This is a genomic window from Cupriavidus sp. 05N40 (genome assembly GCF_056397305.1).
In genome coordinates this window covers 1-52573 of the sequence record NZ_JBFTND010000072.1, presented here as the reverse complement: position 1 = coordinate 52573, position 52573 = coordinate 1, and the positions used below count along the sequence as shown (strand labels likewise).

49 protein-coding genes and 2 pseudogenes are annotated in these 52573 nt (G+C 67.3%); 10 read left to right on the top strand and 41 right to left on the bottom strand.

Translation table 11 applies throughout. From position 1 onward, the window contains the following. Together AC1DO7_RS18070 and AC1DO7_RS18065 are read left to right on the top strand one after the other, a co-directional pair. Positions 1-431, top strand: a pseudogene (locus AC1DO7_RS18070) (HlyD family secretion protein); the annotation flags it as partial. After that, on the top strand, positions 428-1966 hold the full coding sequence (locus AC1DO7_RS18065) for an efflux transporter outer membrane subunit (RefSeq protein WP_477116398.1): 1539 nt from the start codon (positions 428-430) through the stop codon (positions 1964-1966). The pseudogene AC1DO7_RS18070 and the gene AC1DO7_RS18065, both read left to right, overlap by 4 nt. A 92-nt stretch (positions 1967-2058) precedes the next feature. On the opposite strand, the gene flgL is transcribed toward AC1DO7_RS18065, so the two are convergent. From flgL to flgB, 11 genes are all read right to left on the bottom strand, one after another. Further along, entirely contained in the window at positions 2059-3288 is a 1230-nt protein-coding gene (gene flgL / locus AC1DO7_RS18060; RefSeq protein WP_441621987.1) for a flagellar hook-associated protein FlgL, read from the bottom strand. Positions 3289-3325: 37 nt separating this feature from the next. Next, on the bottom strand, positions 3326-5239 hold the full coding sequence (gene flgK, locus AC1DO7_RS18055) for a flagellar hook-associated protein FlgK (protein WP_477116397.1): 1914 nt from the start codon (positions 5237-5239) through the stop codon (positions 3326-3328). Positions 5240-5419: 180 nt separating this feature from the next. After that, the gene (flgJ, locus tag AC1DO7_RS18050; protein WP_477116396.1) at positions 5420-6460 is read right to left on the bottom strand and encodes a flagellar assembly peptidoglycan hydrolase FlgJ; all 1041 of its coding nucleotides are present in this window, start codon (positions 6458-6460) and stop codon (positions 5420-5422) included. Between the two features lie 2 nt (positions 6461-6462). Then, complete coding sequence (locus AC1DO7_RS18045; protein WP_441650385.1) at positions 6463-7596, bottom strand: flagellar basal body P-ring protein FlgI; 1134 nt, start codon at positions 7594-7596, stop codon at positions 6463-6465. Between the two features lie 14 nt (positions 7597-7610). Continuing rightward, a complete protein-coding gene (gene flgH, locus AC1DO7_RS18040) occupies positions 7611-8294 on the bottom strand; it encodes a flagellar basal body L-ring protein FlgH (RefSeq protein ID WP_441621979.1) in 684 nt (227 codons plus the stop codon). Beyond that, entirely contained in the window at positions 8291-9076 is a 786-nt protein-coding gene (flgG, locus tag AC1DO7_RS18035; protein ID WP_477116395.1) for a flagellar basal-body rod protein FlgG, read from the bottom strand. The genes flgH and flgG overlap by 4 nt, the downstream gene beginning before the upstream one ends. 52 nt (positions 9077-9128) lie before the next feature. Continuing rightward, entirely contained in the window at positions 9129-9872 is a 744-nt protein-coding gene (gene flgF, locus AC1DO7_RS18030; RefSeq protein ID WP_441650386.1) for a flagellar basal-body rod protein FlgF, read from the bottom strand. Between the two features lie 41 nt (positions 9873-9913). Continuing rightward, a complete protein-coding gene (gene flgE / locus AC1DO7_RS18025; RefSeq protein WP_477116394.1) occupies positions 9914-11167 on the bottom strand; it encodes a flagellar hook protein FlgE in 1254 nt (417 codons plus the stop codon). Between the two features lie 44 nt (positions 11168-11211). Continuing rightward, entirely contained in the window at positions 11212-11877 is a 666-nt protein-coding gene (gene flgD, locus AC1DO7_RS18020) for a flagellar hook assembly protein FlgD (RefSeq protein WP_441621972.1), read from the bottom strand. A 21-nt stretch (positions 11878-11898) separates the two neighbouring features. Beyond that, complete coding sequence (gene flgC / locus AC1DO7_RS18015; RefSeq protein WP_441621970.1) at positions 11899-12306, bottom strand: flagellar basal body rod protein FlgC; 408 nt, start codon at positions 12304-12306, stop codon at positions 11899-11901. A 7-nt stretch (positions 12307-12313) separates the two neighbouring features. Further along, the gene (flgB, locus tag AC1DO7_RS18010) at positions 12314-12721 is read right to left on the bottom strand and encodes a flagellar basal body rod protein FlgB (protein WP_441650388.1); all 408 of its coding nucleotides are present in this window, start codon (positions 12719-12721) and stop codon (positions 12314-12316) included. A gap of 221 nt (positions 12722-12942) precedes the next feature. On the opposite strand from flgB, the gene flgA reads away from it, so the two are divergent. The 3 genes from flgA to AC1DO7_RS17995 all read left to right on the top strand — a co-directional run bounded on the left by flgA (position 12943) and on the right by AC1DO7_RS17995 (position 14674). Continuing rightward, a complete protein-coding gene (gene flgA / locus AC1DO7_RS18005) occupies positions 12943-13662 on the top strand; it encodes a flagellar basal body P-ring formation chaperone FlgA (protein WP_441621966.1) in 720 nt (239 codons plus the stop codon). A 201-nt stretch (positions 13663-13863) separates the two neighbouring features. Continuing rightward, positions 13864-14169, top strand: a complete 306-nt coding sequence (flgM, locus tag AC1DO7_RS18000; protein ID WP_441621964.1) for a flagellar biosynthesis anti-sigma factor FlgM — start codon at positions 13864-13866, stop codon at positions 14167-14169. 46 nt (positions 14170-14215) lie between these two features. Then, positions 14216-14674, top strand: coding sequence for a flagella synthesis protein FlgN (locus AC1DO7_RS17995; RefSeq protein WP_441621962.1), 459 nt, complete (start codon positions 14216-14218; stop codon positions 14672-14674). A gap of 253 nt (positions 14675-14927) precedes the next feature. Here the strand turns inward: AC1DO7_RS17995 and AC1DO7_RS17990 are convergent, their stop codons facing one another. The 22 genes and pseudogenes from AC1DO7_RS17990 to AC1DO7_RS17885 all read right to left on the bottom strand — a co-directional run bounded on the left by AC1DO7_RS17990 (position 14928) and on the right by AC1DO7_RS17885 (position 38495). After that, the gene (locus AC1DO7_RS17990) at positions 14928-15359 is read right to left on the bottom strand and encodes a flagellar protein FlhE (RefSeq protein WP_441650389.1); all 432 of its coding nucleotides are present in this window, start codon (positions 15357-15359) and stop codon (positions 14928-14930) included. Next, positions 15356-16072: an RNA polymerase sigma factor FliA gene (locus tag AC1DO7_RS17985; RefSeq protein WP_006162649.1), complete on the bottom strand. Its 717-nt coding sequence runs from the start codon at positions 16070-16072 to the stop codon at positions 15356-15358. The genes AC1DO7_RS17990 and AC1DO7_RS17985 overlap by 4 nt, the downstream gene beginning before the upstream one ends. A gap of 39 nt (positions 16073-16111) precedes the next feature. Next, positions 16112-16945 carry a MinD/ParA family ATP-binding protein gene (locus tag AC1DO7_RS17980; protein WP_441621957.1) on the bottom strand — a complete coding sequence of 278 codons (834 nt, stop codon included), beginning with the start codon at positions 16943-16945 and terminating at the stop codon, positions 16112-16114. A gap of 3 nt (positions 16946-16948) precedes the next feature. Then, positions 16949-19387 (bottom strand): flagellar biosynthesis protein FlhF, encoded by a 2439-nt coding sequence (flhF, locus tag AC1DO7_RS17975; protein WP_477116393.1) that lies wholly within the window; start codon positions 19385-19387, stop codon positions 16949-16951. Positions 19388-19400: 13 nt separating this feature from the next. Next, positions 19401-21391, bottom strand: a pseudogene (flhA, locus tag AC1DO7_RS17970) (flagellar biosynthesis protein FlhA). Next, positions 21388-22530, bottom strand: coding sequence for a flagellar biosynthesis protein FlhB (flhB, locus tag AC1DO7_RS17965; protein ID WP_477116392.1), 1143 nt, complete (start codon positions 22528-22530; stop codon positions 21388-21390). Before flhB ends, flhA begins: the two are co-directional and overlap by 4 nt. A gap of 213 nt (positions 22531-22743) precedes the next feature. Then, positions 22744-23373, bottom strand: a complete 630-nt coding sequence (gene cheZ, locus AC1DO7_RS17960; RefSeq protein WP_441621949.1) for a protein phosphatase CheZ — start codon at positions 23371-23373, stop codon at positions 22744-22746. Positions 23374-23389: 16 nt separating this feature from the next. Further along, on the bottom strand, positions 23390-23785 hold the full coding sequence (gene cheY / locus AC1DO7_RS17955) for a chemotaxis response regulator CheY (protein ID WP_441621947.1): 396 nt from the start codon (positions 23783-23785) through the stop codon (positions 23390-23392). Positions 23786-23874: 89 nt separating this feature from the next. Continuing rightward, positions 23875-24957, bottom strand: coding sequence for a protein-glutamate methylesterase/protein-glutamine glutaminase (locus AC1DO7_RS17950; RefSeq protein ID WP_441621945.1), 1083 nt, complete (start codon positions 24955-24957; stop codon positions 23875-23877). Positions 24958-24979: 22 nt separating this feature from the next. Then, on the bottom strand, positions 24980-25630 hold the full coding sequence (cheD, locus tag AC1DO7_RS17945; protein ID WP_441621943.1) for a chemoreceptor glutamine deamidase CheD: 651 nt from the start codon (positions 25628-25630) through the stop codon (positions 24980-24982). Further along, complete coding sequence (locus AC1DO7_RS17940; RefSeq protein WP_441650219.1) at positions 25630-26532, bottom strand: CheR family methyltransferase; 903 nt, start codon at positions 26530-26532, stop codon at positions 25630-25632. Before AC1DO7_RS17940 ends, cheD begins: the two co-directional genes overlap by 1 nt. Positions 26533-26584: 52 nt before the next feature. Further along, positions 26585-27079, bottom strand: a complete 495-nt coding sequence (locus tag AC1DO7_RS17935) for a chemotaxis protein CheW (protein WP_477116391.1) — start codon at positions 27077-27079, stop codon at positions 26585-26587. 21 nt (positions 27080-27100) lie between these two features. After that, entirely contained in the window at positions 27101-29110 is a 2010-nt protein-coding gene (gene cheA, locus AC1DO7_RS17930; RefSeq protein WP_477116390.1) for a chemotaxis protein CheA, read from the bottom strand. A 59-nt stretch (positions 29111-29169) separates the two neighbouring features. After that, complete coding sequence (motB, locus tag AC1DO7_RS17925) at positions 29170-30192, bottom strand: flagellar motor protein MotB (protein ID WP_441621935.1); 1023 nt, start codon at positions 30190-30192, stop codon at positions 29170-29172. An 18-nt stretch (positions 30193-30210) separates the two neighbouring features. After that, the gene (gene motA / locus AC1DO7_RS17920) at positions 30211-31074 is read right to left on the bottom strand and encodes a flagellar motor stator protein MotA (RefSeq protein WP_441650217.1); all 864 of its coding nucleotides are present in this window, start codon (positions 31072-31074) and stop codon (positions 30211-30213) included. Positions 31075-31509: 435 nt separating this feature from the next. After that, positions 31510-32115, bottom strand: a complete 606-nt coding sequence (gene flhC, locus AC1DO7_RS17915; protein ID WP_441621931.1) for a flagellar transcriptional regulator FlhC — start codon at positions 32113-32115, stop codon at positions 31510-31512. Continuing rightward, positions 32112-32429: a flagellar transcriptional regulator FlhD gene (flhD, locus tag AC1DO7_RS17910; protein WP_006162633.1), complete on the bottom strand. Its 318-nt coding sequence runs from the start codon at positions 32427-32429 to the stop codon at positions 32112-32114. The genes flhC and flhD overlap by 4 nt, the downstream gene beginning before the upstream one ends. 429 nt (positions 32430-32858) lie before the next feature. Then, a complete protein-coding gene (locus AC1DO7_RS17905; RefSeq protein ID WP_441621927.1) occupies positions 32859-33593 on the bottom strand; it encodes a DUF4088 family protein in 735 nt (244 codons plus the stop codon). Between the two features lie 93 nt (positions 33594-33686). After that, positions 33687-35498 carry a methyl-accepting chemotaxis protein gene (locus AC1DO7_RS17900; RefSeq protein ID WP_441650216.1) on the bottom strand — a complete coding sequence of 604 codons (1812 nt, stop codon included), beginning with the start codon at positions 35496-35498 and terminating at the stop codon, positions 33687-33689. Positions 35499-35769: 271 nt separating this feature from the next. Then, a complete protein-coding gene (locus AC1DO7_RS17895) occupies positions 35770-37419 on the bottom strand; it encodes a methyl-accepting chemotaxis protein (RefSeq protein WP_441650215.1) in 1650 nt (549 codons plus the stop codon). Positions 37420-37465: 46 nt separating this feature from the next. After that, positions 37466-37942 (bottom strand): chemotaxis protein CheW, encoded by a 477-nt coding sequence (locus AC1DO7_RS17890; protein ID WP_477116389.1) that lies wholly within the window; start codon positions 37940-37942, stop codon positions 37466-37468. Positions 37943-38111: 169 nt separating this feature from the next. Further along, on the bottom strand, positions 38112-38495 hold the full coding sequence (locus tag AC1DO7_RS17885) for a response regulator (RefSeq protein ID WP_441621919.1): 384 nt from the start codon (positions 38493-38495) through the stop codon (positions 38112-38114). 471 nt (positions 38496-38966) lie between these two features. Between AC1DO7_RS17885 and AC1DO7_RS17880 the strand changes: the two genes are divergently transcribed. Further along, the gene (locus AC1DO7_RS17880) at positions 38967-39719 is read left to right on the top strand and encodes a hypothetical protein (RefSeq protein WP_441650214.1); all 753 of its coding nucleotides are present in this window, start codon (positions 38967-38969) and stop codon (positions 39717-39719) included. Positions 39720-39771: 52 nt separating this feature from the next. Here the strand turns inward: AC1DO7_RS17880 and AC1DO7_RS17875 are convergent, their stop codons facing one another. From AC1DO7_RS17875 to AC1DO7_RS17865, 3 genes are all read right to left on the bottom strand, one after another. Continuing rightward, a complete protein-coding gene (locus AC1DO7_RS17875; RefSeq protein ID WP_477116388.1) occupies positions 39772-41721 on the bottom strand; it encodes a putative bifunctional diguanylate cyclase/phosphodiesterase in 1950 nt (649 codons plus the stop codon). A gap of 135 nt (positions 41722-41856) precedes the next feature. Beyond that, positions 41857-43602 carry a methyl-accepting chemotaxis protein gene (locus tag AC1DO7_RS17870; RefSeq protein WP_441650212.1) on the bottom strand — a complete coding sequence of 582 codons (1746 nt, stop codon included), beginning with the start codon at positions 43600-43602 and terminating at the stop codon, positions 41857-41859. Positions 43603-43742: 140 nt separating this feature from the next. Further along, on the bottom strand, positions 43743-44354 hold the full coding sequence (locus AC1DO7_RS17865; RefSeq protein ID WP_441650223.1) for a flavin reductase family protein: 612 nt from the start codon (positions 44352-44354) through the stop codon (positions 43743-43745). Between the two features lie 339 nt (positions 44355-44693). On the opposite strand from AC1DO7_RS17865, the gene AC1DO7_RS17860 reads away from it, so the two are divergent. Continuing rightward, on the top strand, positions 44694-44999 hold the full coding sequence (locus AC1DO7_RS17860; protein WP_441621911.1) for an H-NS histone family protein: 306 nt from the start codon (positions 44694-44696) through the stop codon (positions 44997-44999). Between the two features lie 93 nt (positions 45000-45092). Here AC1DO7_RS17860 and galE read toward each other — a convergent pair whose 3' ends face one another. Then, positions 45093-46112 (bottom strand): UDP-glucose 4-epimerase GalE, encoded by a 1020-nt coding sequence (gene galE, locus AC1DO7_RS17855; RefSeq protein WP_441621909.1) that lies wholly within the window; start codon positions 46110-46112, stop codon positions 45093-45095. Positions 46113-46246: 134 nt separating this feature from the next. Next, positions 46247-47284, bottom strand: coding sequence for a tyrosine-type recombinase/integrase (locus tag AC1DO7_RS17850; RefSeq protein WP_441650222.1), 1038 nt, complete (start codon positions 47282-47284; stop codon positions 46247-46249). A gap of 348 nt (positions 47285-47632) precedes the next feature. Here AC1DO7_RS17850 and AC1DO7_RS17845 point away from each other — a divergent pair, with 348 nt between their 5' ends. Next, entirely contained in the window at positions 47633-48007 is a 375-nt protein-coding gene (locus AC1DO7_RS17845) for a nuclear transport factor 2 family protein (protein WP_441622005.1), read from the top strand. A gap of 90 nt (positions 48008-48097) precedes the next feature. Next, positions 48098-49093, top strand: a complete 996-nt coding sequence (locus AC1DO7_RS17840; RefSeq protein WP_477116387.1) for an NAD(P)H-dependent flavin oxidoreductase — start codon at positions 48098-48100, stop codon at positions 49091-49093. A 54-nt stretch (positions 49094-49147) separates the two neighbouring features. On the opposite strand, the gene AC1DO7_RS17835 is transcribed toward AC1DO7_RS17840, so the two are convergent. Continuing rightward, on the bottom strand, positions 49148-49690 hold the full coding sequence (locus AC1DO7_RS17835; RefSeq protein ID WP_441650210.1) for a PadR family transcriptional regulator: 543 nt from the start codon (positions 49688-49690) through the stop codon (positions 49148-49150). Positions 49691-50032: 342 nt separating this feature from the next. On the opposite strand from AC1DO7_RS17835, the gene AC1DO7_RS17830 reads away from it, so the two are divergent. Continuing rightward, positions 50033-50254 carry a hypothetical protein gene (locus tag AC1DO7_RS17830; RefSeq protein ID WP_441621903.1) on the top strand — a complete coding sequence of 74 codons (222 nt, stop codon included), beginning with the start codon at positions 50033-50035 and terminating at the stop codon, positions 50252-50254. A 211-nt stretch (positions 50255-50465) separates the two neighbouring features. Here AC1DO7_RS17830 and AC1DO7_RS17825 read toward each other — a convergent pair whose 3' ends face one another. After that, complete coding sequence (locus AC1DO7_RS17825; protein ID WP_441621901.1) at positions 50466-51485, bottom strand: Bug family tripartite tricarboxylate transporter substrate binding protein; 1020 nt, start codon at positions 51483-51485, stop codon at positions 50466-50468. 126 nt (positions 51486-51611) lie between these two features. Next, positions 51612-52343 carry an SDR family NAD(P)-dependent oxidoreductase gene (locus tag AC1DO7_RS17820; RefSeq protein WP_441621899.1) on the bottom strand — a complete coding sequence of 244 codons (732 nt, stop codon included), beginning with the start codon at positions 52341-52343 and terminating at the stop codon, positions 51612-51614. Between the last annotated feature and the right edge of the window lie 230 nt (positions 52344-52573).

The following is a 52573-nucleotide window of genomic DNA, read 5'->3' as shown; positions in this document are numbered from 1 at the left end:
TCCATGCACCGGTGGACGGCAAGGTTGGCAGGCGCTCGGCGCGGGTCGGCGCATTTGTGACGCCCGGCGCGCCGGTTCTCGCGATTGTCCCGGTCTCCGACGCCTATGTCGTCRCCAACTTCCAGGAAAACCAGATCACCAATATGCGACCTGGCCACAGCGTGCGCATCAAGGTGGATAGCCTTCCTGGCGTCGTGATCCAAGGTCATATCGATAGCCTTGCCCCGGCGACCGGAGTGAGCTTCGCGCCTATTGCTCCTGACAACGCAACCGGCAACTTCACGAAGATCGTCCAGCGCGTGCCCGTCAAGATCACCATCGACCGCGGGCAGCAAGCCGCGTCGGAATTGAGCGTAGGCCTTTCCGTCGTAACGGAAGTGGCCGTTGGCCGCCGTGGCGATATGCTGGCCAAGGGAGCAGACAGAAAATGAACGCGAATGAATACTCTTTCCGCGCCTCGGTGCTGGCGATACTGGCGTGCCTCGCGATGGCCGGCTGCGCGGTCGGGCCGGACTTCGAACGTCCGGGCGCGGCCACCCCCGACGTCTTCGACCGCGCCCAGTCTGCGCAAGCATCGAGCAAGGCGGTTGAATCCCAGTTCAGTTCGGAATGGTGGACACTGCTCGACGATCCCCTGTTGAACTCGCTCGAAAAGCAACTGGCCGATGCGAACCTGGACGTGGCCGCCGCGTCGGCGCGGCTGCGGCAAAGCCGGGCCGCGCAACGGGTGGCCGGCGCCGCTGAATATCCGACACTGGACGGCGCCGCCTCCTATCACCGCGAGCGCGGAAGTCCAAACGGCATCCTCTCCTTGCTTGGGGTCAGCCCGACAGGTAGTCAGCCACAATCGGCATCGGGCGACGCGCCGCTCGGCGTAGCGCCATTGCCGGGTTCGAGCGGTTCGCCCGCATTCGACCTGTACCAGTTCGGCTTCGATGCGTCGTGGGAGATCGATATCTGGGGCCGCGTGCGACGCGGTGTCGAAGCGGCGACCGCTTTGACGGCGGCCTCGTACGAGGACCGGAACGCGGTTCTCCTGTCTGCCCGCGCCGAACTCGCGCGAGACTATATCGAGTTGCGCGACACGCAGTCCCTGCTACAGATCGCAGGACAGAACCTTGAAATCGCCCGTGACACCACCAAGCTCACGCAGGTACGCGCACGTGAAGGCGTCACGACGGATCTGGACGTGGCCAATGCTTCCGCACAGGTGGCATCGATCGAAAGCCTGATCCCGACGCTCGAGTCGCGTCGCGAGGCCACCATCAATGCGATCGGACTGTTGCTGGCCGAAGAGCCGGGCGCACTGCGGCAAGCGCTCGGCGAAGTGCGTGACATTCCGGAACTCCCCAAGGAGGTGCCCATCGGTTTCCCGTCGGAACTCGTGCAGCGCAGACCGGACATCAGGAGGGCGGAAGCGCAACTGCACGCGGCCACGGCGTCGATCGGCATGGCAAAGGCTGACTTCTATCCGCGCATCACGCTAAATGGCAGTGCCGGGTTCCAGAGTCTCCAACTCTCGAACCTCGCAAACTGGGCRTCGGGCCAGTTTGTCGTCGGACCGTCGATCTCGCTTCCCATCTTCGAGGGCGGCAAGCTCAAGGGGATGCTGCATCTGCGCGAGGCGCAGCAACAGGAAGCCGCGATCGTCTACAAACGCACCCTGCTCGAAGCCTGGCGCGAGGTTGACGACGCGCTGCTCGCCTACGATGCCGARCAGCGGCGGCGCGACCGGCTGACCGAGGTCGTGAGCCTGAACCAGCGCGCGCTCTCGATCGCGCAGCAACGGTACAAGGCYGGCGCYATCGAYTACCTCAACGTCCTGAACGTGCAGAARCARTTGMTCGAAGSGCAGCGCAATCTTGARCWGAGCAGGKCAACCGCCGCCRCSAACCTYATTACGCTATGCAAGGTACTCGGTGGCGGCTGGGAGTCGACCTACGGCGAGCAGCACGTTGTTCGCTGAGGAGGTGTTTGGGCGAGCGGGTGCGGGTTTCATCGCTTCCAGGCTTTGCTACCGTCGCACACACACCAATATCAGCCTGGCACTTCCCCGCCTTACAAGTACTTGAACAGATTCATCCCCTGGATCTGCATGAACGACTGCTGGGCGGCCTGCAGCGCAGTCTGGCGCTGGTAATACTCGGGGATTGCGGAGTAGTAGTCCAGGTCCTGCAGGCCGGACAGGGTCTGCGTGTAGTTCAGCGAGCGGTTGGAGCCGATGGTGTTGAGCGCATCGAGTTCCTGCAGGCGGGAGCCTGCCGAGGACTGTACCGTGCTGACGTTGTCGAGCGAGTTGGCCATCTTGCGGTTGGCGGTCGCCAGCGCGTTGGTCAGCGAGGCGCGGTCCGCATCGGTGACCATGGGCTTTTTCAGCGCGGCGATGACGCTCTGCAGGTTGGCGAAGATATCGGTGCCGGCCTGCTGCGCGGGCTGCAGGTTGACGATGTCGCCGCTGTTGGGCGTGCCCTTGATCGACAGCGAAAGACCGCCGATCTGGATGCCGGCATCGTCGGTGTAGGCGACAGGAGTGCCGACCGCGGCCGGCGGGGTGGCGCTGTTGTCGACCACCTGGTATTGCATCGCGCCGGTGGTGGGATCGGCGGCGAAATTGATCGACAGGGCATGGCCGTACAGCGCATTGGTCGGGTCGGCGACCGTGACCGCGCTGAAGGTGGCCGTGCCGGTGTTGCCCGCGCCCGCGGAGGCCACATAGCTTGCGGTGTTCTGCACGCTCATGAAAATGGCGTAGCCGTTGTCGTTGGTCGGCATCTGGCGCGACACGTCGACCTGCAGCAATTGCTGGCCCGTGTCGCCCGTGTATTGCACCGCGCCGAGGCTGTTCTTGGAGAACGGCGGCGTCGACGACTGGTAGCCCGCGAACATGAACTGGCCGTTGCCGTCGTCGGCGTTGGCCGTGCCCAGCAACTGGTTGTAGGCGTCTTGCAGCGACGATGCCACGGAGGCGCGGTCGGCGTCGCTCATGGTGCCGTTGCCGCCCTGCACCACCAGCGTCTGGATATTCTGGATCGTGGTGACGACGCTGTTGAGGGAGTTCAGCTCCATCGACAGGTTGTTGGTGGCCTGCTTGCGCGACGTGGTGTACTGGTCGTTGACCGCGCTCGACTGTGCGACGGTCAGGGCGCGGGTGGCGCCGACGGGATCGTCCGACGGCGTGAGGATGCGGCGGCCGGTGCCGAGTTGCTGCTGCACATGCAGCAGGGAGCCTTGCTGGCTGTTCATCGAGGCCAGGCCGAGCTGGTAAAGCGTTGAGCTTGCGACGCGCATGTCTGTTCCTTTCCTGGGATCCGGGTCTGCTGGACGATCAGTTGCCGATGCCGATGATGGTATCGAACAGGTTGGTGGCGGTCTGGATCACCTTGGCGTTGGCCTGGTAGAGCTGCTGGAAGCGCAGCATCGACACGGTTTCCTCATCCATGTTCACGCCCGACACGMTCTGCTGTGCGGTGGTGACCTGCGTGGTGACGCTGTCTTGCGACGTCGATGCGATCTGCACCGACTTGGCACGGCTGCCGACGTCGTTGACCAGCTGGGCAAAGGCATCGTTGTAGCTGGAGACACCGCCGATGGTCTTGACGTTCTGCAGCTTGGCCAGCGTCAAGGCGTTGCCATTGTCGGACACGCCGCCGAGGTTGGGCGCCAGGGTGAAGGTGTCGTTCACGGCAGGCGTGCCGGCGAAGCTCACGGTGATGCCGTTGAACGAGAAATCCGTTGCGGCGCCGTTGGGGGTCGGGCCGGTGGTCGGCACGACCGCGGCACCGGCGGCGTCGGTGAAGACGTAGCCGGCGGCGGTGTACTTCGCGGTGATGGTGGTGGYGGGCAGGCTGAAGCCCGCCGCGACGTTGCTGACCTTGACGGTGCCGGTGCCGGTGTTGGTGGCGCCGGTGCTGGCGCGCAGCGGACCCGCGGCAGCAATCTTGGCCGGATCGGTGATCGCCATGTCCATTGCCGCGGCCACGTTGCGGGTCGGCTGGATCTGGAACGAATCGTTGGTCGACATCGCGGTCGGGATATTGACGTCCACGCCATCCGCCGACAGCGTCAGCGGGTAGATAGCGGTGGCGCCGGCCTGGCTGGCCACGACCTTGCTGTCGGACGCGCGCACCAGGTTGTAGTTGGTGCCGTCGAACGACAGGGTGTAGTCGCTGGTGGTGAGCTGGGACGTATTGCTGATGGTCGCCGAGACCGCGGAGGCGCCTGTGTTGGTGGTCTTGGCGATCACCGCGGGCGTGCCCAGCGTGAACAGGTTGCCGCCGATCTGCCCGGTCAGGTCCACGCCAAGCTTGTGCTGGTCGTTGAAGGTCTGCGCCAGCGTCACCGACAGGCGGCCGATGGCGTTCTGCGCCGAGTCCAGGGTCTCGCTGCGGAACTTCAGCAGGCCACCGACGGAGCCGCCCGTGAGCGAGCTCTCATCCATCTCATACGCATTGCCGTTGGCTTGCGTGTAAGCGATGGTGGTACGCGAAGGGTCGTCGGCCGAGGCGACTGCCTTCAGGTCGTACGAGCTGGAGCCCATCACCAGCGCCTGGCCGTTGCCGGCGAAGACATTGTAGGTGCCGTCCTGCGGCACCACCTTGACGCCAACGATCTGGGTCAGTTGCGAGACCAGCTGGTCACGCTGGTCGAGCAGGTCGTTGGGAGGCTGGCCGGCACCGGCCGCGGTCGCCTGCGTGATCTGGGTGTTGAGCTTGGCGATCTGCTGGGAGAACGCGTTGATCTGCGTCACCGAGCTTTGCAGCTGGCTGTTGACACCGTCGCGCAACTGCTGGAAATATGCGTTGGCGGCCCGCATCTGGCCCGTCAGCGACTGGCCGGCGTTGAGCAGGTTCTGGCGCGCGGCGGGGTCGGCCGGCGTATCGGACACGCCCTGCACGGCGGCGMAGAACTTCTGCATCAGCGGCGCCAGGCCACCCTTCTGGTCGGCCAGCAGGTTGTCGATCTGGCCGATCTGGTCGGAGTAGGTGGAGAGCTGCGCGCTGGCGGTCTGGGCACCGCGCAGCTGGTTGGTCAGGAATTCGTCATAGACGCGGACCACCGAGGTGGCATTCGAGCCCTGGCCGTAGAAGCCGGCGCTGGTGTACTGGCCGCCGGCCGAAGCGATGATGGTGTTCTGGCGGGTGTAGCCAGTGGTGGCCGCATTGCTGAGATTGTGGCCAACCGTGGTCAGCGCGTTCTGCGCCGTGTTCAGGCCGGAAAGTCCGATATTGAAGAGAGACATGCTCTAGCTCCGCGTCTGGTGGCTGCCGTGCGCCTGGCCGGGCGATCCGCGCACCGGAGCCGGTGCCAGTTCGCCGCTGCGAGGACCGACGGCGGTGAATGGTGTAAGTAACGGCAAAAAGACAAACAGACTTTAGAGCGCGGCGGCCGAATATTTGCCCGCCGCGGCCGGCCCGAGGGCTCAGACCGGGACCTTGCGCATGATCCGCACGAGCTTCTCGCCGTAAGCCGGATCGGTGGCGTAGCCGGCCCGCTGCAAGCCGCGCGCGGCGTCGTCCGGGTTGCCCGCGGCCAGCACCTCGGCATAGCGCGGGTTGTTGCTCAGCAGGCGTCCGTAGTCGGCAAACGCTTCGTCGTACGAACCATAGGCGCGAAAGCGCGCGCGCACCTTCTGCGGCTGGCCGTCGACGTATTCGGTGGTGGTGATTTCCGCGACGGCGCCCTTCCAGTTCGCCCCGGCCTTGACGCCGAACACGTTGAAGGTGGTGCTGCCGTCCGGATGCGCGATCTCGCGCCGGCCCCAGCCGGATTCGAGCGCGGCCTGGCCGAGGATCAGCTTGGCCGGCACGCCGGTGGCGCGCGAGGCGGACATGGCGGGCCCCGCCATGCGCGAGACGAAGGCGCTGATATGGGCCGGCGTGTCTTCCGGCAGCGCCGGGCCGTTGCCCTGCCAGGCGCCGGTGTCCTGGGCCTGGCCCTGGTATTGGCGCAGCCCGGCGGTCGGGTTCCAGCTGGGGCCGGCCACCACGCTGCCGGCGCGCGGCGTGTCGCCGTCGCCGTTGCGCATGTCGAGCGCGCCGGCCAGGCCGGGAGCGGCGTCGTCCATGCCGGCCTGCAGCGACGCCTGCCTTGCCGCCGCGACCCCGGCGCTGCCGGCAAGCTCGGGCGGCACCGCCGCGCCGCTGGCCCGCGCCAGCTGGCGCACCATCACGTCCGCCAGGCCGATGCCGCGGCTGGACATCTGCTGCGAGAGCTGCTGGTCCATCATCGACATGTAGAGCTTGGTCTGCTCATTGTCGAACAGGCCCTCCTGCGGCGTGGCATCGCGCATGCTCTTGAGCACCATCTGCGTGAACACAGCCTCGAACTGGCGGGCCGCGGTGCGCAGCGTCTCGGGTCCGGCCCCGGTGCGGGCGCTCTGCTTGAGTCCCTCGAAACCCTGGGTGTCCAGGGCAAAGCGTTGCGAGAGTTCGGCCTGCGCGGCCAGTCGGCTGGCGGACATGGTCAGATGATCTCGAGGTCCGCGCGCAGCGCGCCGGCCGCGCGCATGGCTTCCAGGATGGTCTGCAGGTCGGCCGGGGTCGCGCCCAGCGAATTGAGGCCCTTGACCACCGCCGCCAGCGAGGCGCCCGCCTTCACGATCTGCAGCGAACCGGCCTGCTGCTTCAGGTCGATCTGCGACACCGGCGCCACCACGGTCTGGCCGCCGCTGAACGGCGCCGGCTGGCTGATCACCGGCTGGGTGTTGATGACCACGGAGAGATTGCCGTGCGCGACGGCGCAGTCTTCCACGGTGACGGCCTGGTTCATGACGATCGAGCCGGTGCGTGCGTTGAGAATGACCTTGGCCGCGGCCTTGGCGCGCGTGACCTCGATGTTCTCGATGCGCGCCATGAAACCCACTCGCGCGGAGGAACCCTGCGGCGTGCGCACCTGCACTACGCGCCCGTCCAGCGCGGTGGCCACGCCGCCGCCCATGTTGCGGTTGATGGCATCGACCACGCGTTCCGCGGTGCCGTAGTCGGTTTCACGCAGTTCGATGTTCAGCAGGCCGCCTTCGGGCTGGAAGGCCGGCACGGCGCGTTCGACGATACCGCCGTTGGCGATGCGGCCCACCGCCAGCTGGTTGACCTGCACCTTGCTGCCGTTGGCCGACGCACCCGCGCCGCCCACCAGCATGTTGCCCTGCGCGATGGCATAGACCTGGCCATCGGCCCCCTTGAGCGGCGTCATCAGCAAGGTGCCGCCGCGCAGGCTCTTGGCGTTACCCATCGACGACACCACCACGTCGAGCTGGGTGCCGGGCTGCGCGAACGGCGGCAGCGTCGCCGTCACCATCACCGCCGCCACGTTCTTGAGCTGCATGTTCTTGCCGGCCGGCAGCGTGATGCCGAGCTGCGAGAGCATATTGGTCAGGCTCTGCGTGGTAAACGGCGTCTGCATGGTCTGGTCGCCGGTGCTGTCCAGCCCGACCACCAGGCCGTAGCCGACCAGCGGATTGTCCCGCACGCCCTGGAAGGTAGCCAGGTTCTTCAGCCGTTCCGCATGCGCCGCGCCTGACAGCAGGCCCAGCGTCAGCGCGAGGAAGAGAGCGCGGACGAAGCGGCGGCGCAAGACAGGGAGCGAAGACGGGAACATGATGCAATCTGCCATCAGTACGGTGAAACGTTGAGGAAGAAACGCTGCAGCCAGCCCATGTTCTGCGTTTCGTCGATATAGCCCTTGGCGGTGTATTCGATGCGCGCGTCCGCCACCTGGGTGGACGGGACCGCGTTGTCGCCTGTGATCGTGCGCGGATTGACCACGCCCGAGAAGCGGATGAACTCCGCGCCCTGGTTGATGGCCATCTGCTTTTCGCCGGACACCACCAGGTTGCCGTTGGGCAGCACTTCCAGCACGGTCACGGTGATGGTGCCGCTGAAGGTGTTGGCGGCGGTGGCGCCGCCGCTGGCCTTGAGGGCGTTGGCACCGCTCATGGTGGCGTTCTGGCTGCTGCTGAACAAGCCACCGAGCGCCTTGGGCACGGCATCGAATGCCAGCGCGCTGTTGGACGTGCGGCTGGCGTTGGTGCCGGAATTCTTGCTGGCGTTGACGTTTTCGCTGATCACGATGGTGAGGATGTCGCCCACGTTGCGCGGACGGCGATCCTCGAACAGCGGATTGCCTGCGTACGACCCCTGGAAAATCGATCCGCTCGCCGGTCCCAATGCGCGGGGTTCCGCCCGCGCGGTGGTGGGAAGCTGGACCAGCGGCTCGCGCGGCATCATCGCGCAACCGGTCGCGAGGCAGCACAGGGCGAGCGCGCCCAGGCGGGTCAACGAGGCAATCATGATCATCCGAGCTGGGTGAGGCGCTGCAGCATCTGGTCGGACGTCTGCACTGCCTTGCTGTTGATCTCGTAGGCGCGCTGGGTCTGGATCATGCTGACCAGCTCTTCGACCACGTTCACGTTGGAGGCTTCCACGTAGTTCTGCTGCAGCGTGCCGGCGCCGTTCAGGCCGGGCACGGTGGTGTTGGGCGCGCCCGATGCGTCGGTCTGCACGTACAGGTTCTCGCCCAGGCTTTCCAGTCCGGCCGGATTGGCAAAGGTAGCCAGTTGCAGCTGGCCGACCTGCACGTTGTTGCTCGAGCCCGGCTGCGTGACCGAGACCGTGCCGTCGCGCCCCACGGTGAGCGTGGTGTAGTTGGCCGGCAGCGTGATGGCGGGCTGGACCACGAAGCCGCTGGAGGTCACCAGCTGGCCGTTCGGGTCGGTCTGGAACGAGCCGTCGCGCGTGTAGGCGGTGGTGCCGTCGGGCAGCGTGACCTGGAAGAAGCCCTGGCCGATSAYGGCCACGTCCTTGCTGTTGCCGGTCTGCKKCGGRTTGCCCTGSGTGTGGATRCGYTCSGTGGCCACGGGGCGCACGCCGGTRCCCAGCTGCAGGCCCGAGGGCAGCGTGGTCTGGTCCGACGACAGCGCGCCCGGCTGGCGCACGGTCTGGTACATCAGTTCCTCGAACACGGCGCGGCCGCGCTTGAAGCCGTTGGTCGACACGTTGGCCAGGTTGTTCGAGATCACGTCCATCTGCGTCTGCTGCGCATCGAGGCCGGTCTTGGCAATCCAGAGAGAGCGGATCATGTTTGTCCTCACAGGCCGCCGCATGGTGCGACGGCGCATCAATTCAAGAAATTCAGTTGTTCGAGAGCAGCTGGTTGGCGCGCTGGTCGTTGGTGTCCGCGCCCTGGATCATCTTCATCTGCATCTCGAAGCGGCGCGCGTTGGCGATCATGTCGACCATGGCTTCCACCGGATTCACGTTGCTGCCTTCAAGCGCGCCGGAAACCACGCGTACGTTGGCGTCCTGCTGCAGCGGCTGCGCGCCGGGGCGCAGGCGGAACAGGCCGTCGTCGCCGCGGGCGATCGACTCCGGCGGCGGGTTCACCAGGCGCAGCTTGCCAACCTGCGCAAGGCCTTGCGCGGCATCGCCGGGGCCGCGCGCGGTGATGGCGCCATCGCTGCCGATGCTGACCGTCGACCCGGGCGGCACCGCGATCGGGCCGCCGTCGCCCATCACCGGCAAGCCGGTGCTGGTCAGCAGCTGGCCGTCGGCCGACACCTGCAGCGAACCTGCGCGAGTGTAGGCCTCGCTGCCGTCGGGCGCCTGCACGGTCAGCCAGCCATTGCCCTGCAGCGCCACGTCCAGCGGACGCTCGGTGTAGGTCAGCGGGCCGGCCTTCATGTCAGCGCCCGGCGTGGAAGCCAGCGTGAAGGCGCGGGTCGGCGAGGCATTGCCCACCACCGGCACCGCGCGGAACATGTTGACCTGCGCGCGGAAGGCCGGCGTGGAGGCATTGGCCAGGTTGTTGGATACCGCAGCCTGCTGGTCAAGCGTCTGCTTGGCCCCCGACAGGGCGGTATAGATCAAGCGGTCCATTGCGTTTCCTCAGTTCCGGCCTTGCTTGCCGACGACGTGCATTACAGGTTGACCAGGGTCTGCATGACCGTGTCCTGTGCCTTGATGGTCTGCGCGTTGGCCTGGTAGTTGCGCTGCGCCACGATCAGGCTCACGAGCTGGCCGGAGAGGTCCACGTTGGAGGCTTCGACCGCATTGGACTTGAGCGTGCCCAGGCTGCCGCCGGGCGCGCCGACCACCGGCTGGCCCGACGCGCCGGTCGCCGACCACACATTGTTGCCTTCGGGCCTGAGGCCTTCGGGGTTGCCAAAGCCCGCCATCACGACCTGGCCCAGTGCCTGGGTCTTCTGATTGGAGTAGCTGCCCAGGATGGTGCCGTCCGGCTGGATGGCGAAGCCCAGCAGGCTGCCCGCCGCATAGCCATCCTGCACCGGCGGCTTGGTGTCGCTGGCGCCGGCGAACTGCGTGGTGCCGGTCAGGTCCATGGCGATGGCCATCGCGGCGGCGCCGTTGGAGGCGGGCATGGCGATGTTGGTGGTGGCGCCAGGCGCCGGCGACACCAGGTTGCCGTTCGAGCTGAACTGCATCGTGGTGGTGTTGACGACGTTGCCCGCCGCATCGGTCAGGTGCATGGTCCAGTCGGTGCCGCCCGGCTGCGTGCCGGCGCCCGGCGTACCCGTCGAGAAGTACGCGGTCAGCTGGCGGGCATTGCCCAGCGAGTCATACACCGTCACGCCGGTGCCGTAGTTGTACATGCTCAAGGTCGGCAACGAAGCCGGCACCGGGGGCGGTCCGGGGAGCGGGCCGGTGCTGACGAACGGCGTGGCCGGAACCTTGCTGCCGGAATCCAGGTTGAACGACGAGGCCAGCGTGGTGGTGGCCTTGGCCGCCATGGTGGTGCTGGGCACCACCAGCGGCTGCGGCTGCACCGCGCCGCCGCCGGTCGTGCCGGCCGGGTAGCCGGTCAGCGCCAGGCCCTGCGCATTGGTGATGCTGCCGTCGGGCTGGCGCGAGAACTGGCCATTGCGCGAGTAGAAGACCGAACCTGTGGCGTCGGTCAGGCGGTAGAAGCCGTTGCCGTTGGTGATCGCCACGTCGAGCGAGCTGCCGCTCGCCTCGATATTGCCCTGGCTGAACGACTGCACCACCGAATTCACCGTCACGCCCAGGCCAATCTTGGTGCCCRCATACACGTCGGCGAACTGCGCCGTCGATTGCTTGTAGCCGACGGTATTGGCGTTGGCGATGTTGTTGCCGATGACGTCCAGGTTGGATGCCGCGGCGTTGATGCCGCTTACCCCTTGACCGAAACCCATGATGTTCCCCTAGTAGACTGGTTAGCTGATGAATCGCAGTTGAATCAAAGAATGCGGCGCACGTCGTCGACGGACGCCGTGCGGCCGTTGCCGATATCCACCAGCACGCCGCTGGAGTCACCGCTGATGCTGCCCACCTTGCCGTAGACCAGCGCGACCGGCGTGACATCCTTGCCGCTGGCCGTGGCCGTGACCTTGAAGCTGTAGTCGCCGTCGGGCAAAGCCGCGCCGGCATCGTTCTTGCCGTCCCACGGAATGTCGTGCACGCCCGCGACCTGGCCCTTCATGTCGATGGTGCGCACGACGTTGCCGTCCTTGTCGAGCACGTTCACCGTGACCGCGTCGGCCGTCGAAGGCAGGTCCACGCCGATCTTGTCCGGCACGCCGCCCGTCACCGAGGTGCTGGAGCCCGGCACCATCACCGTATGGCCGATCAGCGACGCCGAATCCATGGCCCGGCTGGCGGAGACTTGCGACAGCAGCGCCTGCAGCGTGCTGTTCATGGTCTGCATGCCGCTCACCTGGCTGATCTGCGCGAGCTGCGAGGTGAGCTGCGAGTTGTCCATCGGGTTGAGCGGGTCCTGGTTGTTCATCTGCGTGACCAGCATGGTCAGGAAGTTGTTCTGCAGGTCGGCGGCGCTAGCGCTGCCACTCTGCAAGGCGTTGTTGATGCCCTGGCTGCTGGTATCGACGGAAGAAGTGCTAGTCATTGCGTATCCCGGTTAAGACGATTACTGCCCGATGGTCAGTGTCTTGAGCATCATGTTCTTGGCGGTGTTGAGGACTTCCACGTTGGCCTGGTAGGACCGCGAGGCCGAGATCATGTTGACCATCTCTTCCACCGGGTTGACGTTCGGCATGGTGACGTAGCCGTCGGCGTTGGCCAGCGGATGTGTCGGGTTGTGGATCATGCGCGGCGGCGACGGGTCTTCCAGCACGCCTTCCACCTGCACGCCGCCCACGTCGCTCTGGCCTGGCGTGGGTGCCAGGCCGAACACCACCTGCTTGGCGCGGTAGGGCTGGCCGTTGGGGCTGACCGCGCTGTCCGCGTTGGCCAGGTTGGAGGCGGTCACGTTCATGCGCTGCGACTGCGCGGCCATGGCCGAGCCGGCCACCTCGAAGATATTCATTGCTGGCATGGCGCGCTCACTGCTGGATGGCCGACAGCATGGTCTTGATCTTGGCGCTCATCACCGTGAGGCCAGACTCGAAGTGCACCGCGTTGTCGGCGAAGGCCACGCGCTCGGTGTCCATCTCGACGGTATTGCCGTCGATGCTCGACTGCATGGGGATGCGGTACTCGAGGTCCATGTTGTCGGACGCCGACGCCTGGCCCGGCAGGTGCCGCGCCGAGGTCGTGGAGAGAGATACGCCTTCGGCGCGCCTGCCGCGCTCGACCGTCTGCGCCAGCGTGCTGGAGAAATCGAAGTCGCGCGCCTTGTAGCCGGGCGTGTCGGCGTGCGCGATATTGGAGGCAATCACCGACTGCCGCTGGGTCCGCAAGCTCAGCGCATCCTGCTGGAAGCGCAGTGCCGCATCGAGTCTGTCAATCATGTCTGTGTCTCGCTGGAGGGAGAGAGCGATGAAGGTCGACCTTCTTCAGGTGTGCCATCTTAGGTTCGGCCCTGTCATCCCAATCGTGCGAATRGGGCAAAGAAAACTGCGTATTTCGGAACGAGAGAGAAAGCGCGGCTGCCTACAATGGGTCCTGTTCTCGCGGCCCGGCCCGCGCGCCGGTGGCGCGCCAGCGCACCGCTCCTTGCCTGGATGCACCCATGATTCCTCGTTTCCGGTCCGCCGTTGCGCGTGCCCTGCTCTGTGTGCTCGCCGCCGGCGGCGCCCTGTCCGGCAGCGTCCGCGCAGCGCCGCCCTCGCCCTTTGCCGAAGACCCGGTGCGCGTCGCGGTGGAGCGGTTCCTCGAACGCCAGACCGCCGGGCTGCCCGGCAAGGCCAGCATCCAGGTCGTGCCGCCGTCGGGCGGCCGCGCACCGGAATGCACCCTGCCCGAACCCTTCCTGCCGCCGGGCGCGTCGCCCTGGGGCCGCGTCTCCGTCGGCGTGCGCTGCGGCGGCGAGCGCCCGTGGACGCGCTACGTGCAGGCGCGCGTCGCGGTGGTGGCCGATTACTACGTGGCCGGCCGCAATTTCACCCCCGGCGAGCCAGTAGACCCTTCTGACCTGGAAGTGCGCCAGGGCGACCTTTCCAACCTGCCGCGCGCGGTGGTGACCGACCCCGCGCAGATCGCGGGCGCCGTGGCCGCCAGCCGCATCGCAGCGGGTTCGCCGATGCGCACGGATCTCCTGAAGAAGGCCATTGCCGTGCGGCAGGGACAGAACGTGACGGTGGTGGTCGAGGGGGATTCCTTCCAGCTCAGCAGCGAGGGCAAGGTGATGGCCGAAGCCGCGGTCGGCAGCAATGTGCAGGTGCGGCTCAAGAGCGGCCAGGTGGTCAGCGCGCTGGTGCGCAATGGCGACACGGTGGTGCTGCAGCAATAGGCTGGCGTGCCTGGGTAGCGCAACGGTCTCATGAGACAATGGCGCGCAGCGCTGCAGGATGTGCAGCCGGCATCCCAAGACCGGCGTCCGGCGGGCAGCGTGGCCGGACGGGTCCGTGAGCCGGGCCGGATGGACCCGGGGCGGCCCTAAAGTTCTGCCGCCACCGTCCGATAAGCCAGAGGTACCCAGCAAGGAATCACCGTGAAGATCAATCAGACCACCTCCTCGAGGCCGGGCGACGCCGGCGACGGTGCAACGCGCAGCGTGGCAGGCACCCCCGCCGGCCCGGCCGCCGCCCCGGAAACCCCCGGCGTGCGCGTCAGCCCGCTGGGCGCCCAGGTGCGCGAAATCGGCGCGCGCCTGGTGGAAGACCAAGACGACGACATCGATACCGCCAAGGTGGACGAAATCCGCCAGGCCATCGCCGAAGGACGCATCAAGATCGACCCCAGCAAGATCGCAGACGGTCTGCTGGCGTCGCTGCGCGAACTCAACGGCGGCGCCTGACGCTCGACACCGGCGGCAAAGCCAACCCACGACACTTAGGCAAGCCATGAGCCAGTCCCTGATCCAGAACCTCGCCCGGGAAACCGAGCTCTCCAAGGAATTCGCCGCCGTGCTGGGCGAAGAGCGCGCCATGATCAAGGCGGGCGACTACCAGGCGCTGGTCGGCCTGCTGGATCGCAAGGTCGAACTGGCCGGCTCGCTGCAGACGCTGACGCGCACGCGCGAGGCGCAGATGGGTGCCATGGGGATTCGCCTCGGTGCGGGCGGCCAGCTGTTCGGGCGCGAGATCGTGCCTGCCGTCGAGACCGCATGGCGCGACCTGCTGTTCGCCGCGCGCATGGCGCGCGATGCCAACGCCGTCAATGCGGCCGTGGTGGATGCGCATCTGGAGTTCACGCAGGAAGCCATCCTGGCGCTGCGCCACCGGGGCGAGACGGGCACGTTGTACGGCAAGGACGGGCGAACCCAGCAAGGTCCGCAAGGCGTCAGCCTGGCGGCGGGCTGAACCGGTGTCTTGTCGCCACGGGCTTTCGCAAGCCCGCGGCGAAATGCAGGAAAGACCGAACGAACAAAAAAAGCGGCTTCGCTCCCGGCAGGGAAGGCGAAGCCGCTTTTTTTTGTTCGGGCGCGGTGGCGGAGCCGGTGGCTTGAGGGTTGGAGCCTGAGGCTTGAGACTTGAGGCTTGAGCGGCTGCGGGGGCTTGGGAAGCGGCGCCCGGGCGGAAAGGCCCGGGCCGCCGAATCCATGCACCTGCGGTCTTACCTGTACCCCACCACCACTTGTCCCGACTGTCCCTGCAGGACGGGCGTCAGCGCGCCCTTCCCCGGTACCTGGAACGCGAACACGAATCCCCTGCCTGCGTCATCCCCGCTGAAGGCATCGGTGAGTCCCTCCGCCCCCGGCAGCAACACGCAGCGCTGCGCATTGCAGAGATAGGCCTGCAGATCGAGCGGCGGCGTGCGGGTAAAGCTGTAGCGCCACCGCACGGTGGTGATGGCGCCCTCGGCCTGCGGCAGATACCCGGTCGGGGTGATGGGCGCGGACATGGTGCGCAGGCCCTTGCCATACAAGGCGGGGCCACTCACGGAAGCCGACCACGAATGCAGGGTAGGTCCTGCCGGCGCGGCCCAGCCGTGGCTGCAGCATGCGGCAATGGCCGCCACGGCGATATGGCGGGACCTGGCTTTCATAGCAGCCCGCGCAGCTGCGAACGCAGGCGCGTGATGGCCTGGCTGCGGATCTGGCAGACGCGCGACTCCGTCACCTCGAGCACGGCGCCGATCTCACGCAGGTTCAGCTCCTGGTCGTAGCACAGCGACAGCACCAGCTTTTCCCGCTCGGGCAGTCGCTCGATGGCGCGTATCAGCGCTTCGCGCATGCCGCTCTCCATCAGCACGGTGAGCGGATTGCCGTCGTCGCTGACGCTCAGGTGGCGATCCAGGAAGTCTTCTTCGCCGGAGCGTTCGAAGTCTTCGTAGTGCAGCAGCTGGCAGCCATAGACCTCGTTGAGCAAGGTCTGGTATTCGTCGAGTGGCAACTCGAGCTCCTGCGCCACCTCGGAGTCCAGCGGCGCCCGGCCGAGCGTCTGCTCGAGGCCGCGCACGGTACGCTCGATGCGCCGGGTGAACTGGCGCAGGCTGCGCGATTGCCAGTCGTTGGCGCGCACCTCGTCGAGCATGGCGCCGCGGATGCGCTGGCTGGCATAGGTCTCGAAACGCGCACCGTGCGTATCCTCGTAACGCTTGGCGGCGTCGAGCAGGCCGATCATGCCAGCCTGGATGAGGTCATCGAGCTGCACGCTGGCCGGCAGCTTGGCCGCGAGTTGCAAGGCGATGCGACGCACCAGCGACGCATGCGCGGTCACGGTGTCAGTCTGTTCGAGCTTTCCCTGAATCGTATACATGGTGGAATTCTCGTGAGTCCTAGCTGGCAGGCCCGGCGCTCAGGCCAGGGCCGTGGCCGGCGGCGCCAGCGGCGCGGCCGGAGGGGTTGAACGGGCTACGGCTGGTGAAGGCATGGGAAGCGGCCAGCCGGCGATGCCGACGGCAAGACGGCGCAGGGCGGCAGTGGCCGGCGCCGCCGGATACGCTTCGACCACGCAGCGGCCAAGCGCCGTGCTGCGCTCGACCAGCGGATCGTGCGGCAGGCTGCCGGCAGGACTCGCGTCCACGCCGAGATACTGGCTGGCGGTGCGCGCAAGATTGCCGAGCACGGCGCTGGCGGCGGCGTCGCTGGCGGCGGCATTGACGACCAGGTGGAAACGGCGGCAGGCGTAGAGGTGGTTCAGCTGCTTGATGCAGGCATAGGCGGCCTTGATCGATGCCGGCTCGGCACGCAGCACCACCACCACGTTGTGCGCCATGCCGGCCACCTGCGACAGGGCGCCCTCGGCATCGCTGCGGGCATCGCTGAGCACGGTGCGGTAGCCATTGAACAGGCCCAGGTCGCCCGTGGCCTGCGGGCTGCCGGGCAGCACGCCGATGGTGCCCGCGGGACGTTGCCCCAGCGCGGCCTCCAGCGTGAGCGCACCGCCCAGCACGGCGGCCAGCGTGCCCTCGGGCGCCGCGCCGGCCAAGCGGGTGGCGCGCGCGCCAATGCGGTCTTCGTCGATCAGCAGCACGCGTTCACCCTGCATGGCGAGCGCATTGGCCAGCCCGAGCGCCACCGTGGTGGCACCGGCGCCCGCATCGCTCGCGACCACCGCGATGCGGCGCGTGGCACGCGGCGCCAGCATGCGCCGCAGGCTTTCGGCCTGGTCCAGGGCAAGTGAATTCACGTTTTACTCTCCCTGCACCTGCGCCAGCGCCTTGAACATCCGGCCACCATCGACGAAGCCGTCGGGCTCGGTGGCGGGCGCGGCCGGTACGGTCGGCACGGCAGGTGCGGCACGGCCATTGCGCGCGGGGTAGTTCTCCAGCACGTCCAGCAGCGCCAGCAGGCGGCCCATGCCTTCGACCAGCACGGCAGCATTCGGGGTCTGGCGCGCCGGCGCGCGCGCGGACAGGCGCGCCAGGAAGGCCGCGGCTTCCGTGTCGCCGGCCTGCTCCAGGCGCAGCGCGGCCACGGCCATCTGCAGTGCCAGCAGGCGCGCGCATGCCTGGTTTTCCGCCTGCGCGGCATCGTTGGCGCCGTCCTGGCGTTCGCCCTGGCCGAGATGGTCGAGCGCATGGCGCAGTGTGCGCAGGTGCGCCTCGCCGGCTTCGGCCCAGCGTGCCCAGCGCGCCAGTTGCGCGCCCTCGGCCAGCAGTGCGGGCTCGCACAGCAGGTATTGCACGGCCAGTGTCTGGCCGTTTTCACGGTCGACCAGGCGCGATACCAGCAGGCCGGCCTCGGTGCCGCCCTMGCTGCCGCGCGTGCCGCGCACCTGGCTTTCGAGCACGCGCACCGGCGCTTGCGCGATCCACTGCACGGCATCGCGGCCGCGGTACTCGATCTCTTCGAAGGCATGGAACGTCAGCGTCTCGGCCAGCGCATCGACCTTCAGCGCAACGCCGTTGCTGGCGACGCGCGTGGTCTTGCGGGTGGTGGTCAGCCAGCGCTCACCTGCCTGCTGCCAGCGCGCCAGCGTGGCCGCGGCCGGCATGGTGTCCAGCACATTGACCACGGTACGCGCGGCGGCGATGGCGGCGCCCAGGTTGGCGGCGTCGGTTTCCCAGCCGCCCTGGCTTGCCTGCAGCGCTGGGGCGGTACGCCCGCCCGGCGCCGCGGCGGCAGCCAGCGGCAGGCCGTCGCGGTCGGCCAGCCACAGCGTATGCTGCCACGGGCGCGGCGCGCGGCGGCCGGCCGCGGGCGCGGCCACGGTGGCGCTCAGCGCGAGCACGAAGCGGTCGCACTGGCGGGCGAGATCGCGGCAGGCGGCCTCGCGCACGTGTTGCGCCATCTGGCGCGCCGACGGTGCGCTGTCCGCGCGCTGCTGCCACAGGGTGCGTACCAGGTCGAAGCCGAAGTTGCCCGCGTCGAGCTGGTCCACGCAGTCGCTGACCGCGTTGGCGCTGTCGGTCAGCGAGCGCAGCATGCCCTCGGCGCCGGCGGTGGCCGAAGCACCCGCGGCGCGGGCGCCATCGTTGTCATCCTGGCCCGGCATGACGCGGCRCACGGCATCGGCATCGGCAAAGACGGAGCCACGGCGCGGGGTCTGGAAGGCGCGCTCGACCAGGGCGGCGCCGCTGGCCAGCTCCAGGTGTTCGGGCACGCGCTGACCGATCGAGGCGTAGTACACCGGCAGGCGGTGGCGGATCACCACGTCGAGCACGGAGCCGAGGTGCGTGGCTTCGTCGAGCTTGCTGACGATGCAGCCGTCGATGCCGCCGCCGGGCGTGGCATCGTGGCGGTAGGCATGCACCACCTCGTTGAGCGTGTCGCCGTGGCTGGCGCCGTTGAGCAGCAGGATGCGCTGCACCGGCGCCTGCACGCCGGCCAGCATGGCGATCTGCTCGGACAGGTTGCGGTCGCGCTGGCTCATGCCGACGGTGTCGATGATCACCAGGTGCTTCTCGGTGAGCGCGGCCAGCGCGAAGCGCAGGTCGGCCGCGTCCTTGACCGCGTGCACGGGCACGCCGAGGATGTCGCCATAGATGCGCAGTTGTTCATGCGCGCCGATACGGAAGGTGTCGGTGGTCAGCAACGCCAGCCGTTCCGGGCCGTGCTTGAGCACGAAGCGCGCGGCCAGCTTGGCGGTGGTGGTGGTCTTGCCCACCCCGGTGGGGCCGATCAGGGCCAGCACGCCGCCTTGCGCGAACAGCGCGTCTTCGTCGCCCAGCACCGGCACCTTGCGCGCCAGCTCCTGGCGGATCCAGGTCATGGCGGCGGGCCGGTCGTGGCCGAGCGGCAGGTGGCCCAGCAGCGAACGCGCGAGCTGGCCGGAAAATCCGGCGGTGACCAGCCAGTTGAACAGGGAATCGCGCAGCGGATCGCCGCCTGCGGCAGGCAGGCTGTGAGTGCCTACTCCCGCGAACTGCCGCTCCATCATGGCGCGCATGGTCTGCAGTTCCCCGCGCAGGTCGCCCAGGGCACCGTCGACCGCCACCGTGGCGGGCGGCGGCGTGAACACCGGCGCGCTGCTGGAAATGGCGCCGAGATCGGTGTCGCGCATGGCGACGATCTCCACACCACCCTCGACGGTGCGGTTGGACAGCACCACGGCGTCCGGGCCCATCGCCTCGCGCACCTGGCGCAGGGCCTCGCGGCCATTGGCCGCCACGAATTTAGCTACGCTCATCTTGCGTCATCCCTCACGCTGCGCCGCCGATCATGGCGGTGATCCTGATGTTTCGGTTGTCCGGCACCTCGGCATGCGAGAGCACCTTGAGCTGCGGCATGGTCCGGCGCAGGAAGCGCGCGAGCAGCGGGCGCAGCGGATGCGGCACCAGCAGCACGGGGTCCAGCCCCAGGTGTTCCTGGCGCGACACCGCGGCCTGGGTCTGCTGCAGCAGCGCATCGGCCAGCCCCGGTTCGATACCGCCGCCGTTAGTGAGCGCTTGCGACAGCACGCGCTCAAGCCCCGCGTCCAGACCGATGACCTGCAGGTCGGCCCCGTTGGGGAACCACTGCTGGGTGATGGCACGTCCCAGCGCCATGCGCACCAGCGCGGTAAGTTCGTTGGGATCGCTGATCTTGGGCGCGTGCTCGGCCACCACGTCCAGCACGGTGCGCATGTCGCGGATCGGCACGCTTTCGTCCAGCAGGTTCTGCAGGATCTTCTGCAGCGCGGTGAGCGTGATGACCTTGGGCACCAGGTCTTCGGTGAGCTTGGGCGATTCCTTGGAGATGCGGTCCAGCAGGGCCTGCACTTCCTGGCGCCCGAGCAGTTCGGCCGCGTGCAGGTGGATCAGGTGGTTGAGGTGAGTCGCCACTACCGTGCTGGCGTCCACCACGGTGAAGCCGTAGGTTTGCGCCTGCTCCTTGAGCCCGGCTTCGATCCACACCGCGGGCAAGCCGAAGGCCGGATCGTGCGTGGGCGTGCCCGGCAGCGTGCCGGATACCTGGCCGGGGTTGATCGCCATCCACTGCCCCGGCGTGGCCTCGCCGCGACCGATCTCCACGCCCTTGAGCGTGATGCGGTAGGCGTTGGGCTTGAGTTCGAGGTTGTCGCGGATATGCACCACCGGCACCAGGAAGCCGATCTCCTGCGCCACCTTCTTGCGAATGCTCTTGATGCGGCCCAGCAGTTCGCCGTTCTGCGCGCGGTCCACCAGCGGAATGAGGCGGTAGCCCACTTCCATGCCCAGCGGGTCGACCAGGGAGACATCGTCCCAGCTGGCTTCGGTGGATTCCGCCGCGGCGACGGGCGCGCGTTCCTCGCGTTTCTTTTCCTGCACGGCGGCCACGTCGCGTCGCGCCACATAGCGGCCGAACCACACCAGCGCGCCGGCGAACRCCAGGAAGGCGAAATGCGGCATGCCGGGAATAATGCCCATCATGCCGATGATGCCGCCGGTCAGGTACAGCACGCGCGGGTTGGAGAAGAGCTGGCCGGTCAGCTGCTGGCCCACGTCCTGCTCGTTCGACACACGCGAAACGATCACGCCGGCGGCGGTGGAGATCACCAGCGCGGGGATCTGCGCCACCAGGCCGTCGCCGATGGTCAGCAGCGTGTAATTGCGCACCGCGGTGGAGAAGTCCAGGTCGTGCTGCAGCATGCCGACCACCATGCCCGCGCCGACGTTGATGAACATGATCAGCAGCCCGGCGATGGCGTCGCCGCGCACGAACTTGCTGGCGCCGTCCATGGCGCCGTAGAAATCCGATTCCTGCGAGACTTCGGCCCGGCGCTTCTTGGCGCCGTCTTCGTTGATCAGGCCGGCGTTGAGGTCGGCGTCGATCGCCATCTGCTTGCCGGGCATGGCGTCGAGCATGAAGCGCGCGCCCACCTCGGCGATCCGGCCCGCGCCCTTGGTGATCACCATGAAGTTGATCACCACCAGGATGGCGAACACCACGATGCCCACGGCGAAGTTGCCGCCCACCAGGAAGTGGCCGAAGGCCTCGATCACCTTGCCCGCGGCGTCGGGCCCGGTGTGGCCTTCGAGCAGTACCCCACCAGCAGCACCATGATCGACAGCGCGATGTTGAACGTAAACAGCAGGTCCAGCACGAAGGGCGGCAGCGGCAGGATCATCATGCCGAGGATCATGATGATCAGCAGCGGTCCCGCGAGCGCCTTCATCTGGCTGCTGCTGGCCCGTGCCCCCGACAGGTTGAACAGCGAGGTCAATGCGTTCATGCGTGGCTTTCCGGTACGGCGAGTTCGTCAGGCACCAGCAGGTCGGACGGTGCCGTGGGGTGCGGTCCGCTGGTGTGGTGCCAGTGCTTCAGTTGATAGACCCAGGCCAGGACTTCGGCCACGGCGGTATACAGGCCGGCGGGGATCTCGCGGCCGATCTCCACGTGGCGGTGCAGCGCGCGCGCCAGCGGCGGCGCGGACAGCAGCGGCACGTTGTTCTCCACGGCGATCTCGCGGATGCGCGCGGCGACCGCCTCGCTGCCCTTGGCCACCACGCGCGGCGCGCTCATGCGGCCTTCCTCGTAGCGCAGCGCCACGGCGAAGTGGGTCGGGTTGGTGACCACCACGTCCGCCTTGGGCACCTCGGACATCATGCGGCGGCGAGCCATGGCGCGCTGCTGCTGGCGGATGCGGCCCTTGATATGCGGGTCGCCTTCGCTGTCCTTGTGCTCCTGCTTGACCTCTTCCTTGGTCATGCGCAGCTTCTTGAAGAAGGTCCAGTACTGCCAGGGCACGTCCAGCGCGGCCACCAGCACCAGCGAGCCGGYGACCATCCCGCAGCAGTGCAGCACCAGCTCCAGCATGTGCAGCAGCGCCTCGTGCAGCGGCGCGCTCATCAGCGCCACCGCGTCGGGCAGGCGGTGCCACAGCACCCAGCCGGCCACGCCGCCCACCAGCAGGGCCTTGGCGATGGCCTTGGCCAGTTCCACCAGGGATTGCGAGGAGAACAGCCGGCCCAGCCCCTTGAGCGGCGAGAGCCGGGAGAAATCGGGGGCGAGGGATTGCGTGGAGAACATCCAGCCGCCCAGCAGCATGGGACCGGCGAGGGCCGCCGCGCCGAACAGCAGCAGCAGCGGCAGGAATGCCAGCAGGCCTTCCCAGGTATTCATGGCGAAGCGCGACATCATGCGCGAAGTATCGAAGGCCGTGGCCGGCTCGAAGGCCAGGCCGGCGCGCATCACGGCGTTGAGCCTGGTGGCGAGCGTGCCGCCGAGGGTCGCAAGGCCAGCCACGCCGCTCATCAGCATGATCAGCGTAGCGAGCTCGCGCGAGCGTACGACCTGTCCTTCCTCGCGCGCCTTTTCCAGGCGCCGGGGTGAGGCAGGTTCGGTTTTCTCGAGATCGCTTTCTTCGGACATGGCCGCTCCGTTACGAAGCGGCATGCTGGCCCTTCGTCAGCAACGATTATCGGAGCGCGAAGGGGCGGGCATTAGAGGGAATAAGGCCGGGATTGTGGCGCTGTTTGCGCGATGACACGGCCCGCCCGAAGGCGGGCCGTGTCCCCGGACGGCCTCCGGGGGCGCCCCGGGGGCCGGCGCGGCGCCAGGCCGGCACCGCGTCCCGGGCGGGACTCAGAAGCCCAGGCTGGCAAGCAGGTCGTCCACCTGCGACTGGTCGGAGACGACGTCGGCCTTGCCTTCCGGGTTGATCTGCGGGCCGTTCATCAGCGTGGCGGGCGCCTCGACGCGGCGGTCTGCCGGCACGTTGTCGATCAGCACCTGCAGCAGTTCCTGCTCCAGCGAGCGGATCATGTCCATCATCTTCTTGATGACCTGGCCGGTCAGGTCCTGGAAGTCCTGGGCCATCATGATTTCCAGCAGGTGGCTGCCGGTGGCGCGGGCCTGCTGCGGCACGTCGGTCAGGAAGGCACGGGTATCGAGCACCAGCTCGCGCGCGTCGGCCAGCTCGACCGGCTTGTCGAACCAGGCTTCCCAGCGCTTGTCGAGCGCCTCGGCCTGCTTCTCCATGCCGGCCTGAAGCGGCTGCGCCAGCTCCACGGCGTTGAGCGTGCGTTCAGCGGCCTGCTCGGTCATCAAGGCGATATAGCTGAGCCGGTCGCGCGCATCGGGGATGGCCTGGGCGGCGCGCTCGATTTCCTTGTCGAGCCCCAATTCGCGCATATTGTCGCGCAGCATCCGTGTCAGGGCGCCAATGCGCTGGAAAAGCTGCTCGGCAGATTCGTTGCTGAGAGTCGGAGTCATCGACATGTCGCCCACCTTATGCCCCTTCCTTGGCCAGTTTCTCGAAGATCTTGGTGATCTTCTCGTCAAGCGTGGCGGCCGTGAACGGCTTGACCACGTAGCCGTTCGCGCCGGCCTGCGCCGCTGCGATGATGTTTTCCTTCTTGGCCTCGGCCGTCACCATCAGCACCGGCAGCTTGGCCAGCGCGGCTTCGGCGCGGATCGCCTGCAGCATGCTCAGGCCGTCCATGTTCGGCATGTTCCAGTCGGACACGACGAACTGGAAGCTGCCGTCCTTGACCTTCTCCAGGCCGGCGGCACCATCTTCGGCCTCCTCGACGTTGGCGAAGCCCAGTTCCTTGAGCAGGTTACGGATGATGCGGCGCATGGTGGGGAAGTCATCGACCACCAGGATCTTCATGTTCTTGTCCACTCTAACGGCTCCAATACAGTTGTGGAAAGTTGCTACTTCAATACTTGCACCCGCCGCTCCGCGTGGATCCGGCAGGCGCCTGTGCCCGGTCAAACCCGCTGCGCGCGCGTCCCGAAGGTCGCCAGGCGCGCCATCACGCGCTGGCTCATCGCGTGCAGCGGCACTACCTCATGCACGCCGCCGGCGGCAATCGCCTCCTTGGGCATGCCGAATACGATGCAGGTGCTCTCGTCCTGCGCCAGGTTGTAGGCGCCGGCCTCGCGCATGCGCAGCATGCCCTGCGCGCCGTCACGGCCCATGCCGGTCAGCATCACGCCGATGGCGTTCTTGCCGGCATGCTGGGCGGCGGAGTCGAACAGCACTTCGACCGACGGCCGGTGGCGGTTGACCGCCGGCTCCTGCGACAGGTGGGCCACGTAGTTGGCCCCGCTGCGCGCCAGGCGCAGGTGCGAATCGCCCGGCGCGATGTAGGCGTAGCCCGGCAAGACGCGCTCGCCGTGCTCCGCTTCCTTGACCGTGATGCGGCACAGGCCGTCCAGGCGCTGCGCGAACGAGCGCGTGAAGCCGGCCGGCATATGCTGGACGATCAGCACGGCCGGGCAGTCCGGCGGCATCGGCATCAGGAATTCCTTGATCGCCTCGGTGCCGCCAGTGGAGGCGCCCACGATGATCAGCTTCTCCGTGGACAGCAGCGGGCTGCGCAGCATCGGCGCCGCCGGCTCGGTGGTGCCGCCGCCCGCCGGCGCGGCCTGAGCGGTGCGCAGGCGCGCCCGCGCCGCGGCGCGGATCTTGTCGGCGATGGTATCGGTGTACTCCATCAGGCCGTCGCGGATGCCGAGCTTGGGCTTGGTGACGAAATCCACCGCGCCCAGCTCCAGCGCGCGCATGGTGATTTCCGAGCCGCGCTCGGTCAGCGAGGACACCATCAGCACCGGCATCGGGCGCAAGCGCATCAGGCGCTCGAGGAAGTCCAGGCCATCCATGCGCGGCATTTCCACGTCGAGCGTGAGCACATCCGGGTTCAGGCGCTTGATCAGATCGCGCGCTACCAGCGGATCGGGGGCGGTACCCACCACCTCCATGTCGGGCTGGCTATTGATGATCTCGGTCATCAGGCTGCGTATCAGCGCGGAATCGTCCACGCACAATACCTTGATCTTGGCCGCACTCATGTCTGGAAAAATCCTTGTCGGTTCAGGAGACGGCAGCCGAGGGCGCACGCCTGGAAAACAGTTCGGCGCCGCCGCTGGCAGGTGCGGTGGCAATGGCCCGCGCCAGCGCACGCTCGTTGCGCTCGACCACCACCTGGTCGTCCTGGCGAGTGAGCCGGCGCACCAGCGCCAGTCCCGTCAACGGAAAGTAGCTGACGCGGCGCGCGTGCGGGCCGCGCAGATCCTGCGCGGCTACGCGGATCTCTTCGGTCTTCAGGTACTTGAGCACGAACTCGGCGTTGCGGTCGCCGATATTGAGCGTGGTCATGTTGGCCAGCACCGCGCCACCGCCGAACACCTTGGCCTCGAGCCGCTCGCGGCGCGCGCCCATCTTCAGCAGCTCGTTGATCAGCACTTCCAGCGCATAGCTGCCGTAGCGCATGGACGCCGACAGCAGCCGGTCGGCGCCGGCGGCGCCGTCATCGTCCGGCAGCATGAAATGGTTCATGCCGCCCACGCCGGCGGTCTCGTCGCGGATGCAGGCCGCCACGCAGGAACCCAGCACGGTGGTCAGCACCACGTCTTCGCGGGTCACGTAGTACTCGTTGGGCAGCAGCTTGATGGCCTGCTTGCCGAACTCGCGGTCGAAGTAGCTGCGCGTGGCGATCGCTTCGGGGAGCTGGGGCGTGCGCATCACGAACCTCCCAGCCGGGCCGACGGCGGCGCCAGCTCGTAGACGGTCTGCCCGCGCAGCTGGAACGCGCGCGTGACATAGGAAAAGTTCTCCGAATGGCCCGCGAACAACAGTCCGTGCGGCTTGAGCAGCGGCACGAAGCGCTCCAGGATGCGGCCCTGGGTGGGCTTGTCGAAGTAGATCATCACGTTGCGGCAGAAGATCGCGTCGAACTTCTCGCGGATGCCCCAGTCCGGCGCCAGCAGGTTGAGCGGCTGGAAGTCGATGGTGCCCGCCAGGTCCGGCTTGACCTTGACCGCGCCGGCGCGCTGGCCGGTGCCTTTGAGGAAGAAGCGCTTGAGCCGTTCGGGCGAGAGCTTGCTGACCTGCTCGGCCGTGTAGACGCCGGCGCGGGCCTTGGCCAGCACCTGCGTATCGATGTCGGTGGCCAGGACCGTGCCGGCACGGTCGCCCAGCGCTTCGGCCAGCGTGATGGCGATGGAATAAGGCTCTTCGCCGGTGGACGCGGCCGAGCACCACACCGAGTAAGGCCGCCCGGTCTTCTTGGCATGTTCGGCCAGCAAGGGAAAGTGATGCGCCTCGCGGAAGAACGATGTCAGGTTGGTGGTGAGCGAATTGGTGAAGAACTCCCACTCGTCCGAGCGGTCGTCCTCCTCGAGCATGGCCAGGTAGGTGCCGAAATCGGTGAGCTGCAGCGTGCGCAGGCGGCGCGCGAGGCGGCTGTACACCATCTCGCGCTTGTGGCTGCCGAGCGAGATGCCCGCGCGGCGATGGATCATCGCGCGGATCTTCTCGAAGTCGCGTTCGGTCAGCAGGAAATCACGCGGCTCGTCGCGCCGCGGCGAAGCGGGCTGCGCCAGCGGCAGGCCGGCGGCAAGGGCGGTGGGGCGAGGCTGCGTCATGTGATGCCTGATACGGGATGCTTGATGCTCGATACGATGGGTGTGGCCGCGCTCAGGCGAGTTCGGCCTCGACCAGTTCCATCTCGGCGCTGGTCATCAGCTTCTCGATGTCGATCAGGATCAGCATGCGGCCATCCACGGTGCCGAGCCCCGTSAGGTGYTCGTTGGAKACCGACACGCCRAACTCCGGCGCCGGCTTGATGKCKYCGCCSGTCAGSGTSAGCACGTCCGACACGCCATCCACCACGATGCCGACCACGCGCCCGGCGATATTGAGGATGATGACCACGGTCTGGTGGTCGTAGCGCACGTTGCCGAGGCGGAACTTCAGGCGCAGGTCGACGATCGGCACGATCACCCCGCGCAGGTTGGTCACGCCCTTGATGAAATCGGGCGCGTTCGCCAGGCGGGTGACCGCGTCGTAGCCGCGGATCTCCTGCACCTTGAGGATGTCGATGCCGTATTCTTCGCTCCCCAGCGTGAAAACCAGGAATTCCTGCCCCGCGGCTTCGCTTCCGGGGGTATCGATGTGTCCGATGCCGGCCATGATGTCTTGTTCTCCTGAGCGTTAAGCGAGTACCGGGTCTTGGCGGCGCACGCCGGTGCGCTGCAGCGCGCCGACGTCCACGATCAGTGCCACGCTGCCGTCGCCCAGGATGGTGGCGGCGGAGATGCAGGGCACCTTGCGGTAGTTGGTTTCGAGATTCTTCAGCACCACCTGGTGCTGGCCGATGAGCTGGTCCACCAGCAGCGCGAAGCGCTTGCCTTCGGCCTGCAGGATCACGGCGATGCCCTGCGTCGGCTCCTGCACGGCGTCGTCCACGTTGAACACGCGGTGCAGCTCCAGCAGCGGCAGGTATTCGCCGCGCACGTGCATCACGCGGTCGTTGTTGGCCGCGGTGTGCACGTCCTCGGGCTTGGGCTGCAGCGATTCCATCACGCAGTTCAGCGGCAGGATGAAGGTCTCCGCGCCGACCTTGACGGACATGCCGTCGAGGATGGCCAGCGTCAGCGGCAGCACGATGCGGGTAGTGGTGCCCAGGCCCGGACGCGAGGTGACCTCGACATGGCCGCCCATTTCCTGGATGTTGCGCTTGACCACGTCCATGCCGACGCCGCGCCCGGAGAGGTCGGTGACGGCTTCCGCGGTGGAGAAGCCCGGCGCGRAGATCAGCTGCCAGACTTCTTCGTCGCTGATGTTCTCCGATACCGGCAGGCCGCTCTGCAGGGCCTTGGCCAGGATCTTGTCGCGGCGCAGGCCGCCGCCGTCGTCGCTGACCTCGATGACGATGTTGCCGCCATGATGCTGCGCGGACAGGATCAGCTGGCCGGTCGGCTCCTTGCCGGCTGCAACGCGCTTGTCCGGCGTTTCGATGCCGTGGTCGAGGCTGTTGCGCACCAGGTGGGTGAGCGGGTCGATGATGCGTTCGATCAGGCTCTTGTCGAGCTCGGTGGCCTTGCCGAAGGTGACCAGGTCGATCTGCTTGCCGAGCTTGCCGGCAAGGTCGCGCACCAGGCGCGGGAAGCGCGAGAACACGTAGTCCATCGGCATCATGCGGATCGACATCACCGCTTCCTGCAGGTCGCGCGCATTGCGCTCGAGCTGGCCCATGCCGGAGAACAGGCGGTCGAACAGCACCGGGTCGAGCGCCGAGGCGGTCTGCGCCAGCATCGACTGCGTGATGACCAGTTCGCCGACCAGGTTGATGATCTGGTCGACCTTTTCGGTCGGCACGCGGATGGAGCCGGACTCCTGCGCATGCGCGGCGGCGGCAGGCTGAGCCTTGGCCTTTTCCTTTGCCGGCGCGGACGCCGCCGCCGGGGCGGCGGCCGGAGCCGGTGCCGGAGCCGGCGCTGCGGCAACGGCTGCAGTGGCTTCGGCAGCCGGCGTCGCGCCGGCTGCCTCCACGACGATCTGGTCGCCGTCGACGATGAAGCAGCACACCGCGATGATGTCGTCGGCGCTGCACTGGCTCGACAACCATACGCTCAGGTTGCCGCCCTCTTCCTGCTGGCCGGTGATCTCGCCAAGGTTGCCAAGTTCGTCGCGCAGCAGGGCCCGGTCCGCCGCCGAGACGTTGATCAGCGTCACCTTGAGGCCGCTGCCCGCGGCCGCCGGCGCAGGCGCCGCCGCTACCGGGGCCGGAGCGGGAGCCGCGGCGTGCGCGGGTGCGCCACCGGCGGCTTCGTGCGCCAGCTGTTGCAGGACGGCGCAGATACGCGCCAGCGTTCCCGGATCGGGTTCGGTACCGTTACGGTAGGCGTTGAGCTGATCTTGCAACACGTCCTTGGTTTCCAGAAAGGTGTCGATGATGGTGCGGGACAACGCGAGTTCCCGCCGCCGCGTGCGGTCGAGCAGGTTCTCCAGCAGGTGCGTGGTCTCGGTCAGGGCGGCGAAGCCGAAGGTTGCCGCGCCGCCCTTGATGGAGTGGGCCGCGCGGAAGATCGCGTTGAGCTCTTCCGCGTCGGGGGATTCGAGATCCAGCCCGAGCAGCAGCTGCTCCATTTCCACGAGGAGCTCCTCCGCTTCCTCGAAGAAGGTCTGGTAGAACTGTGTGATATCGATATCGACAGACATAACCGTCCTGGCTCACTGAAATTCGCTGCGAAGACCGCCGCCGGCATGGCGGGCGGACTTCATTGAACACTGCCCTTGCCGGCCGGGGCCGAGGCGGGGGCCTGTGCCGCCTTGCCCTGCGCCGTTGCCGGGGCCGAAGCCGCCTTTGCCGCGGCGGGCGCCGAGGCGGCCGCCAGGCCTGCCTGCATTTGCTCGCCTGCCTCGCCTGCCTTTGCCGCCACCGAGACCTCGGCGGCGCTGGCATTCTCTGCCTCGATCCGCGCCTGCGCGCGCTGGTTGAGCACCACGATGCTGATGCGTCGGTTCACCGGCGCCAGCTCGTCCTTCTTGTCCAGCGGCATGGTCGCGGCCAGGCCGATCACGCGCAGCACCTTGCCTTCGTTCATGCCGCCACCGATCAGCTCGCGCCGCGAGGCATTGGCGCGGTCCGAAGACAGCTCCCAATTGCTGTACGTGCGCTCGCCGTTCGAGTAGTTGGCCGCGTCGGTATGGCCGGACAGGCTGACCTTGTTGGGCATCTCGTTGAGCACCGGGCCGATCTCGCGCAGGATGGTGCGCATGTACGGCTCCACCGCGGCACTGCCGGTGCGGAACATCGGGCGGTTCTGCGTATCCAGGATCTGGATGCGCAGGCCTTCGCTGGTGATGTCCAGCAGCAGCTGCGGGCGGAACTGGCGCAGCACCGGATTGTTCTCGATGATCTGCTCGAGGCGGTTCTTGAGCGCGCGCAGACGCTCGCCTTCCCTGCGCTCCCTGGCCTTTTCCGTGGCGTCTTCAGGGGTCTTGCGCACTTCGGCGTCCTGCCGCGTGATGTCGAGCCCGCCGCCGGGAATCACGCTGGAGGAAAGACTGCTCTTGTTCCCCCCCGCTATCGCCACCTTCAGCGGCGTGCGGAAATACTCTGCCAGCTGCACCAGGTCCTTCGGCGTCGACGCACGCAGCAGCCATAGCACCAGGAACAGGGCCATCATCGCCGTCATGAAGTCGGCGTAGGCGATCTTCCAGCTGTGGTTACCGTGCGGCTTGGCGTGTCCGCGAGACTTGCGGACGACGATCGGGCGCATATCATGGGCGCTGCTCATCGCTGTAGCTCCTGCCGCTTAGGTGATGCTCTTGACCTCGCGGACGTGGTCGTCCAGCTCGAGGAAGGACGGGCGTTCGCTGGAGTACAGCACCTTGCGGCCAAACTCCACGGCCACCAGCGGTGCGTAGCCATTGAGCGAGGCCAGCAGCGTGACCTTGATGCACTCGTACATCTTGATGGATTCGGCCACCTGGTGCTCGACCCGCGCGGCCAGCGGCGAGACGAAGCCGTAGGCCAGCAGGATGCCGAGGAAGGTGCCGACCATGGCATGGGCGATCAGCGCGCCGAGTTCCGCCGGAGGCAGGTCGGCCGAGCCCAGCGCATGCACCACGCCCATGACGGCGGCAACGATGCCGAATGCGGGCAGGCCGTCGCCGATGCGCGCCAGCGCATGAGCGGGGACTTCTGCTTCGTGGCGGTAGGTCTCGATCTCGTGGTCCATGAGGGCCTCGATCTCGAAGGCATTCATGTTGCCGTTGACCATCATGCGCAGGTAGTCCGTGAGGAACTCCATCATCGCGGGGTCGGCGAGGATGCGCGGGTACTGGCTGAACACGCTGCTGGCGGCCGGATCCGCGATCTCCTTCTCGAGGAACAGGATGCCTTCGCGGCGGGCCTTGGACAGCAGCACGTAGAGCAGTGCCATGACTTCCATGTACAGCGCCTTGCTGTACTTGCTGCTGCGGAACAGCGTCGGCAACGCACGCATGGTGGCCTTGATGGCCTTGCCGTTGTTTGAGCTGATGAACGCACCGACAGCCGCGCCGCCGATGATGACAAACTCTGCGGGTTGATAAAGCGCGCCCATATGGCCGCCGGTCATGGCATATCCACCAAGCACCGCCACCATCACGACAACATAGCCAATTACAACTAGCACGATCGATTCCCCGTCAGTAAAACACGCGTCAGGCATGCACAAGGGCCGCTTCTCCGGGAGAGGAGGAAGGACCGCTTGCCCTGGCAAGACCCAGCAACCACGTACGCCGCCCCCGGACTCCGGGATCCGGAGCCCTGAAGCCCTGCAGTCCTATGGATTAACGACTTGAGACGGCAAGACTTGAAGACCTATTGATACGGCATTGATGATCTTCCAACGCGAATATCGACAATCCGGTGAATAAGCTTGAGTTTTCTCGCGAGTTCCCGCGATGGCCCGTGCGCGGCGTGGGTACGCTTCAGGGTGTGCCACGGGTCGTGCGCGCGAATGCCGTACCTGTGGCATCCGCGGCGCACGGCCGCAGGATTCCCGCGGGCGGGCCGGGCAGGAACCCTGCCCGGGCCGTCCGGGGATGTCTCTACCGAATCGCCTCAGTCAGGCAACGACTTGCGTGGGAGCGACGTCCTTCGGGAGCTTCTTGGCCTTGCCGGCGCGCGACGGCGGCCGGCACAGGCTGCATACGAAGTTCGCATGCGGCTCGTAGGCGTGTGTCACGAACTGGCCGCCGCAGCACGTGCAGCTGGAAAGCTGCAGCATGTTGCTCTCGAAAAACCGTACTAACGTCCATGCACGGGTGAAACTTAAGACAATTTCACTGCCGAGTAGCGAGACGTGCTCGAGATAGAGCCGATAGCTCGCCACCACCGCGCGGATGCCGGCGGTCTCGCCCTGCTGGACCATGAACTGATAGGCCGAGAAGAACAGCGAGGAATGGATGTTCGGCAACCAGGTGGTGAACCAGTCGGTCGAGAACGGGAGCATGCCCTTGGGCGGCGAGGCGCCGCGCAGCTCCTTGTAGAGGCGGATCAACCGGTCGCGCGAGAGCGTGGTCTCGGCTTCGAGCACCTGAAGACGGGCACCCAGGCCGATCAGCTCGATGGCGAGCTGGGTCTGGTTGGCGTCCTGCAGCACGCTCTTGCGGTTTGGGACTGGAGTGGCCGTGAAACTCCGGGCGGGCTGGGCCTGCAGGAGCGCGGTCAATTGAGCGACTCCACGGGCTGCCGTGCGAGCAGGATCGCAGCATGGATCTGCTGCATATCATGGCTCTTGGCCGTATGGGTGAGCGTCGACAGCAAGGCATGGTCGTCGAACCGGAAACGGCACAAGACCATGTTGGACGCTGCCAACTTGACGAGCTGGGCCGGTGTCAGCTTGGCGAGGATGTCAGCGATTTCCTTGCTGACGCCGAGCCTGAACATGGCTTCCAGATGGTTTTCGCGCACCAGGCGTTGCGCGAGCAGCAGATAGGCGAGATTGACCTCCCTGATCTCCTGGAGAACTTCACTGCTTTCCAATTTTTCCCCGCTACCAAAAACCCTTCGACCGCTTGTCCGGCGCTTACCCGCAGCCGAAGGCTGAAGGCGACCAGATCGTTTGCTTGCGTGTTCGACGGGTACTGCGTACGACTAAGGAACTGCGCTCGGTCAGACTTATCTCAAACGTTACAAGTGTTACAGAGTGTAAGTAGGACTGTGAGAGTTATATCGGCAATTGGACCAGACTGCCAATCCCCCCTTACGTTGGGGTAAGCAAATGTCGCATGAAACATACATGGGACACGAAGTTTGTAACAAGTCACAGATTCGTCATGTGATTTGCATCAAATCTGTTACTGGTTTGTAACAGAGGAAAACGTCTAAAATGCGCCGGACGCCACCCGCCGCAGGGTGCAAAATGCGCCCCCCGAGGCTTGTAGTCGCATTCCTCTATTGACGCGAAAACGCTCATTGCAGTAGTGCGCGCCGCAGCCATGCGGCCACCCGCGCAAACAGGTCGTCGGGCTCCTCGCGGAACAGATGCGGGCAGGTCTGCTCCACCTGCTCCATGACGCGCTCGGCCTCCTCGGCACTCACCGTGCCGTAGTCCATGGCCAGCGCCAGCAGCGCGCGCAGTTCGCCCAGGCGGGCGCGTGCCGCGCCCGCTCCGCGCTCGGTCTGCACCCGGTACAGGACGTCGTAGGCGCGGCTGCGCAGGCTCTCCGCCACGCGCCATGCGGGCGTCTGCATCTGCTCCTCCAGCGATCGGATATCAACCGCGGAGCCGGCCAGCTGCGACGCCAGGGGCTCGGTGAAGGCCAGGTCCGCCCCGGCGTCCTCCAGGATCTGCTCAGACCACTCCCGGGCGTGCGCGAGGCGCTCCTGGGGCGTCCATTCGTAGCGCACCGCCAGGCCGTAGCCGAAGCGCTGCGCGTCGCGCATGAGCGTGGCCATGGCGTTGGGCAGCTGCTTGTTGAAGACGCGCTTGGCCCATGCGTACTCGCCCCCCGAGAGCAGCCGCGTGACGGCGCGCTCGGTCAGCGGGCCATCGTGGTGGAGCAGGCGCGCGCGCAGGAAATCGTCATAGTCCGGCGGCGTGAATTCGTGGTCCAGCCCGGTGGAGAGCTTGACGAAGTGGTCGAACTCGGCGCGGAGCTTGGCGGCTGTCTCTGCGGACAGCGCGAGGGAGATTTCCGTTGTCATGGGGTTCAGTGCTGACGTTGGCGCAGAAAAGCGGCGCTGCCGGCAATGCCGGCAGCATCAGGCGATGCGTCGCCGCCTCGAAGAGGCCTCGCCTCAGAATGCGCTCCAGTCGCCGCTGTCCGACGTCGCCATCGCGGCGGGACGCGCAGCGCGCGCGGTGGCGGCCGGCACGGTGGCGGCCGGCGCCCCCTTCTCGTCCGCCACGGCAGGTTCTGCCTCGCTGCCGGCCGAATGGACGGGCGCCGGGGCCTTCGGTTCGATGCGCGCCGGCCGCGATACCGCCGCCGCCCTGGCGCGCGGCGCTTCCACGCGGCTGCCGGCGGCGCCTTGCACGTCGGCCAGGCGGAAGCTGGCCACCGAAGCCTGCAGGCGGGCGGCCTGGTCTTCCAGCGACCCTGCCGCGGCCGCGGCTTCCTCTACCAGCGCCGCGTTCTGCTGCGTGACTTCGTCCATCTGCGCCACGGCCTTGTTGACCTGCTCGATGCCCGAGCTCTGCTCGGCCGAGGCCGCGCTGATCTCGCCCATGATGTCCGTCACGCGCTTGACTGCCTGCACGATCTCGCCCATGGTCTTGCCAGCCTGGTCCACCAGCGCCGAGCCGTTCTCCACGCGCGCCACCGAGTCGCCGATCAGGCCCTTGATTTCCTTGGCGGCGTTGGCGCTGCGCTGCGCCAGGCTGCGCACTTCGCCAGCCACCACGGCAAAGCCGCGGCCCTGCTCGCCGGCACGCGCGGCTTCCACCGCGGCGTTCAGCGCCAGGATGTTGGTCTGGAAGGCAATGCCTTCGATCACGCCGATAATGTCGACGATCTTCTTCGAAGCATCGTTGATCTCGTCCATGGTCTGCACCACGCGGCCGACCACTTCGCCACCCTTCACCGCGGTCTCGGAAGCGTTGGCGGCGAGGCCGCTGGCCTGGCGCGCGTTGTCGGCGTTCTGGCGCACGGTGCTGGTCAGCTCTTCCATGCTCGACGCGGTCTCTTCCAGCGAGGCCGCCTGCTGCTCGGTGCGCTGCGACAGGTCGCTGTTGCCCGCGGCGATCTGGCGCGAGGCGGAAGCGATGGACTCGGCCGACTCCTTGAAGTCACGCACCGTGGCCGACAACTGCTGCTGCATCTGCTTCATGGCGTGCAGCAGGCTGGTCTTGTCGCCGCTGCGCAGCTTGACCTCGCCAGAGAAGTCGCTGCCGGCGATGCGCGCGGCAATGGCCGCGGCATAGCCGGGCTCGCCGCCAAGCTGGCGCGACAACGTGCGCGCCAGGAAGGCGCCCAGCGCCACGGAAACGGCCAGGCCGCCGAGCACCAGGCCCAGCATCCACAGGCGCGAAGCCTCATAGACGCCGCGCGCTTCCTGCATATTGGCCAGCGCGCGGTCATCGCGGCGCTTGACCATCTTGGCCATCACGTCTTCGAGCGCGCGGCTCTCCTTGATCAGGTCAGCACTTTCGCTGAACACCTGGCTCTCGAACTGGGAGGTATCGAGCGGCTGCTTGCCCACCAGCGCCACATAGGCGTTGATGCGCTGATGGTAGGCCGGCAGCAGCGTGTCCATCTGCTTGACCAAGGCCTGGCCTTCGGGCTGCGTGAACATGGAGCGCGCACCCTTCACGCGCTCTTCGAGCGCGTTCAGCGATTTTTCGATCTGATCCTTCTCGGCGGCGCGCTCGCCCATCGTCGATGCGGACAGCAGCGCGATCTGCGCGCGGCTGGAATAGAGCAGGTCGATATTGGCGCCCTGCACGCTCTTTAGCGCCTGCAGGTCGCCGTGGTAGATCTTGCCCGTCCAGTCGGCCATGCGACCCATGTTGATGACGCCGAGCAGACCCATCACAGCGCCGATGAGCGACACGACCAGAAAGCCAACGACCAGCTTGGTCGTGACGCGCAGCTGATTGAACCATTGCATGCCGACTACCTCTTTTCTCTGAATGACTTGACCAGGCGCCTTGCCTGTCCGGGCCGGCGGATGCCGGCGAGCGCAGACGGCGGGCGCTATTATTTTCTAGAACAGATGTTTTCAGACTGACTGCCTCAGCCGGAGACACTGGGCCGGTGCCGGGCGGTCTGCCTTGGCCGTCCAAGTATTGCCGGCTACTTCAATGCACTGCCTGCTACTCGCCTGCTACTCGCTTGCCCTGACTTGCCTGCACGATGCCCGGCCCCGCAGCCTGCGCACCTCAGGCTCGCGCCAGCCTATGTTCACCCGGCGCCGGCTCGTGGCGCGCACGCACGGGCCGCGCCTCCGGGCGCAGGCTGACGCGGAATGTGGCCACCGTGTCGCGCAGGCGCGCGGCCTGGTCTTCGAGCGAACCCGCCGCGGCCGCGGCCTGCTCCACCAGTGCCGCGTTCTGCTGCGTCACCTGATCCATCTGCGCCACGGCTTCGTTGACCTGTTCGATGCCCGAGCTCTGCTCGGCCGAGGCCGCGCTGATCTCGCTCATGATCCCGGTCACGCGCTCGACTGCCTGCACGATCTCGCCCATGGTCTTGCCGGCCTGGTCCACCTGCGCGGAGCCATTGGCCACGCGCGCTTCGGACTCGCCGATCAGGGTCTTGATTTCCTTGGCGGCGTTGGCGCTGCGCTGCGCGAGCCCGCGCACCTCGCCGGCCACCACGGCAAAGCCGCGGCCCTGCTCGCCGGCACGCGCGGCTTCCACCGCGGCGTTCAGGGCCAGGATGTTGGTCTGGAAGGCAATGCCTTCGATCACGCCGATGATGTCGACGATCTTCTTCGAGGCCTCGGTGATCTCGTCCATGGTCTGCACCACCCGGCCCACTGCCTCGCCGCCCTTCACCGCGGTCTCCGAGGCATTGGCCGCCAGCCCGGTGGCCTGGCGCGCGTTGTCGGCGTTCTGGCGCACGGTGCTGGTCAGCTCTTCCATGCTCGACGCGGTCTCTTCCAGCGAGGCCGCCTGCTGCTCGGTGCGCTGCGACAGGTCGCTGTTGCCCGCGGCTACCTGGCGTGTGACCGAGGAGATGCTCGACATGCCTTCCTGGATCTCGCCGACCACCGAAAGCAGGCTGCGCTGCATGGTGCGCATGGCGCGCGCCAGTGCGCCCACCTCGTCGGACGCGCGGTACTCCAGGTGCGTAGTGAGGTCGCCGGCGCCCATGCGCAGCGCGAAGTCCAGCATGTCGCGTACCGGCCGGTTCACCCGTGCCAGCAACAGCGAGCCAGCGATGAACGATGACGCCACCGCCAGCGCGAAGCCGCTCCACAGCCATGGCCGCAGCGCGCTCGCGCCAGCATCGCCCGCCAGCAGCTCGAATGCCACCAGCGCGGCCAGGAACCACACCAGCCCGGATGCCTGCGACACCAGGATGCGGCGCCTGAGGGAGAACTTGCGCAGGCTGCCGATCAGGCCGGGCAGGCCACGGCGCACCACGGCGCCGTCGCGAACCGTCAGCCGGCGGCCCTGGTCTTCGCGCAGGCGGGCATAGGCTGCCTCGGCCGCCTCGACCTGTTCGCGCTGCGGCGTGGCGCGCACGGAGGTATAGCCCACCAGCTGGCCGTCGATCACGGTCGGCGTGACCGTGGCGTTCACCCAGTAGAAATCGCCATCCTTGCGGCGGTTCTTGACGATGCCAACCCAGGAGCGGCCGGCCTGGATGGTTTGCCAGAGATCGGCAAACGCTTCGGGCGGCATGTCGGGGTGGCGCACAAGGTTATGCGCCGCGCCGAGCAGGTCCTCCGCCGCGAAGCCGCTGACCTCGATGAAGGCGCGGTTGGCGAACGTGATACGCCCCTTCAGGTCGGTCCGGGAGATGAGATAGTCGTCGGGCGAGAGCTTGTACTCGCGGTTCGTTACTGGCTGGTTGTTTCGCATGTGTGGAAAAACTGCGTGGATCGGGCTGGCGTGGATCGCTGCCGCGTCAGGCGGCCACGGCTGCTTCAAGCGCCGCGAGCTCTTCGGTGTCCAGCAGTTTCTCGATATCGACGAGGATCAGCATGCGGTTCTCGACCGAGCCGATGCCGCGGATGTACTCCGTCTCGCCGGAAAGTTGCGGCGCCTGCCGGATCTCGCCGGCGCYCAGCGTCAGCACGTCGGACACGCCGTCGACCACGATGCCGGTGGTCTGCTCGTGCAGCTMGACGATGATCACGACCGTGTACTGGTCATAGTCGATCTTGGCCTGCCGGAACTTGATGCGCAGGTCGATGATCGGCACGATGATGCCGCGCAGGTTGATCACGCCTTTCAGATACTCCGGCGCGTTGGCGATCTGCGTGACGTTCTCGTAGCCACGGATCTCCTTCACCTTGAGGATGTCGATGCCGTACTCCTCGCCACCCAGCCTGAAGGCGAGGAATTCCTCGCCTGCGCCTTCCGTCTTGATCCCGTTCTTCATTTACTGGCTCCCGCTTGCCAAGTCCGGCCCTGCGGTGCGACCAAAGCCACGGCCGGCCCGCCCGCGGGCGGGCAGCCTGGCCGAGACCCGGCGGGCGCCGAGGCACGAATATCGTTTACTGCTTAACGGCAGCCGGGGACGTGGCTGAAGGGTAACAATACCGATGCATTCACCCTACTTTGGTGGGGTCCAGCAGCGCCCCGACGGCTTCCATCAGCTGATCGGGATCGAACGGCTTGGCCAGGAAGCCGGATGCGCCGGCCTCGCGTGCCTGCTCACGCACGTGGCTGTCGACCTCGGTGGTGAGCATGAGCATGGGAATGGCGGCATAGGCGCTCGTGGCCCGCAGCGTGCGGATCAGGGTCAGGCCATCGGTGCCCGGCATGACCTGGTCGGTCACCAGCATGCCGAAGGATGCCTGCCGCGCTTGGGCCAGCGCCTCGTCGCCATCGGCGGCTTCGGTGACGACGTAGCCGCCCGCGCGCAGGCAGGCGCCGATCATGCGGCGCAGGGAGGGAGAATCGTCGACGACAAGGATATGAGGCAAAGACATGGCGGCTCCGTTGACAGCACGATGGTGAGCCCACGGGCGCGCTGCCTGGCGCGGTGGACCAGTGTTCGTTTGCCCCGGGCGGCGTGGGCCCGGCGGTCGCCGCGCGCGTTTTCGCACGCGCCGGCGACGAGGCTGAAGCAGGCGCCGCGCGCAAGCCGGCATGGCCGGTGCAAACGGCGCCCCTCTCGGGGCATATCGGCAGCGGCGGCGAAATCCGTAGGCCCGATGCGCGTGCCGGCGACCGATCATCACGGCTGGCCATCGCGCCGCGGTTGCGCCAGCGGCCATGCCCCGTCCATCAGCCCTAACCGATCGCCAGAATTGCGCTTACCCTACCTGCATGGGGTGCAGCAGCTTGTCGCTGAGCCGGCATACTACGGCGCCCGCTCCAAGCCGCGCCGCGCTCCTGGACGGCCAAGGCGAAGGCCTGCGTCACCGCGAACGGGCACCGCAAAGCCATCGGAACGTCATATGTCGAACTTGCCAGCCCCCCCGTGGAACCAGCGGGAATCTCCCGACGCGCGCCAGCCCGACAAGCTCACGGTGCTCGTGCAGGGGGCACCGGACGTGTTGCTGGCGTCCTTGCCTGACTTTGACGGTCGGCTGCAATGGCTGTCGCGGCGCCCGCGCCAGCCGGCCGATGCGCAGATCGTCATCGCCGAGCGGCAGATCGGCGCGACGCTGGCACAGCGCCTTCGTTCGCTGCGCCACCCCGAGCGGCTGGTGCTCACCGTGCTGGTCGATGGCACCGCTGCCGCGGCCACCGGCTGCGGGCCGATCGTGCCGACCACCGCGCAGGCGTTGCCGCACACCCTGGAGCTACTGGCTTCGGTGCTGTTCGCGCCGGTGCTGGGAGACGGCCCGATGCCGCTGTCGTGGCGCGATGTGCAGACGCTGGCGAGCCGCGACGCGCTCGGCCTCGCACTGCACCTGGATACCAGCAGCGAGTCCTGCATGTCCGATGCGTTGCTGATGCAGCTGGCGCGCTTCCACGGGCGCACGCGCATCGAGCCCGAGGCCCTGCTGGCCAGCATCTACCTGCCGCGCGGGTTGCCGTCGCTGGTGCAATGCAGCGAGCAGTTGCGGCGCCTGGGCGCAGTGACAGGACATCACTGCGAGACCCGCTTTGCCCTGCTGGTGCCCGAGAGCGGGTGCTTCACCCGCGTGCTGGCCCTGTTCCCGCCCGGTGGCTCGCTGCCCGAGCCGTACACGCCGCGGCGCTGAGCGGCGCTCAGCGGCACAAGCACGCAAGACACCAGCGCTGCCGCTTGGCGGTTCAGGCGCCCGCCAGCAGACCGGCGAAGCTGCCGGCGTCGAGCGGATGCGACAGCAGGTAGCCCTGCACCTCGTCGCAACCCATGGCGGCCAGGATGTCGAGCTGCGAACTCGACTCGACCCCTTCGGCCACCACGCGCATGCGCAGTTCATGCGCCAGCGCCACCATCGAGCCGACGATGGCGCGTCCTTGCGCGTCCATGTCGAGCCCGCCRATCAGGGTGCGGTCGATCTTCAGGGTGCCCACGCGCAGCCGCTTGAGGTAGCCCAGGCTGGAGTAGCCGCTGCCGAAATCGTCGAGCGCCACATGGATGCCGAGCGCCTGCAGCTCGACCAGGGTCTCGAGCGATTGCGCGATGTCCTTCATCGCGGCGGTCTCGGTGATCTCCAGCGTGACCGCCGACGGCGGGATGTCGTGCTGGTGGATCTGCTCCAGCAGGTATTGCGGGAAATCGCGGCTGGCAAAGCGCAGGCCCGAGACATTGATGGCCACCGGGACGGTCGGGATGCCGGCGTCCTGCCATTGGCGGATCTGCTTGCAGACCGTGGCGATGACCCAGTCGTCGAGCTTGTCGATCTGCCCGGACTGTTCGGCCACGGTGATGAACTCGGCCGGGTTGACCTGCCCCAGCGTGGGGTGGCGCCAGCGGCAGAGCGCCTCGGCGCCCACCACGGTGCGCTGGCGCACGTCGAACTTGGGCTGGTACTGCAGCGAGAGGCCGTCGTCCTGGATCGCCAGCCAGAGGTCGCGCCGGATCACGCGCATGCGCCGGGCGCGCTCGCCGGCCGCGGAATTGAACACGCGCACCTGGTTGGAGCCGCTTTCGCGCGCTTCGCTCAGGCTCACCCGCGCGGCCTGCATCAGGGCTTCGGAGGTCTGGGCGTCGCGCGGGTAGATGGCGATGCCGATGTTCACCCCGATCTGCATCTGCAGCCCGCGGGCGGCGACAAACTCCGCCAGCGAACCCAGCAGGCGCGAACCCAGCTCATTGGCGCGGCCCTGATGCACCAGTTCGGGCACGCCGACGGCAAACTCGTCGCGCGCCAGGCGCGCGAGGAAATCGTGTGGCTCGAGCGCGGCCTGCGCCAGGGCGCCGGCATCCTGGGCCAGGATATCGTCAGCCCGTACCTCGAAGACTTCGTCGACTTCGCGGAAATCGGCGATATGCACCAGCAGCACGGCGCAGCCGGTCTCTTCCAGCCGCGCCTGCGCGATCGACTGGTCGAGCCAGCGCGCAAACGCGGCGCGGTCCGGCAGGTCGGTGCTGACGCTGTACTCGCCGACCGTGCCCTGTCCGCGCGCGGTCGTGCGCACGGTCAGGCGGCCCGGGATGYGGCCCCGGCGGCGCACCGGCATGGCGCCGCCGCTGGACGTGCCCACGGGCGGTTCGTCCGGCATGTCCTCCAGCCCGCCGGCATCGGGCGCGCCGTAGCCATTGGCGCTGGCGAGCCGCCAGCCGCGCAGGTTGGCGCGGCGCAGCCAGAAGAAACCGAGCGGCAACGCCAGCAGCGCGCCCATGGCCAGCCAGGCTGGCTGCATGACGATGCCCGCATCGCCGCACAGGGCGGTGCGGCGCGACGTGTCGCTGCACAAGGTGCTCAGGCGGGCCCCCGCGGCCACCACCACGCCGGCGCCGGCCAGCATGCCCAGCAACGCTCCGGCCCGCAGCATCGGCAGCTTGCGGCGCAGCCAGGGAACCGCCAGCGTCAGCGCGGCGGTCACGGCCAGGGCCGCCGCGGTCTGCGACACCTCGCGCGTCACGCGCAGGCTGCCGGAACCCAGGGCGACCCATAGCGGCAGGCCCACGGAGGCAGGCGACAGCAGCAGGAACGCCCAATGCAGCGTCCTGGCGGGGCCGCGCGCCAGCTCCCGGTCCGGCTTGGCTGGGCGAATGCCCAATCCGACCGCGAGGCCGGAGAGGGCAGCGAGCAGCAGAAGGCTAGCACTCATGTCAATAAGCAAGCTGCGCAAAAATTGGGGGCGAAAATGGCGCGACGAAGAGATCTACGCGGGCGCGAGACCCGCATCATCGCATCACGCGGCCTTCCCCGAAAAGGAAAACGGCTGCAAGCGCACCGCCATGGCTCAGAACGCGCTCCAGTCGTCGCCGCCGGCGCCGGCCCCGAGGGCCTGCGGACGCACCATCGGCGCCACGCGCTGGACCGCCTTGCGCTGTCGCGCAGGCGTGGCAGGCTGGCGCCGGGGCGCGGCTGCCGCAGTCACCGGAACACGCGCAACCGGCGCGCTTGCCCGCGCCACGGACGCCGCGGCGGCCTGGCCGCCGGAGAGCCGGAACACGGACACCACGCCGTCGAGCTTCTGCGCCTGCTCTTCCAGCGCACCCGCCGCGGCCGCTGCCTGCTCGACCAGCGCGGCATTCTGCTGCGTGACCTCGTCCATCTGCGTGACCGCCTGGTTGACCTGCTCGATGCCGCTGGTCTGCTCCTGCGACGCCGCGCTGATCTCGTTCATGATGTCGGTGACGCGCTTGACCGCGTCGACGATCTCGCCCATGGTCTGGCCGGCTTCCGCCACCAGCCGCGTGCCACTTTCGACGCGCTGGCCGGACTCGCTGATCAGGGCCTCGATTTCCTTCGCGGCGGCGGCAGAGCGCTGCGCCAGGCTGCGCACCTCGCCTGCCACCACGGCGAACCCGCGGCCCTGCTCGCCGGCGCGCGCGGCTTCCACCGCGGCATTGAGCGCCAGGATATTGGTCTGGAAGGCAATGCCCTCGATCACGCCGATGATCTCCACCACCTTGCGCGACGAGCCGCTGATCTCGTTCATGGTATCGACCACGCGGCCCACCACGTTGCCGCCCTTGAGGGCGATCTGCGAAGCGTCGCCGGCCAGCACGCCGGCCTGGCGCGCGTTGTCGGCATTCTGGCGCACCACCGTGGTCAGCTCTTCCATGCTGGCGGCGGTCTGCTCCAGCGAGGAGGCCTGCTCCTCGGTGCGCTGGGACAGGTCGAGGTTGCCGGTGGCGATCTGCTTGGTGGCCGAAGCGATCGAATCGGTGCCGCCGCGCACCTGCGACACGATATTCGACAGGCTGTCCTGCATGGCGGACAGCGCCTGCATCATGCGTCCGACTTCGTTGCGCGACACATTGACGATGCGCGAAGTCAGGTCGCCGGCGGCGATGCGTTCGAACACCGACAGCGCCTCCTCCACCGGCCGCACGATGGCCCGGTGCAGGGCCGCCGTGCAAAGCGCGGCCACCAGCAGGCCGGCCACGACCAGCGCGAACGACAGCATGCGCACGCGCTCGAAGCGGGTCTGCGAGACATTGAAGTTGGACTCGCCGGTGCGGATCTGGTACCCCTGCAGGGCTTCATAGGCCGTTGCCATGCTGCGCTGCATATCCGGCAGTTCCTTCTTGGCGATCGTCAGCGCCTGCTCCGCGTTGTTCTCCAGCAGCGCCTTCTGCAGGGGCTTGATGCCCTTTTCCATGAAATCGCGGCGCTTGCGCTCCAGATCATCCGCCAGCGTTTTTTCCTCCGCGCTCTGCGGCAGGCTGGCATAACGCTTCCAGGCAGCTTCGGCGCTGTCGATGAAGACCATCGAGCGGTCCACCGCCACCTTGCCGTCGCCGGGTTCGCCCGGCATCACGCCACGGTCCAGCGCCAGGCGCATGCGGGTGGTGCCAAGCATGGTCTCGCTCAGTGCCTGCGCCGAGGCCAGCTGGTTACCGTAGGTCTCCTGGAGTGCGTCATTGCTGTGCGACATACCGTACAGGCCGGCCGCGCCGACGAGCACGAGCAGTAGCGACAGCACGGCCATTGCGCCGCGCAGCAAGGTTTTGATCTGGATATTGTTATGGAAAGACATGAAGCACCCGATACGGTAAGGAACGCGCGGGGCCTCCTCCGGCCCCGGCCCGGCGGATCGACACCCCTGCGACCCGCTCAGGGCAGATAACGGCGAGCCCGCGAGAATCCTTGAGCAAGGTGCCGTGCGCGGCACGCGGCTCAGCCGCCCCCTCCCGTTTCGACCTGGAACGCCTCGCCTGTGGCAAAAAATGCCCCGCCGGCCAGATAGTGTATCGAACGGCACTCGCTATCCGGAAAATGCCATCGGCCGTTGGAAAATACGGCGGAGTCGGCCCAGGCAGCAACCACCTCGGCAATAAACAAGTCATGGCGCGCGGCATTATGCGGCTCGGGAATCACCCGGCATTCAAGCCATGCCAGGCATCCCGCCAGCAGCGGCGCGGCAATTTCCCGGGCAGGAAATGTCGCCAGGCCTGCGGCCGCGAACTTGTCGGCCTCGCGGCCGGAGTGCGAACCGACCTCCAGCGTGGCGGCGGCCTGCGGCCGCGCCGGAATGTTCAGGGCGAACTCGCCGGACGCGTCCACCAGTTCGCGCGTGAGGGTGCGCGCATCGATGACGACTGCCACCTTGGGCGGCTGGAAATCGAGCGGCATGGCCCAGGAGGCGGCCATCACGTTGCGCCTGGCGCCGTGCGCACTGGTCACCAGCGTCACGGGCCCGTGGTTCAGCAGGCGGTAGGCCTTGGCCAGTTCCACGGGGACAAGGCGTGCGGGGATGTTGGCTGCGGTGTCGGTGAGATCGGATGACATGGCAATGATGATGCGCGGGAGAGCCTGATTTGCAATGAGGCCGCTATTGTTGCAGCAAACGCACTCGCCGGCGTGCGCCAATACGCCGGCGAGGGTTATTTCCGATTGCCCGGCAAAACAATGCAAATGGCCGGCGCGTGGATTTTCCGGCCGCGCAGCGCGACCGCGACAAATCCCGGGTGCACGGTGACCTGCGATTCGCACGGAAGTTCATTAATTGGGCTTCGGCATCGATTTATCAGAATTCTCTTTTCCGCCGGCACGGGCATATGCAGAATCGCCGGGCGCCGTTATAATCGTCTCACTCTCACCCGCTAACCCAGTAAATCGAGGCTCGTAATGGCGACTTATCAGGAAATTGTTCAAAAAATCAGCGAACTCCAAAAGCAGGCCGAGGAAATCAAGGCGCGCGAGCAGGCTTCCGTCATCGCCGATATTCGCGAGAAAATTGAGCAATATGGACTGACCGCCGACGACCTCGGCTTCGGTACCAAGCCGGCCGCCAGCAAGAAGGCCACCCGCAAGGTGCCGGTACGCTACCGCGACAGCGCGGGCAATACCTGGACCGGCCGTGGCAAGCGTCCGGGCTGGCTGACGCAGGCGCTGGCCGCCGGCAAGAATATCGACGACTTCCTGATCGGCTGAGATCGGCTGAGATCGGGGTTTTCCTCGCGCGAAGTAAAACGGCCGGGCTAATGCCCGGCCGTTTTACTTGCTGCCTGAGCAGCGCCAGACCGCTCAGCCGGCGAAACCCAGCGGGTTCATGGACTGCCAGCGCCACGAATCCACGCACATGCGGTCGAGATCGTGCCTGGCGCGCCAGCCGATCAGCGACTGCGCCAGCGCCGGATCCGCATAGCACGCGGCGATATCGCCGGGCCGGCGCGCGACGATCTCGTACGGCACCGGACGCCCGCTGGCGCGCTGGTAGGCCGCCACGACTTCCAGCACGCTGTAGCCCCGGCCGGTACCCAGGTTGACGGTCAGGCACTGCTGCTTGTCGCGCAGGTAGACCAGCGCGGCAAGGTGGCCGTCCGCGAGGTCGCTGACGTGGATGTAGTCCCGCACGCCGGTGCCGTCGCCGGTCTGATAATCGCCGCCATAGACCATCAGCTTCTCGCGTCGGCCGCCGGCCACCTGCGCTACATAAGGCATCAGGTTATTGGGCACGCCACCCGGGTCTTCGCCGATCAGCCCGCTTTCATGCGCACCCACCGGATTGAAATAGCGCAGGTAAGCGATGCGCCATGCCGGGTCGGCGCGCTCCAGGTCGCGCAGGATCTGTTCGCTCATCAGTTTGGTCTGGCCGTAGGGATTGGTGGCCGAGAGCGGGAAGTCCTCGAGGATCGGCACCGTGTGCGGATTGCCATAAACCGTGGCGGACGAGCTGAACACGAGCTGCTTCACGCCGGCCGCGTTCATCGCCGAGCACAGCGTGAGCAGGCCATTGAGATTATTGTCGTAATAATCGAGCGGCTTGCTGACCGATTCCCCCACGGCCTTGAGCGCCGCGAAATGAATCGCCCCCGAGATCCGGTGTTCCGTGAACAAGCGGTCCAGCAGGGCGCGGTCGCGCACGTCGCCTTCCACAAAATGCGGGCGCTGGCCGGTAATCTGCGCCAGCCGCTCGACCACGACGCGATTGCTGTTGCAGAGATTATCCAGGCCGATCACGTGATAGCCGGCCTCGAGCAAGGCAACCCAGGTGTGCGAGGCGATATAACCGGTGGCTCCCGTGAGCAGCAGTGTTTCAGACATGGCGATTCATCGATAAGGTTATGAAAGTGGCTAAAAAGGCGCTGCAGTGGCTCCGGTCGTGCCCGTCGCGCACAAGCTGCCCCGGAAGCCGGACCAAGGCCGGGCCGGCGCCTCGGAAGTGACGGCTAAGCATATCAGGCCAAGTCCGGCGCGCCCGGGGCGGTGGCAGGATTTTGTGCGGGCACAAGGCCGGCACGAGCCTGCCAGGCCTCGAAAGCGGTGCGCAGGCGCCAGCCCGATTCCAGGTCACGCATGCCCAGGCGCTGGGCGACCTCGGCGGGACTCGCGCCGGCCTCGAAGTGCAGCGCGCAGCAGGTATTGCGCAGCGTCTGCGGCGAAGCCCGTTCGCTGCGCTCCGCCAGCACGCCGGCCTCGTCGAGCAGGATCTCCACGCGGCGGTATAGCGAAGCCGCGTGCAGGGGCCGGCCGCTGGGCATTGCCGGGAATACCAGGTCGCCGTGCGTGCCAGAGGCCGCGCGGGTTTCCAGCCACGCCAGCACCGCCGCCCGGGCGAAGGGGAAGACCGGCGCCGCATAGGCGCGCCCGTTGTCGGCGCGCACCAGGCGCAGGACAGAGACATCCGCCTCGATGCTGTCGGTGCGCAGCATGCGCGCTTCGCCGACCTTCAGGCCAGCGCCCAGCAGCACCGCCACCAGCGCGGCGTCGCGCGCGCGTTTCCACTGGGTGGGCGAAGGCATACCGCTGTCCTTGCCGTCCTTGCCATCCGTCAACGGCGACGCGGCCGCCGGAGCAAGCACGCGGGCGATCAGGATGTCCCGCTCGGCGGGCAGCAGGAAGGCCGTGGGATCGTTCTCGCCTTCGGCGAGATGTGCGCGCACGGCCTGGCTGGCGGGGTTGTGCAAGCCATCCTGGAGTTGCGACAGGTGATGGAACACGCGCTCGATGAGGCGCGCGTAGCGGTAGCGGTGGTGCTTGTGCAGGTCCTGCTCGTCCAGGAAGGCGCCGATCTGCTCGGCGGACCAGGCCAGCGGCGCCACGCCGCGCTCGCCCGACCAGCGCAGCAGCTTGCCCCACATGGACCGGTAGACCACGGCGGTGCCCTGGCGAAAGCCGTGGCGGGCAAGCCAGCCGTCGAAGGCGCGCTCCGGCTGGTTGCGCCAGGCGTCGAGGTCCGCATCGAAGAGGGCGGAAGTCAGCCCGTCGGCGCTCATGTTGGTCTTCACGCGCGCTCCTGCGTTGGTTGYGGCAATGGCCGTATTGTAGACAAATCGCCACAAAAGACCGAGCCCCGCGGCGCCCGCAAGCGCGCATCAAGCGCAGCGCACGACGCCTGCGGCGGGCATTTGAGCGGCACTGCCACCGCGCCTTGTTGCATTTGCGCGCCCGGGCTGCTACCTTTCACTGCATTGCTATGCAACTGGTTGCATAGCAAGCTTGCAGACAACGCTGAAGAACGATGCCGAGGCGCCGCGCGCGCCCTTGGCCAACCCGGAGAAGACACCGTGAACCAAGCAGCCCTGAGCACAGCGGCGCAAGCCTCGCTGGCCACCTGGCATCGGATGATCGCCACCCATTCGATGGCCGAGCTGGACAGCATCGTCGCCGACGATGTCGTGTTTCATTCGCCGGTGGCGCACACGCCCTACCCGGGACGCGTCGCGCTGCGCATGGTGCTGGAGACCGTGAACCAGGTCTTCCAGGACTTCCGCTACCACCGCTGCTTCGTCAGCGACGACGGCCACAGCGTGGTGCTGGAGTTCAGCGCCAAGGTGGACGGCAAGTCCGTCAAGGCCATCGACATGATCCGTTTCAACGCGGACGGCAAGATCGACGACTTCGAAGTCATGGTGCGCCCCAAGAGCGGCCTCGACGCGCTTGCCGCCGCCATGGGCGCGCGCCTGGCCAGCCAGAAGGCAGCCCTGCAAGGCGCCTGACGCGCCGGACCCGCGCCGCTTGCCGCCGCATTCCTTCAATTCCGGATTCTTTCCGCTCCGCTCCACTGACCTAACCTTGCGCTGATCGCCATGTCCCTTCCCGCCATCCTCCAGAACCGCCTTTCCCTGCCGGTGGTGTGCTCGCCGCTGTTCATCATCTCCAACCCCGACCTGGTCATCGCCCAGTGCAAGGCCGGCGTGGTGGGCTCCTTCCCCGCGCTGAACGCACGCCCGGGCCCGGTGCTCAACGACTGGCTGGACCGCATCACCACCGAACTGGCCGAGCATGACGCCAGGCACCCCGACCGGCCGTCGGCACCGTTCGCGGTCAACCAGATCGTGCACAAGTCGAACGACCGCCTGGACCACGACCTGGAACTGTGCGTGCGCTACAAGGTGCCCATCGTCATCACCTCGCTGGGCGCGCGCAAGGAAGTCAACGACGCCGTGCATTCCTATGGCGGCATCGTGCTGCATGACATCATCAACAACGCTTTCGCGCGCAAGGCYRTCGAGAAAGGSGCSGACGGCCTGATYSCSGTGGCRGCCGGSGCCGGCGGCCATGCCGGCGYCMTSTCGCCSTTCGCWCTGSTGCAKGAGATCCGCRMSTGGTTCGACGGCCCGSTGSYSCTGTCGGGCGCCATCGCCAGCGGCGACGGCATCCTCGCGGCGCAGGCCGCGGGCGCGGACCTGGCCTACGTGGGCTCGGCCTTCATCGCCACCGAGGAAGCCAACGCGCAGTCCGGCTACAAGCAGATGATCGTGGACAGCAGCGCGTCCGACATCGTCTACTCGAACCTGTTCACCGGCGTGCATGGCAACTACCTGCGCCAGAGCATCGTCAATGCGGGGCTCGATCCGGAAGGCCTGCCGCAATCGGATCCGTCCAAGATGAACTTCGGTTCGGGCAGCGCCAAGGCATGGAAGGACATCTGGGGCGCCGGCCAGGGCGTGGGCGCGATCAAGCGCGTGGTGCCTGCCGCCGAGCTGGTGCGCCGCTTCGCCGAGGAATACGCGCTCGCGCGCCGCCGGCTCGGCCTGGCCCCGCAAACGGCGCCCGCCACGACCGCGGCCGACCTGGCCTGATCCGTTGTCACCGCGCGGCCCCGGCGCCTTGCGCGCCGGGCCGCGCGCGCCCTCTCAGGCCGCGCCGCCCTGCTCCAGCAGCGGCAGCAGTTCCTCGGCCCACTCCACCCAGCCCTCTTCGTAGCGGATGCCACGCTTGAGCAGCGCATGCTGCAACTGCTGCGCGCGCGTCGGCTCGGCGTCGGAAAAGTCGCGCGCTTCGATCTTGCGATAAGTGTCCAGGCGCTCGCGGTGCAAGCCGATCAGGCGCGCCATTTCAGGCGCCAGCCCAAGCGGGCCGATCACCGCGTCCGCCCGCAGCTTCACCAGGACCTCGTCGCGCTGGTCGAGCCCGGCGGTTGGCGCCAGCACCCAGCGCGCCAGTTCGTCGCGCCCCGGCGGCAGCACGAAATACACCTTCTTGCGGTTGCGCGCGTCGCCCTCGCCTTCCTCCGCGGCGATCCAGCCGCTTTCCGCCATGCGGCCCAGCTCGCGGTAGATCTGCTGGTGCGTGGCATGCCAGAAATAGCCGATCGAACGGTCGAAACGGCGTGCCAGCTCGTAGCCGGAGGACGGCTTTTCCAGCAGGGAAGTCAGGAGTGCGTGCTGAACGGACATGCAAGAAGGCGTGACGTGGAGGCGGTCCGGCAATATGAAGCCGGCGAGCCGCATGGCCGGGATGGCGAGCGCGTATGGTAGCGCATAGCCGCTCGCGCGCAGACTCCGCCGCCGGCCGCCGGGCCGGATCGATGCCAGCCAGCCTCAATGCCGCGCAATCCAGGCCGTTAATTGCATGGCCTATGACAAATTGAAGCAAAGATCGGACCAGAGTTAAATAATGCGAAATGGCATTTTCCGATCGACTGCAATACATTTGCAGACATAGTCATCTTTTGCATGCCTGGGACCGCTATTCGGCCGCGGCGCATGGCATGCGAATCCATCGATCAGGAGTGGTCCATGCAAGGACAAGCAGATTTCGCCGAAGACCGGGATGTCCCGTGGGAAGCCGACGCCGCCAGGCCGGCGGCACAGCCTCCACCGGCAGCATCCACACCCGTGTACTACCGCCTGCCGGATACGCCCGAAGGCCACCACATCAAGGAATATGCCAGCGGCTTGCGGCAGCTGGTGCGCTTTGTCGGCGTTGAAGAACAGGTCGTCAAATACAGCCTCGTCTGAGATACAGCCTCATCTGGGGCATGCGTCCCTGACGCTCTTCTGTTGTTTGTTGTCTCCTCCTGCCCAGATCATGGGCCGGAATTAAGCCCGCGCTGCCCGCGGGCTTTTTTTCGTCCTGCTGCCGGGCATCGGGCGCGCACAAATGACAAACCCGCGGCGGGGACTGTTGTCCCCGACCGCGGGCTGGACAAACGGCAGGACAGCTGGCGGATCAGTCCACCGTCGCGCCGGAAGCCTTCACCACCTTGGCCCACTTGGCGGTCTCGGCGCTCATGAACGCGGCCAGTTGCGCCGGCTTCTCCGGATGCGGCTCCGCACCCTGGTCCGCCATCTGCTTCTTCACTTCCGGCATCGCCAGGATCTTCACCACTTCGGCGTTGAGGCGGTCGACGATCGGTTGCGGCGTGCCGGCCGTGGCGTACAGCGCAAACCAGGAAGTGGCTTCATAGCCCGGCACCCCGGATTCGGCCACGGTCGGCACGTTCGGCAGGGCCGGCGAGCGCTTGGCCGAGGTCACGGCGATGGCGCGCAGCTTGCCAGCCTTCACGTGCGGGTACGACGACGGCATGTTGTCGAACATCAGGCCGATCTGGTTGCCCAGCAGGTCGTTGACCGCGGGGGCGCTGCCCTTGTACGGCACGTGCTGGATGTGCAGGTTGGTCATCGAGTTGAACAGCTCGCCCGACAGGTGCATCGACGAACCGCTGCCCGACGAACCGTACGACAGCTTGTCCGGGTTGGCCTTGACGTAGGCGATCAGTTCCTTGATGTTGTTGACCGGCACCTTGGGATTGACCACCACGAGGTTCGGCACCATGGCCACGCGCGAGATCGGCGCGAAATTCTTGACCGGGTCGTACGGCAGCTTGGAGTACAGCGACTGGTTGATGGCGTGGGTACCGATGGTGCCCATGAACAGCGTGTAGCCGTCGCCAGGCGCCTTGGCCGCCAGCGATGCGCCGATATTGCCGCCAGCGCCCGGACGGTTGTCGATCACCACGGGCTGGCCGAGCGCCTTGCCCAGTTGCAGGCCGACGATGCGGGCCAGGATGTCGGTGGTACCGCCTGCCGAGAACGGCACGATCAGGGTGATCGGCTTGGTCGGGTAGGTGCCTTGGGCGAAGGCGCTGCCGGTCACGCCGGCGAAGGTCGCTGCCAGCGCCACGCCAGCAGCCAGCAGGCGCCGGCGCGTATTGGCGTGCGGGGTGCGTGCTTGGGAATCGGATTTCATGTTTGCTCCAGGATAAATCGCTTATCGGCCCGCGCTCGTGGCCCGGGCCGTCATTTTAGTTATTGACTGATGAACTGCTTCGGCGTGATGACGCCGCGGCACCTTGGCCGCGCCCACGCCCCGGGCTTACACGGGGGCGACGCCAAGCGTGGTGCCACCACAAACGTAGAGTACCTGGCCGGTCACGAACCCGTTCTCCGGCGAGAGGAAGAACATCGAAGCGCGCGCGACGTCTTCCGGCGTGCCCATGCGCTTGACCGCGATGCTGGCCAGGATGCGCTTGGTCTGCTCGCTGCCGTCCGGGTTGCTGTTGCGAAACAGCTCGGTGGCGATCGGGCCCGGCGCCACGGCGTTGACGGTGATGCCGTCGCCGCCCAGTTCCATGGCCAGCGTGCGGGTCATGCCGATCAGGCCGGCCTTGGTGGCGGAATACACCACGCGCTCGGGCTTGCCCAGCGCGGCACGCGACGCCATGTTGACGATGCGGCCGAAACCCGCCGCGCGCATCGCGGGCAGGCAGGCCTGGGTCAGCAGCATGGTGGCCTGCAGGTGCAGCCCGACCACGTAGTTGAGGTCTTCGACGCGGGCGGTGTCGGCAGTGCCGGGGCGCGTGGCGCCGGCATTGTTGACCAGCCGCGTGACGGCGAAGCGCGAGACCACCTGCTCGGCCACGGCGCGGGTCGCGGCGGCGTCGGTCAGGTCAGCCTGGAAGAAGGTCATGTTCGGGTGGGACCAGGCGGGGGCGACATAGTCGACATTGACCACCTGGGTCACGCCGTCGGCCAGCAGCATCTCGCTGATGGCGCGGCCGATACCGGAACTTGCGCCGGTAACGAGCGTGGCAACGGGAAGAGACATCGTTTGCTCCGACCGGCGCAAACCTGCGCCGGGTCATGCCAAAAGGGGATGCGACGAGAGCCGGCGAGCCAGTCGGCCCTGTCGCATTGCTTCTTGCGTTGGGAAACGTCATCAGCCTGTACATCCAGCCCAGGCTGGCGGTAGGACGGTGTTCTTTAGCGCCGCGCGCCCGCGGACCGGAGTCCGCGGGGTTCTTTAGCGCCGCGCGCCCGCGGACCGGAGTCCGCGGG

Excerpts from the sequence above, each read along its gene's own strand:
- flgL (WP_441621987.1), bottom strand. The coding sequence starts at position 3,288 with ATGCGCGTCGCAAGCTCAACGCTTTACCAGCTCGGCCTGGCCTCGATG.
- flgJ (WP_477116396.1), bottom strand. The coding sequence starts at position 6,460 with ATGTCCGCCAGCCGACTGGCCGCGCAGGCCGAACTCTCGCAACGCTTT.
- AC1DO7_RS18045 (WP_441650385.1), bottom strand. The coding sequence starts at position 7,596 with ATGTTCCCGTCTTCGCTCCCTGTCTTGCGCCGCCGCTTCGTCCGCGCT.
- flgH (WP_441621979.1), bottom strand. The coding sequence starts at position 8,294 with ATGATCATGATTGCCTCGTTGACCCGCCTGGGCGCGCTCGCCCTGTGC.
- flgF (WP_441650386.1), bottom strand. The coding sequence starts at position 9,872 with ATGGACCGCTTGATCTATACCGCCCTGTCGGGGGCCAAGCAGACGCTT.
- flgD (WP_441621972.1), bottom strand. The coding sequence starts at position 11,877 with ATGACTAGCACTTCTTCCGTCGATACCAGCAGCCAGGGCATCAACAAC.
- flgC (WP_441621970.1), bottom strand. The coding sequence starts at position 12,306 with ATGCCAGCAATGAATATCTTCGAGGTGGCCGGCTCGGCCATGGCCGCG.
- flgB (WP_441650388.1), bottom strand. The coding sequence starts at position 12,721 with ATGATTGACAGACTCGATGCGGCACTGCGCTTCCAGCAGGATGCGCTG.
- flgA (WP_441621966.1), top strand. The coding sequence starts at position 12,943 with ATGATTCCTCGTTTCCGGTCCGCCGTTGCGCGTGCCCTGCTCTGTGTG.
- AC1DO7_RS17995 (WP_441621962.1), top strand. The coding sequence starts at position 14,216 with ATGAGCCAGTCCCTGATCCAGAACCTCGCCCGGGAAACCGAGCTCTCC.
- AC1DO7_RS17990 (WP_441650389.1), bottom strand. The coding sequence starts at position 15,359 with ATGAAAGCCAGGTCCCGCCATATCGCCGTGGCGGCCATTGCCGCATGC.
- AC1DO7_RS17985 (WP_006162649.1), bottom strand. The coding sequence starts at position 16,072 with ATGTATACGATTCAGGGAAAGCTCGAACAGACTGACACCGTGACCGCG.
- cheZ (WP_441621949.1), bottom strand. The coding sequence starts at position 23,373 with ATGACTCCGACTCTCAGCAACGAATCTGCCGAGCAGCTTTTCCAGCGC.
- AC1DO7_RS17950 (WP_441621945.1), bottom strand. The coding sequence starts at position 24,957 with ATGAGTGCGGCCAAGATCAAGGTATTGTGCGTGGACGATTCCGCGCTG.
- cheD (WP_441621943.1), bottom strand. The coding sequence starts at position 25,630 with ATGCGCACGCCCCAGCTCCCCGAAGCGATCGCCACGCGCAGCTACTTC.
- AC1DO7_RS17940 (WP_441650219.1), bottom strand. The coding sequence starts at position 26,532 with ATGACGCAGCCTCGCCCCACCGCCCTTGCCGCCGGCCTGCCGCTGGCG.
- motB (WP_441621935.1), bottom strand. The coding sequence starts at position 30,192 with ATGAGCAGCGCCCATGATATGCGCCCGATCGTCGTCCGCAAGTCTCGC.
- AC1DO7_RS17905 (WP_441621927.1), bottom strand. The coding sequence starts at position 33,593 with ATGACAACGGAAATCTCCCTCGCGCTGTCCGCAGAGACAGCCGCCAAG.
- AC1DO7_RS17900 (WP_441650216.1), bottom strand. The coding sequence starts at position 35,498 with ATGCAATGGTTCAATCAGCTGCGCGTCACGACCAAGCTGGTCGTTGGC.
- AC1DO7_RS17895 (WP_441650215.1), bottom strand. The coding sequence starts at position 37,419 with ATGCGAAACAACCAGCCAGTAACGAACCGCGAGTACAAGCTCTCGCCC.
- AC1DO7_RS17885 (WP_441621919.1), bottom strand. The coding sequence starts at position 38,495 with ATGTCTTTGCCTCATATCCTTGTCGTCGACGATTCTCCCTCCCTGCGC.
- AC1DO7_RS17880 (WP_441650214.1), top strand. The coding sequence starts at position 38,967 with ATGTCGAACTTGCCAGCCCCCCCGTGGAACCAGCGGGAATCTCCCGAC.
- AC1DO7_RS17870 (WP_441650212.1), bottom strand. The coding sequence starts at position 43,602 with ATGTCTTTCCATAACAATATCCAGATCAAAACCTTGCTGCGCGGCGCA.
- AC1DO7_RS17865 (WP_441650223.1), bottom strand. The coding sequence starts at position 44,354 with ATGTCATCCGATCTCACCGACACCGCAGCCAACATCCCCGCACGCCTT.
- AC1DO7_RS17860 (WP_441621911.1), top strand. The coding sequence starts at position 44,694 with ATGGCGACTTATCAGGAAATTGTTCAAAAAATCAGCGAACTCCAAAAG.
- galE (WP_441621909.1), bottom strand. The coding sequence starts at position 46,112 with ATGTCTGAAACACTGCTGCTCACGGGAGCCACCGGTTATATCGCCTCG.
- AC1DO7_RS17850 (WP_441650222.1), bottom strand. The coding sequence starts at position 47,284 with ATGAGCGCCGACGGGCTGACTTCCGCCCTCTTCGATGCGGACCTCGAC.
- AC1DO7_RS17845 (WP_441622005.1), top strand. The coding sequence starts at position 47,633 with ATGATCGCCACCCATTCGATGGCCGAGCTGGACAGCATCGTCGCCGAC.
- AC1DO7_RS17835 (WP_441650210.1), bottom strand. The coding sequence starts at position 49,690 with ATGTCCGTTCAGCACGCACTCCTGACTTCCCTGCTGGAAAAGCCGTCC.
- AC1DO7_RS17830 (WP_441621903.1), top strand. The coding sequence starts at position 50,033 with ATGCAAGGACAAGCAGATTTCGCCGAAGACCGGGATGTCCCGTGGGAA.
- AC1DO7_RS17825 (WP_441621901.1), bottom strand. The coding sequence starts at position 51,485 with ATGAAATCCGATTCCCAAGCACGCACCCCGCACGCCAATACGCGCCGG.
- AC1DO7_RS17820 (WP_441621899.1), bottom strand. The coding sequence starts at position 52,343 with ATGTCTCTTCCCGTTGCCACGCTCGTTACCGGCGCAAGTTCCGGTATC.